The following is a 49,598-nucleotide window of genomic DNA, read 5'->3' on the forward strand; positions in this document are numbered from 1 at the left end:
CCTGCTCAGAGATAGGCAGGATGCGATCGCTTCTTTCCTGAACCATGTTCAGGAGAGTTCAGCGTGAATGTATCAGACAGGCAACTGCCCTTGAAAAGGCTTGAATGAGAACTACAGCCATCACTTGCTCTCGCCCGCCGCAGCTTAATTTTCCTCTCCAGCGCTGGCTGTGGAGTTGCTTCGGGGCCATGGCCATAACAGCTCTCACGGCTGTTGCAGCTTGGGCCCGGCCTGTGTTGGAAGTACGCATGACCCTGGGTTTGCCCATCAGCCCCAACTACTGGTACGTGGTGGCCCTCAGCCGGGCCGGTAGCCCCGGTCCCACCGCCAACTTGGTGGATCCCAACGTCCGTGTGGGGCCCAACGAGTACACCTTTGTGCGGGACTGGGATTACCTCATTCGGGTTACCCCCCTCAACGAAGAGTCGGTCTTGCAGGCCACCATCCAGCGGTTTGGAGAGCCGGAACGAGAGTTTGCGGTCGGCTTTAACCAGGTACGGGTCAATCGCCTCACCCGCGACCGCGATACCCTCAACTTCCAGATCGATATCTCCGAGCTGCAGGGTCTCGATGGGCGGGATCAAGATATTCAGGTGGCTCTGCTCACCGCTCGCGCCCCCTTCCGTGTGGCCCCCGAAGAGACCAATCTGGCCATTGATGCCACCCGGGGAGATTTGCCCAACTTCTATCGCCTCAGCCTGTCCAATCAGCGGCAGGTGGTTGTGGATGATCCCCAGCGACAAGAGACGGTGCGCCGCAGCCGCGAATTGATCCAACAAAGTGGCTCCGGAGCTGCCCTCACTCGCGACCTTATCGAGGGCGGGGCTTTGGAGATTTTGGCCGCCAACATCCTCACCTTCGAGCTGCGCCTGGTGGATCGCTAGAGAGGGATCTCTTCCCATCTGACATCTGCCCAAGACCGTTCTTGCAGCCCGGCAGAGCCTCAATCCCTCAATAGTCGTTCCAAGTTGCCGTGAACCGGCCCATTGGCTTCCCTCTACCCTTGGGAGAAAGGCTCGGGGATCTCAAGCGATTGGAAAAACTCCTTCTCCTGGAACGGGTGCAGGATCCAACATCACAAACAAAAACGACTCCAGCCCTGCCAGGTAGGTGAGCACCTCCTCCTGGGCCGCTTCCGGCTCTAACGTGTTGACCTGAGCTGCCTGCTCAATCATGGCCTTCACCGGCGTTGGCCCCTGCAACAGGGATCCCAGCCAGGCCATCTGAGGAGCTGGAATGGTTAGGCGTCCATAGCTAGCCCCCGGCCAATTCATGGCAAACTCCAGCTTCTTCTCGTAGGCTTTGGCGAAGTTTTGGCGAAATTCGACGTTGTCGGTCAGGATGGGGTTAAGCTGCACCCTGCCCCCCAGCCAATCGGCGTCGCTCCAGGGCAAGACCAAGGAAGAGCCGGGGTGTTCCGCCCAAAAGTCAATGAGGCGATGGTTGGGGTAGATCAGCTCATAAAAGTGATTTTGATCCGCAGGCGAGAGCTTGTCCAACTCAGCTTGCAACCAGGGGGGCATGGCCCTCTCCTTGAACAAAAGCGCCGGATCCCAGTCGGCATAGTCCACCAGACAAACCAGGCCCAGCTCAGCTTCCTCGAGCATGCGCATCAGGTCGGGGATCAGGAAGCCCTTGTCTCCTGGCAAGAGGTAGTTGGCCCGGATGTTGGTGTCGTCTTTGTAGATCTCAGGGTTCCAGCGCAGGGCTGCCCGCATTTCGTCCGAGGCCAAACTGGCCATGAATTCCCGTACCCGCTGACAGGCCTCAGGAGTGGGTAGATCAAACAGCCCCAGCAGCCGAAACGCCTCTTGTAGGCGAAAGATCACCTCCCGCTGGTAGGCGTGGTGCAGGTTGGCCCGCAGGATCCCGTCAGGTTTGAGAACCCGCTTGAGGGCTTTTAGCCCCGCCACCGGATTGTCCAGCAGATAGAGCACATCGTTGAGGCTGATGAAATCAAATTCCAGCCCCAACTGTTCGATGTCCAATAGGTTGAGAACATGGAGCTCCACCTCCCCGAAGCCGTGGTAGCGCAAGCGTCGCTCCGTCACCCGTACCGATTCTGCTGACAGGTCGCACACCACCAGCCGCGCCCCTGGATTGGCCTCCGCCAGGATCAACGTTTCCCAGCCCGAGCCGCAGCCAGCATTCAAAATGAGAGCGCCTTCGCTGGGCACAATGGCGCGGGTGCGGGCGTATTGGGCGGTGGTCAAACTTAGGCGGTACAACCCGTCAATGGCGTTGCGGCCCGAGGCCTCAATGGAAACATTGGGGTAGGGCAGTTCTTCGTACAGTTGCCGCAAAGATTCCGCAGTGCTCCGCACCGCTGACCCGAACGAGCTGCTGGCCATAGGGCTCCACACCGCTACCGTGAAGGGATCCGCTGCAGAAAGCTGCCCCCTATCCTACCCGCGATCCCTCCCCCGCAGGAATGCCTCTAAGGCCGCAGCCAGGGTTTCATTCCCCTGGAGATCCAACCCATCCGGCCTCTGGGGCGGGTGGGCGGGATCCTGCAAAAAGTCCCAGGATCCCTGAAAGAACTCCTCTGGGGAGAGGATGCGATGCCAGCCGTAGCGCTGCAGACCCTCAACCAGCAACGGCGACTCGGCAAACCCAGAGCGGGTAACACAGGCCATAGGTGTGCGGCTGCGCAGGGCCTCTGCCAAAGTGCCATAGCCCGGCTTGGACACCACCCAGCGGCAGAGGGGCATCACATCCACCGGTCGCCACACCTGCCCATCCAAAACCCGCAAGTTGGGCAAGGGAGGAGCCTCCCGATCAAACGTGAGAAACTGCCAGTCGGGAAAATCTTGGAGCCGCTCGTAAGGAAACCCCTGCACCCCCAGCCCGCCAAAGGTAAACAAAGCCCTGGGTTGCTCCGGGTGTAACCCCAACTGGGCGGCAACCTCCTCCGGCCCGTAGCGGGGATCCGATCCCGTCAGCCCCACCTCCTGCTGACGCGGAAAAGCGCTAGTGCTCCGCACCGCTGACGCGACCATGCTCTCGCTAAAAGGCAGGCGAAATAGAAGGTCGCACTGCCCGTAGAGCTCCTGGATCCAGGCCACAAACGGTTGAAACTCCGGGCCATACTCCTGATAGATGAAATCCCAGCCAAAATTACTGGCCATCCAGCAGGGGATCCCAGCAGCCTGGGCAATGGCTACAGCAATGGGCGGCACATCCGCCAACACCAAAGGCACCCCCTGGGCTCGAATGAAATCCGCTTCTTCCCGAATAAGCTCCGCAGCGCTGGCTTTGAACGCCTTGAGGGCGGCCAACGTAGTCGGCAGATCGGCCTGTAGCCCATCCGGCTGCACCACCCCCACATCCAACGCCCGCGGTCGATGGAGAAACTTCCCCTCTACGTAACGCTCCAGGAGCCAGCGGGGAGCCGGCGTAACAAAGATGGGCAGAACATGGGGATCCCGCCGCAGCAAAGCATTCACGACCGCCGCCAGACGGGTAACGTGCCCAAACCCGTGAGCTGTTGCCGCCACATACAGAGGAACGGGATTCATTGTGCTCTGCACCGCTAACGCGATAGGACTCCGTCCCGCTGGCGCGAACGCAACCGCCTCAGGACAGAACAGGATCCGCGGGGGGCTTTTCCCTATGGGATCCCCACAGATTGCTGGCCAAAATCAGACCCAGGCCCAGCACGGATCCCAGCGCAATCCTCTCGCCCAACAGCACCGCAATCAACCCCAACGACAAAAAGGGCGTCACATACACCCAGTTGGCCAGGGATCCCCGATGGCCCGCCAACTCCAGAGCCCGCAGCCAAAATACAAAAGTCAGGCCCATCTCCGCCAGACCAATGTAAGCCGCCCAACCCAGCCCCGCAACTGTCCAAGAGACCTCCTGAAACGGCAGCAGTAGCAGGCCATAGAGGCTGCCGAAGAGAAACCCCATAAACAGCTTCAGCACCGCATCTCGCCCATCCCGCACATTGAGCAGCCAGTAGAGCGCCCAGATTCCAGAGCTGCCCACCGCCAGCAGGACCCCCCAGGGATCCCCCGCCTGCAAGGTGCCCCAGGATCCCCCCGTAGCCACCAGCACCACCCCCAGCAGGCTCACCCCCAAGGCCAACACCAGCCGCCAACGGAAGCGCTCTCCCAGCAGCGGCACCGCCAGAAGAGCCAGCACCAGCGGCCAAGTGTAATTCAGAGCCATCGCCGCCTGAGCCGACAGACGGTCATAAGCCTGGAACAACACCCCATAGTAGCCGAAGGGGTTGAGCAGCCCCTGAAGGGCCGACAGGCGGATTTGGGATCCCTTCTGCCTGCCGATCAACCTCGCCCGCCCTGTAACCACCAAAACGATCCCCAGGATCAAGCAAGAGCTCAATGCCGAAAAAATCAGCAAGACCGTCGGCGACAGGTACCGCAACCCAAACTTAAAAGCGCTGGCAGCCGTGGCCCAGCCCAAGATGGCCGCCGCCAAGTAAACATAGGCTCGCCAGGGATCCCTAGGCATCAAAAGCTGTCGAGATTGCTGTCCTCTGGCTTCGACTTAGCTCCGGTGGGAAGGCCCAGCCGCGGTGCCACCACCCAGGCATAGAGCAGATAGCCCAACCCCGCCACCACCGCCCACCTGAGAACGGTGCCGAAAACCCGGAAGAACAGCCCAACCAGAAGAATACAGCCCAGAATGGCGAAGACCGTCACCAGTGGACGCCCCCAAGTCTCAATCCAAGCTCGAACGGCACTTTTCCCCCGAGACGCAACGGATGTTCCCGACTCCCGAGAGGCTGCAGCCGCCTGCTCCAGTTCACGCTCAAGCTGTTTCAGCCGTTCTTGTTCTGAGAAAGAGAGATCGGACATAGAGAGCAGTCTCCAGCGTTTCACCTCCATCTTACGGGCTGCTCCCGAAGATGGGCAGACTAAGCTCGCGCCGAAGGGATCTCCTGAACCATAGCCCGGAACACATCCAAAGCCGGGCCAGGGCGACGGTTAGGACGCGGAGCCGAGATCTCATTGGGCACAAAAGGCTTCTCCACCACCACCTTGGGCTTGTTGGCAGGAGCAGTTGCTGTAGCCGTAGGAGCAGAGCTGGGGGAAGCCGGTGCAGAACGAAAAGGCCCGGTAACAAAATCCACCAAGCCGCCGAAGAGAATGCCGAAAAAGGAGAACAGGCCGCCGAAAAGCTTCTTGAGGATACCCATAGCTAATTGCAAAGAGATGAGGTGAGAACTTGTCGATGTTGAGAACTTGTCGATGTTATGTCGATGTTGTGAAGTTATACAACTCGACCTTCATTATTGTTAAAAGGTAGCCTCTTGGCCATGAGTAGATATACTCCTTTTCTTAGGCCTGGGGATCCCCCACCCGCCTGCCCTCGGCGTCAAATTGCTGTAGGGGCAGGATCAACTCCAGCTCCTGCAGTTCCAAAGGCTGAGGGATCCCTCTACTGCGCCCCAAAGCAAAGCCACCCGCCGCTGCTGGATTCACCTCATAGCCGATATCTGCCATTGCTCCCACCGTGAGAATGCTCAAGGGGTTGGCTACCCCCCGGTCGATGCGGCTGGTCATCAGCTCGCGGCCCAAGACGCTCTCCCGCCAATGGGAATCTCGGGATCCCTCCCCAAACTCGTTTTCTAAAGGAACAGAGGGCGCGTTTCCTCCCAGCGTGGCGAAGGCGCTGACCGCCCTGGGGCCGATAAAGCGGGGATCATAGCCAGGGGGCGTAGGCTGATCCCGTCCCACCAAGCCCACCGTTAGCCCCTTGGGATCCCAGACGATGGGCAAGAAGCCCAAGGCATGGCCCAACTCGTGCAGGGCAGTAATGGGCAGATCCCCTCGCTCTTCCAAAGCCGATAGGTTTTGGCTGTTGAACAAAATGACGGAGTAGAAAGGCAGACCGTTAGAGGCCCGCACAAAACAGGGAGCAGCTCCCCCCAAAATTCGCTCGTTGCCGAGGTTTCTGGCCCGCACCTCCACCAGCAGATCGTCGATGGGGAAATTGAGTGGCGTGCTGGGAAACCCTCGATCGCATTCGTCGGCCCGAATGGTGGTGGGGGGCAGATCCGGCTGGTCACCAACGATGAGCTGTTGCCAGCGCAGAGCGGCATTGCGGACGATCGACTGCTGGGTGGGGGTGAGACTGTTGTCGGGAAAGCGAACGTCAATGGTGAACTGGGAAGCAGGCGCAGTCGTTGGCGAGGGCAAAGGGGCAGGAATGACAGTCGGAGTAGGGGTGAGAACAACAGTTGGAGTAGAGGTGGGAATGAGGGTTGGAATGGGAGTGGGAATGACACCTACAGAAGAGGAACCACCACTTCCGCCGCAAGCCTTGAGCACCAGTACCAGAAGCACAGCCACCAGGGATCCAAGCAGACGCAGACCCCATACTTTCCCCAGAAGCTGTCGCTGCCCCGAAAAAACCTTCACACCACCCCCAAACGCAAAGAGCCTCACGGCCCAGTTGGATCATACCGGTTGCGACCCTCCTCCTGAGCATGATTTGCGTCACACCGCACCGGCCAACTTCAAGGCCGGGAAGAGGTGGGTTTGGAGGTCTATATCTTCAGGTCGGAAGCCCTCAATCTAACAATCCAAAGAGTCAGAAGATCCTTCTTCTTCTATGCCCCAGCCTGCAGCCAAAACGTCCACCGCTGCCCGCAACGCCTGGCTATCCCCCAAGAGCTCCTCGGGATCCGAGCGCGGCTCCACCAGGGGAACCAAGCGCAGAATGCGTCCGTCTTGAACCAAATCGATAACCACGCCCGGCTGCTCCTTGCCCAGGTTGGCCATCTCTTCTTCTGAAGCGGGATCCCGCAGACAGGCATAGTCAAAGCTGTTCACATTTAAGTAGAGGCTACGGTTTACCACCAGTGTGGCAGCAGTGGGATCCTGAAAAACATCCACCACGCAGCCTTCCCCCTGCTTCCGTACCGAGCCATCGACGATATCAAAGTAGCGAACACGGGCCAAATCGGATAGCAGTCGGTAAATATCCCGCTTGTTCACCAAAGTTCCCGTATTCACAATACAGGGGGCACAGGGATGAGTGTCTGTCATAGGGCAGTCGGTCTCGAAAGGTCAATAGATTGAGAGCAAGCAAAGGAAAGCAAAATCAATAGTGTCTGCAAACCATCTCCAGAAACATCAATCCTCGGCAATTCTAGGCGCGGTTATAGCTGACAAGCAACAGAGACCCCAACTTAATCCCTAACTTCACAAAAACTTTAATCGGCTAAAGAGGGAAGAAGTAGCCTGCCCTGCCTTACCAAGTTAAGCCACTGCAACAACAGAACAACTCCCTCCATTTCGCCTACCCAGCGCTCAAACTGCTCTTGGGGAAAACTCAGTCATAACTTTGCTTTTATCGACTCTATCACAGCCTTCCCGAAAAGGGCACAGGTCACTACTAATCACTACTAAGGTGCAATCTCCAGGCAAAGGCAACAGAGGTTTGGCAGGGTTTTACCTACATCTTGTGGGAAGGTGAATAGCCGAGCGGCTTTAGACTCTAGATATCGCAGATGGGCCCCGAACAGATCATCTTCGGTTCAAACCTCTCCCCTTGTCCCCCTAGGAAGGATAGCATAGGACACCAAGCCCGCTGCCTGAGAAAGTGTTGACTTTCCACCAGAGACGACTTCTGCCATGGCAACCACTCCCCAACGCCAGACCCTGCCAGTTGTCGATTTCGCCGCCTTTCAAAACGGAACGTCAGGTGAGCGGGAGCAGTTTGTCCGCCAGGTGGGGGAAGCGCTGCAACAGATTGGCTTTTTTGCCTTGGTTAACCATGGCCTATCGCCGGAATTGATCCGGGAAGCCTATGAAGCCGCAGAAGCCGTTTTTCTTTTGCCAGAGCCAACCAAGAGAGCCTATGAGGATCCGGCGCTGCTGGGGCAACGAGGGTACACCCCCTTTGGCAAAGAACACGCTAAAGATCATCCCTATCCTGACATGAAAGAGTTTTGGCACATCGGGCGCGAAGGGGATCCCCACCTTCCTGCCAACATCTGGCCTCGGGAGGTGCCCCAATTTCGCAGGGTGATGCTAGAGCTGTTCGCCCAACTGGAAACCTGTGCCCAGGGACTGTTGCAAGCAATCTCTCTGTATCTGGGGGAGCCTGCCGAATACCTGCCCAAAGCGGCGGAAGGAGGAGCCAATCTCTTGCGGGTGATTCATTATCCGCCGATCCCTGCTGAAGCCCCTCCCCAGAGTTTACGAGCTGCAGCCCATGAAGACATCAACTTGATTACGCTCTTGTGTGAAGCCACCGCACCAGGTCTAGAGCTTCTGCAACGAGATGGATCTTGGCTGCCCATTTCGGCTCTGCCCGGTCAGATCATTGTCGATGCTGGGGATATGCTGCAAAACCTCACCAATGGCCTGTTGCGCAGCACCACCCATCGGGTGACCAACCCCGACAACCCTCAAGAATGCCGCTTTTCCATTCCCTTCTTTGTGCATCCGCGGCCAGAGGTGGATCTCACGCCCTTGCCGACTTGTGTGGCCCGCACCGGCGGGATCCCTCGGTTCCCTTCCCTGACTGCCGGAGAATACTTGGCCCAGCGGTTGAGGGAAATCGGCCTGGCCGAGGCAGGATCCCCGCCCCAGCATTGATCCGAACTGGGGGTCTCTATGTTTCGGATCCCAGCCCTGCCCTACGAGTATGAAGTTCCCAGCCTGTCTCAGTTGGCCCTGGTGATCATCGATATGCAGCGAGATTTCCTGGAACCAGGCGGCTTTGGGGAGATGCTGGGCAATGATGTCACCCAACTGGGATCCATTGTGCCCACCCTGAAGGGGCTGCTGGACTTTTGTCGTCAGAAGGGCCTAACCATCATTCACACCCTAGAGGGTCATCAGCCAGATCTCTCCGATTGCCCGCCCAGCAAGCGCAAACGCGGCAAGGGATCCCTGACCATTGGGGACGAAGGCCCTATGGGGCGGATTTTGATTCGGGGAGAGCCGGGCAACGCCATCATCCCTGAGCTTGCTCCGCTTGCGGGAGAGATCGTCATCCCCAAACCCGGCAAAGGGGCTTTCTACGCCACCGAGCTGCAAGAAATCTTGCAAAAGCGCGGCATCACCCACCTGCTGTTCAGCGGAGTAACCACAGAAGTCTGCGTGCAAACCACAATGCGCGAGGCCAATGACCGCGGCTATGAGTGCCTGCTGGTGGAAGATTGCACCGCCAGCTACTTCCCAGAGTTCAAGCAAGCCACCCTGGAGATGATCCGGGCGCAAGGGGGCATCGTCGGCTGGACGAGTTCTGCTCAGAACATCCAAAAAGCGTTATCGGGTTTACAGTGAGTGTGAATAACCCAACAAGCGTGAGGCTGAACCGATGACACTGGCTCAGGAGGCAACTGCCCAAGTCCCCGCCTTTTGCGAAGGGATCCAGTACTTCGGGGATCCCTGGCCGGAATTTGACCGCCTGGGCCAGGCCCCTGCAGTGGATGCCGGCACCGGGAAACTGAGGGATCCCGGCAGTCGTATGGCCGCCTACCAAACCTTGCTCTATGCCGATGCCTTGCGCTACCTCACCCTGCAAATGACCGCCAGCAAAGCCTCAGGCCACCCAGGGGGATTTGCCAGCCAAGCAGAAGCCTATGCCGCTCTGGTGTACCTGGGCCAGAAGAACATCCCCACCGAAGTTGGGCACCACGCGCCGGGCTTTTACGCGGCCATGTTTTTGGATGGATCCCTGGCCGAGATGGGCATCCACACCGTCTCCGACCTACGGGCCCGTTTTCGAGAGCGGGAAGGGCTGTTGGGTCACCTCTCTGGCTACATTCCCGGGCTGCTGGCGCCGGCTGGGCCGCTGGGGCAGGGGCAGCACTTTGCCATGGCGGGGGCATTACTCTACCCGGATCGCCTCTTCCCGGTCACGATTGGGGATGGCGGCCTGGGAGAGCCCTATGTGATGAGCTCCATGATTCACTTCCACACGGCTTTCCCGCAGCGCACCAACTTCCTGCCGGTGCTGGTCTGGAACGGCTACAGCCAAGAGCACCACAGCATGATCTCCACCGCCAGCAACGCCCAGATGATCGAGTATTGGCGGGGCAACGGCTTTGAGGAAGTGGTGTTGGTGGATGCCAAGGACTTTGACGATGCCCAACAGCCTGGCCCTTACGTCGACAGCACTCAGTTTTCCCTAGAAGCCCGCCTTGCCTTTGCCCAAAGGGTGCTGATCGAAATGGAGCGAGCCATCCAATCAGCCCTGAGCGGACAATTAACGGTTTTCATCCTCAAGCAACTGAAGGGGGCTGGGGTACATGCCAAGGGATCCAAGTCCCACAACCTCTACGGCCACCACACTCTGGATCACCCGGACATTGTGGCGGCTCTGCGGGCGCGGGCTTTACACCCGGCAGCTTGGGCCCTGGTGCGACAGAACTGCGAGCGGGCCGCCGGGGGGCCAGCCGCCAAAGTGGCGGTTACAGAGTTCGTTCGGCCCCTTCCACCTCTGGGATCCCTAAACCTAACGGAGTTTCCCCTGGGGGACAAGCAGGTTTCCACCACGGCCATCGGATCCCTGGTGGTGCAGGTGGGGCAGAAAGATCCCGACTTTTTGGTGGCCAATGCCGACGGCAACGAAGCTTCCGGCATCGCCAATGTGAACCAAGGTCTCAAGGTGATTCACCCCACGGTGGATCCCCTCTACAACCAACAGCCCCAAGGACAAGTCTATGAGCCCCTGAGCGAAGATGCCTGCGCAGGACTGACGGCGGGCCTGGCGCTCTTCGGCGGACGCTCCCTGTGGTGCTCCTACGAGTCCTTTGCCGTCAACGGCCTACCCATCTGGCAGACAGTAACCCAAGCCATGGCGGAGCTGCGCCGGCCCACCCCCTCGGCCATTGCCCTCTTCACTGCCGGCGCTCTGGAACAGGGGCGCAACGGCTGGACCCACCAACGCCCGGAAATTGAAGCCTACCTGGCGGCCATGATGCGCAACGGCAACATCTTTCCCCTCTTCCCGCCGGATGCCAACTGTGCCCAAGCTGCCTACGAATGGGCCCTATCCACCTGCAACAAAGGGATCCCTATCATCGCCAGCAAAACCCCCCTGCCCATCCGCACCACCCTAGAACAAGCTCGCCAAGCAGTAGAGCAGGGCTGCATCGTCCTTCAGGAGTTTCCTGGATCCCGCACCGTGGTCTTTGCCGTGGTGGGGGATATGATTCTCCTGCCCGTGTTCGAGGCGGCTGAACAGCTCCAAGCCCAAGGGATCGGCTGCAAAATCGTCTCGGTGATTAACCCCCGCCGTCTGTATCGCCCCGGCGACGTGGCCTGGTCCACCTGTGCTCAGCCAGATGGGGAATTCATGTCCGACCAAGAATTTGCCGCTTGGTTTGCCGGCGAGGCCCTTATTGGCGTAACCGGCGGATCCAGCCTGATGTTGGAGCCTCTGACATTGCGCTACACTGGCCCGCGCGACATTTTTGCCTGGAAACGCGGCGAAACCACCGCCACCCCCGCCGAATTGATGGACTACAACGGCCTGACAGCCCAAGCACTAGCAGAACGAGCCAAGCAACTGCTATGCTGAGGGCGAGCTTTTAGCTTGGTTAGCATTGTCCACCTTATTTTTTCCTATGACTGCGGCTAGCTCTCTCCGAGAGAAGCTTGAGAGGATATCTCCCACCGAGAGGGTAGAGCGAGTTATTGTCCAACACTTTGCTGTTCCTCTCCTGCAGGCGCTTGGCTTTGACGAGTTGGAAATTAGAGAAGAATTCGAGACAGGTTGCGGCCAGGTCGATCTCGCAGCAAGAAAGAACGGAGATCCTGAAGATATTTTCTTTAGATCCCCGAAGAATCCCTACTTGCTTTTGGAGGCAAAATCTAGAGCAGTTAATCTCAGAGAAGGATCTTGCTATAGAGATGCGGTTTGTCAGATAGAAAGTTACTTGCTTGCCAAGAACTGCAAATCTGCAAAATGGGGAATTATCACCAATGCAAATAACATCCAGCTTTGGAGGAAGCACGGAAAAGTCGTTCACCCCGCTACAGCAAACCTTGATATTAGCTCAGATAACATTGAGAGCATAGTGCGTAACTTGCGAGACAAGATAGAAAACTATGAGCGCGCTCTGACTGTATGCGTGTATAACAATAAAGGGGGCGTAGGCAAAACAACGACGATCATTAACCTTGCGGCAACACTAGCAACCACAACACTAGCAACCAAGAGAAAAAAGGTCTTAGTTGTTGACTTTGATTCTCAGGGTGATCTGACAAGAAGTTTGGAAGCCACTCCTGGAAAAATTACACTGACGCAATGTTTAAAGGATCCCAAAATAGACGTCCATGCCATTGTCCAAACATATAAACTCAAGGGATTTTCCATCTTCGACATTATCCCAAGAGACCCTGAACTAGAGACGTTGACTGATAGCCGGGCAGTAGCATATATCCCAAAGGGAACTCGGCGCCTTCGCGATCTCATTGCTCCTCTTCGCAATGAGTATGATTACATCCTAATCGACTGCCCAACTCAATGGCTTTACTTCAGCCAAAGTGGTGTTTTTGCTGCCGATGTTATTTTGATACCTACCCGCCCCGACGATCTGTCTTCCCTGAATAATGCTGCTAGAGTAATCACCAGCTTTGTTCCAGAAACTGCTAGGTCACGACAGGATGGTGGCCCTATTGCTTTGCCTACCTTTTTCAACGGCGTCTCTTCGGGAAGTGAATACACTATTAGACTAGCTCACGAAGAGATAAGTAAGCTTATCAACCAGGAGAAAAGTGTAGATCTACGTCCATATTTCTGGCCGCATTTTAAGAAAGGTAATGAAAACAAAAGCATTTTTAGGATACCTGACTATGCAGTGATATCCTCTGCAAAGTTTGCTCGAATTCCTGCCGTCTTTAAGGACAGGAGAGTTTTAGAATACTACCAGAGTCTTGCCCGTGAGTACTTTATCGATGAGTGAGTTTTCAGATCTAGGTAGATTGGTTAACTTACCCCTTGAGAGCATTACGCCCGCCGATGGGTTTTCTGCTCCCTCCTTCCTTGTTGCCGCAGCCGCAGATCAGCTAAGGGCGACAGGAGGACACAACTGGGTTCCTCTGCTGGTGGTCGAGGCTGGCGACTATCAGTACAAGGCCATTGGTAACCATTTTGTCTATGCAGTTGCTCAAGAAGCGGGACTGGAAAGGCTATGGTGTATCGTTGTCGATCCTGATCCAGAGCAGGTTAAGCAGGCCCAGATTCTCGCCAAAGAAATTGTTCCGAAGGTAAATTTGACCAATACATCGAGAGAGACTATCTTGGCTGCGCTAAGATACCTAGCCGAGCAACCCAGCAGTCCCCTCAAGGGAGTCGATGTAACCATTGCAGCTGCCCGGATTGCAGAGGCGGATAGAAGTTGGTGGCAGGACTTAACCCCCATAACCAAGCTTGGGTGCAAAATTACGCGAGGCAAAAAACTGGATGCCCTATCGGAAGTATTTTTCGTAACTCCTACAGCGTTGCCCCCTACTCTGAAGAAATCATCCAAGAGATCTGCGGCATCCGCTGGCGCGAAGAAAGCGACCTCAACTCGCTCGCGAAAAAAAACAGAGGGAGAGAGCTGAAAGGGATCCCTTCAAAAACATATTCTCCTCTCCACATCACCGAGGCCCGACTCCGCTTGCTGTGGGATGCCTGCCTCAAGCCTCCCTTTGAATGGCTACTGCCACCCAAACAGCCTTGGCCGCTCTCAACAACAGCCTCCATGGCAGGTATGCTCTGCTTACCTAGGACGACCGGATCCATCTGGAGCTCATGCACAGGATGATCACCAGCATCTTGGAGATCGACCTGACCCAAACCGTCCGGTATTATCTTGACCACAGGGATCCCCCCCTTATCGCCTGGATCCTGGGCCGTGATCAAGCGCTCCAGACCTGTTGAAACCTCATATTGTTCAGGGTCAGGCCCCATTGGGATCCAACGCTGCCACAGATCCGAGGCTTTGTAGCTACAGAGTTTGAGGACTCGATAAACTTATGAGGTCGAAGCTCAACGGCTGGAACCGGTAGGATTGACTTATCTTTGGCCGGTGTCCTGTTAGGAATGGATCATGGCGCTTTACGACCGCGATTTTTATGCCTGGACACAAGAGCAAGCCGCACTGCTGAGATCGGGGCAGTGGGATCGATTGGATATTCCCAACTTGGTGGAGGAAATTGAGGCTTTGGGCAGGCAAGAACGCCGCGAACTGGTGAATCGACTAGGGATCCTGGTGGGCCATCTGCTAAAGTGGCAGTTTCAGCCTCAACAACGAAGCAAAAGTTGGACAGCCACAATCATCGAACAGCGGCAAGAGGTGCAGGAGTTAATTGCGGATAATCCCAGCCTTAAGTCTTATCTGGTTGAAGCAATGAATAAAGCTTATCAAAAGAGCGTCCTGCTGGTGGTTAAAGAAACGCCCCTATCTCTGGACGATCTGCCTGCCCAGTGTCCCTACACATTGGATCAGGTGATGGATCCCGACTTTTACCCCGAGCAGGAGAGCCCCCAGTGAGGATCTCGTCTTTCCCTCATGGCGTATCTCCCTCTTTCAGTTGGGCGTTTTCATAGTTAACATTCCACCTAGGCAAATGACAATTTCGCTGTGGCCAATTGACGGTCTGAGCTGATGCAGTTGTCAGATGCTCTCTTCAAAATAATCACTATCAATCTTCTTTACCGGATACAATGAAACTGTAGATACGCCAACGTCGTGCTCAATCATTAGATTTGTTAGTTGTTCGCCGTCAATCAAAACAATCTTACTGCCGATCTGCGAAACGTAGCTGCTAGCGTCTTCAGTAAACCTGGAGGTAGTGATAAAAATACCCTTGTTTGCTCTTTGAGCCTGTAAAGCACCCACAAACTGCATGACATCAGGACGACCTACCGGATTGCTATCCCAACGCTTTGCCTGAATATACACAACATCAAGACCGAGTTTGTCCTCTTTGATGATCCCATCAATTCCACCATCGCCACTCTTGCCAATTGCTTTGCCTGCATCTGCCCGTGAGCCTCCGTAGCCCATTTTAACCAGCAGCTCCACAACAACCTTTTCGAAGAAGGCAGGCGATACTTTCTTTAGCTTGGCAAGCAGTTCATCGGCCAGTTTGTCACGGAGATTTTCATACGCAGCTTCTAACTGCTCTAATGGTGTCGCTGCCGAAGTCTCTGATAAAGCTTTTTGTTTGCTTGCCTTGTTGCTGCTTCTTGTGCCTTTGGGCCCCTCAAATTCTCGGAATTCAGGATATTGCCTGAGTAACTCTACATTGATGGTTTTGGGCTGTTTTTCAAGAAGATCTCTTCCGCGGTCAGTAATTTGGTAGAATCCTCTGCGCGTTGTTTCCAGCAGCCCTGCCTTTTTCATATAAGTTGCAGCCCAGCCGACGCGATTGACAAAGGTTGGCTGTACACCGCTCGGCAGCATCTCCCTGAGATCGTCCTCTGTGAGGCCCAGTTCCTTTGCCAGAACTTCAACAGCTTCGCTGGTTGATATTTCAGTGCCTTTGCGGGCTGCAAACTGAAGAAGTGGCAACATCAAGCTCTGATAATCGGGAACGGCCATTTGTAGAACCGATGTGAAGACAGGGATCCCAAACCGAAGTAGGTTCCACCCATAACTTTACGCCAACCCTCTGCTGCAAGCCAGTTAGGGTATCCGCCAGGCCGGGAAGCCTCTGAAAAAAGTTTGGCATGGATGGCTCAGGCGTGATTTGAACACGCGACCAAGGGCTTATGAGTCCCCTGCTCTACCGCTGAGCTACTGAGCCAGGATAGTGCTTAACTAGAATAGCACTCTTGGGCCAGAACTGCTGCTTGGAAAGTCCCCTCAGCCCCCTCTCGGGAGAGAAGCCACAGACATAGCCACGCCTATCGGCAGGTCAGGGCAGCTTCGTAAACCCGTCGGATGGCCGCGAGAGACTTCTCCAAATCCACCAGTGGGCGAGGGTAGTCCACCCCCAATCGGACTCCAAATTGCTTCTGCTCGGCAGCAGTGAGGCGATAGGGCTCGTGGATTTTATCCCCCGGGATCCCGGCCAATTCCGGCAACCAGTGGCGCAGATAGTCTCCTTTGGGATCGTACTCGCGAGATTGTTTGGGGATGTGGAAGTAGCGGAAGCCGCGGGCATCGTTCCCTACGCCGGCGGTGTAGTTCCAATTGCCGTAGTTGCTGGCCACGTCGTAGTCGATGAGCAGCGACTCAAACCACTCAGCGCCCATGCGCCAGTCGATGCCCAGGTTTTTTGTCAAAAAGCTGGCCACATTCTGCCGTCCCCGGTTGGACATAAATCCGGTAGCCGCCAGCTCCCGCATGTTGGCATCCACCAAGGGGTAGCCCGTCTCACCCCGACACCAAGCCTGAAAGCGCGGCCAATCCTGCTGCCAAGGGATGGGGATCCCTTGGATCCCAGAGGGACGGAACAGTTTAGCGCCGTGCTTGGCCAAGATAAACCGAAAATAATCCCGCCACAGCAGCTCGAACACCAGCCAGTAGGTGGACTCATTGCGCACCCGCTCCTGCTCGTAACGCTTGACCTCGGCATAGACGGTGCGAGGGGAGATACAGCCCAGCGCCAACCAAGCAGAAAGCCGGGAGCTATCGTCGGGATCCAACATGCCGTTGCGGGTTTCTTTATAGAGGCGCAGCCGATCCCGATCCCAAAAGTAGGTTTGCAGGCGGGCATGGGCAGCGGTGCTCCCGCCGGTGTAGGTGAAGCGGGCCCGTGGATCCCCGGCAGGTGGGGATAGCCCCAGCGAGGCCAGGGTGGGCAGAGGGCCGGGATCCAAACCCGATGGCAGGGGGGGGATCGAGGGAATGGGCAAGGGATCCCGGATGGGGGTGCTCCCCTCGACTTGCTTTCGAAAGCGGGTGAACAGCTCCGGCAGTTGCGAGAGACAAAAGGGGAGATCCTCAGGGTGATAGAGGGTATGGCCCCAATCAACCTGCAGCCGGATCCCCAGAGACCGCAAAGCCCGCTCAACAGCAGCCGCCACCTCCTTCTCCTCAGTGCCCACCTCTTCATGGGCATAGACCGCCTCGACCCCCCACTCCTGTGCCAAGGTGGGGATCACCTGTTCTGGCTGTCCCTGGCGGATCACCAAATCCGAGCCGCGCGACCGCAACTGCTGCCGCAAATCCGCCAAACTCTCCAGCAAAAACTGACCGCGGAAAGGGCCGGTTCTGGGGCGGAGCCCAAGGGAAGTCTCGCCGAACTGGCGGGGATCCAAGCAATACAAGGGGATCAAAGGGGATCCCTGTTGGCAGGCCCGCGTCAGCGGCTGGTGATCCAGCAGGCGCAAGTCGGTGCGAAACCACAGCAGGACGGTCATTCTGCAGCTACCCTACACGGATCCCGCGGACTCAGACTTGGACACCCGAACCCTAGCTGGACGCCCCAGCTCAGGGCTGGGAACAAAATGAGGCACATCGGCAGCCGGGATGTGAACAGGGGCCTTGGTGCGCGGATGATAGGTTTGCCGGGCGGGACGATGGCGCAGCGAGAACGTGCCAAAGCGAGCCAGCCGCACGGATCCCCCCTGGGCCAGGCATTGGCTAATGCTGTCCAGCATAGCCTCCAGAGCAGCAGCAGCCATTTCCACGGTCAGGCCATCCACCTGCGCGGCCATCTGGCGGGCCAGCAAACGGCGAGTCAAATGAGGAGGAGAAGCCACCAACCGACCCTCTAGACAACAGAACACAGACAGGGGCTTAGAGCACCTCCAGTTCACTCTCGAAAAACCAATGTCGAGAGCGATCGGGAAACTCCAGAATGTAGCCGACACCGCTGCCATCGACCACACGCCGTGCCAGCACCACAGCCTCTTTGCCCACCAGAGCGCTGAGGTTTTCTTGTCCGCGATCCTGGACAGAGCGAACTTTGACCTTATTTCCAACCTTGATCGCCATAAAACCGCGAAGAGACTTACCACTCAAGATGGTACGGCAAAAGTCCCCTTGCCGAGCTCCTGCCGCACCTCTGCTGGGGTTGACCCCGATGGGATTGCTAGAATGGGGTCAGAGTGCCGTGCCCCAGGGAAGACTGCCTCCGTGATTGCCCTTTCCCTCAAACCCGCCCACTGCTCCTGGAGCGTTATCAGCTTTCCCTCCACCCTCTACACTCAGCCTGTCCTCGATCTCTTGATCTCAAAAGTCCCTCCTGCCTGGAGAGCGGAAATACGTTTGGGCCTACAGGAAGCAATCATCAATGCCGTCCGCCACGGCAACGGCCTCGACCCCAACAAGAAGGTGATCATCGAGTACGCCAGCTCGGAGCCCTTTTACCAATGGCTGGTGCGAGATCAAGGGCCCGGCTTTTGTCCCCAAGAGAAGCTCCACCGATGCCAACATAACATCTTGGAAACCGAAGAGTCGGGCCGAGGAATGCTGCTGCTCACCCAAATCTTCGACTTTGTGGAGTGGAATGAAACAGGCAACCAGGTCTACCTGGCCAAATACATCCACGCCAACTGCCGGGATCCCTGGATAGTCTGACCCTCAATGCCACTCCCAAAACAGCTTGCCCATTTGGGTAATCTGGCAGCCCCGATCGGGGTAGGGAGCTTCAGAAACCGCTAGGGCTGTGGTGGCGAAGGCAAAGCGCGTGGATGACCAGCGGGATCCCTTAGCGCTCCGCGCCGCTGACGCGACCGGGTCGGGCAGCTCGCTTTCCAAGAGCAACCCCAGGGATCCATAGCCATAGCCCAAATTGCGGTGGGGCAGGGAAGCCACCAACTTGCGCCAGGCGCGGTTTGCACTCAAGGGGGGATCCGCGAGGGCCGCCTCCAGAGCCGCCAGAGAAGAAGCCAGGTAGGAATAGCCTTTGCGATCGGCATGATACACCTGTGCCGGCAGCGGGATCCCCGACGGCGACTGGGGAAGAGCTTCTGCCGCCGGCAACGGCAGGGATCCTCCCTTCCCGCTGACTTCCAGCCGCTCCCCTGCCAACACGGGGATCTCCGGTCGATGGGTGGAGCGGTGAGGACTCCGTCCCGCTGTCGCCACCGGCTGGGGTTCTGACGGCAAGGACTCCGTCTCCCCCGCAGGAGTGGTCGGTTGGGCCCAGGCAGTGGCGGTGCCACGCTTCGTTGCCAGAGAGATTACCTGCCAGCCTTGGGCGCGTGCCCGCTCATCCAAGTCGAAATAAGGACTCCGTCCCGCTGTCGCGACCGACTCATCCGGCAGCTTACCGACCCACAGCCAGGCTGGATCCCCGTCGCCGGGCAAAAGGGCAAAGGCAAACTCTCCCCGTTCCGGCAACAGACGCTGCCAGTCCAGCGCCACCTGAGATTGCAAGCGCTGCAGCCACTGGCCGGGATCCACCCGCAATCCCAGGGGATTTAGGGGCTGGATCTGCCCCAGGCTCTGCCAAACTGAGGCCAGATTCTCTCCGGAAACCAGCGCCAAGGTCTCATCCGGCAGATGTTGAAGGATCTGCGGGCGAAAGGCTTCTGCCGCCGGCAAGGAGAAGCCAGCGGGCGCATGCCAGAGGGCAGCACTTTCGGCCACCAAGCCCTGGAAGTTCACCCCCAACCCCAGCCCTACCGCCTGCAACGTCAGCCCATCTGAAGAAACCGCCTCTGGATTTTGCCAGAAGGCCCAACCCACATGCGCCTCCCGCAAGGGCTGGATGACCTGCTGAAACAGAGGCTGAGCCACCAGAGACAACTGCGGCAACTGCCAAGCATCGATTGCAGCCCGAATGGCAGCAGACTGCTCCGCCAACAACACGTATTGCTCGCCGAAAACGGCTGCCGAGAACCCCTGCAGGCCCGGAATCGGGCTAGACACCACCTGAATGCCCTTGTAAGTGTCTACCTGCACCGGCCTCCCGGCCAAGCTCTGCCGTTCCCACAATAGGTTCAGCTCAAACTGAGAGAGCGCCGCATCCCGCGTTTCCAGGGCAACCAAGGTGCCCCACTCTGGCAAACTGGCCAAGAGGGTGCTCTTCCCCAGCCAGGGCCGCACCTCCCGCTCGAAATCAAGGGATCCCCCGGCCAGCATGGATCCCAGCCAGCCTGGGCCTTCAGGGGAGAAAAACTTTTGCCACTGCTGACGGGCAGCGCGTCGCTGGGGGGCAGGAGTTGCCGCTTGCCAAAACGCTTGCACCTCGTCCAGGGGAACAGCCAACACCAGCAGCGCTTGTGCGGAGCGAGGGGCCAAACCCACAATTGGCGGCAGCTCCGGGTGGGCCAGCAACAAAGCTACCGGACTGCGGGTGAGCAGCCATACGACAACCCACACCACCATGGCGGCCAGAAGACCAAGCCCAATCAGGATCCCGCGCAAGAGTTGCCGTCGTCCCATATCTCAATCTCTGCACCGAGGGAGACATGGCGCGGACACCCAGGCTCTACTGCTCTGCACTGCTGGCATGAACAGGCCTAGTGAAGAAGCGCTGCCCTCAGTCCTGCATGATAAAACCTTACCATGGAACAGAGGCTAACCCTGGTGTGCCAGCTGGAGCCCACCGCTGAGCAGGCGGCCAAGTTTAGAGGCACCCCACAAGCCTTTGTGATCCGCACCACCATTCCAAACCAACGTGCAGATCAGCCCTGCCTTGACCAGCCCGGCAGCTATCTAGGCCCATCCGAAAGTCAAACCCATGTCAGAGTTTCAACTGGTTTCTCCCTATCAACCCACCGGAGATCAACCTAAGGCAATTGCCGGCTTGGTGAAGTCAATTTCAGAAGGCCATCGTTTCCAAACCTTGCTGGGGGCAACCGGAACCGGCAAAACGTTTACCATCGCCCATACCATTCAGCAGGTGGGCAGGCCCACCTTAGTGATGGCCCACAATAAGACTTTGGCAGCACAACTGTGCAATGAGCTGCGGGAGCTTTTTCCTCACAATGCCGTTGAATACTTCATCAGCTATTACGACTACTATCAACCGGAAGCCTATGTTCCCAGCACCGATACATACATTGCCAAATCTTCTTCCATCAACGATGAAATCGATATGTTGCGGCACTCGGCTACCCGCTCTTTGTTTGAACGGCGGGATGTGATTGTGGTGGCCTCGGTGAGCTGCATCTATGGTCTGGGCATGCCAGAGGAGTACCTGAAGGCTTCCATCCCCTTCAAAGTCGGCCAGGAGATCAACCAACGGGATGTCTTGCGGGATCTGGCCAGCATCCAGTACGAGCGCAATGACCTGGAGCTGGTGCGGGGGCGATTTCGCCTCAAAGGGGATGTGCTGGAAATTGTGCCGGCCTATGAGGATCGGGTCATTCGCATCGAATTTTTTGGCGATGAGATCGAGGCCATTCGCTTAATTGATCCGGTTACAGGTGAGATTTTGAACAGCCTCAGCGCCCTCAGAGTTTATCCTGCTCGGCACTTTGTAACGCCGGAAGCACAATTGGAGCGGGCGATCCTCAATATCGAGCAAGAACTGGAAGAGCAACTGGCCCTCTTTCGCAAAGAAGGCAAGCTCCTGGAAGCCCAACGCCTAGAACAGCGCACCCGCTACGACCTAGAAATGCTGCGAGAGGTGGGCTATTGCAATGGGATCGAAAACTACTCTAGACATTTAACGGGACGCAAAGCAGGAGAGCCCCCCGCCTGCTTGGTGGATTATTTCAAGGCCAACGATTGGCTGCTGGTGGTGGATGAATCCCACGTGACCGTGCCCCAAATTCGCGGCATGTACAATGGCGACCGTGCCCGCAAGCAGGTGCTGGTAGATCATGGTTTTCGCCTGCCCAGCGCCCTCGACAATCGCCCCCTCAAAGCCGAAGAGTTTTGGGCCAAAGTTCATCAGTGTATCTTTGTTTCGGCTACTCCCGGCAACTGGGAACTAGAGCAGAGCGAGGCCCAATTTGAAACCCTGGTGGAAGATGGCAAGACCCTGAAGTTCTATGTGCCCGGCAGCGGTCGGGTTGTCGAACAGGTAATTCGGCCCACCGGCGTGGTGGATCCTGAGGTGCATGTGCGCCCCACGGCTGGGCAAGTGGACGATTTGCTGGGAGAAATTTATTTGCGATTGGAGCGCTCTCAGCAGGGATCTGCCGAACGGGTGATCGTGACCACCCTCACCAAACGGATGGCAGAAGATCTCACAGAATATCTCCAGGAGCGAGGGATCCGAGTTCGCTATTTGCATTCCGAGATCACCTCGATTGAGCGAATTGAAATCCTACAAGACTTTCGAGAAGGGGCCTTTGACGTGTTGGTGGGGGTCAACTTGCTCCGGGAAGGGTTGGACTTGCCAGAAGTCTCTTTGGTGGCCATTTTGGATGCTGACAAAGAAGGGTTTTTGCGAGCAGAGCGCTCCCTGATTCAGATGATCGGGCGGGCAGCGCGGAATGTCCGCGGTATGGTGGTGATGTACGCCGACACCATGACCGGCAGCATGGCCCGGGCCATTGCCGAAACCCAGCGTCGCCGCGAAATTCAATTGCAATACAACCGCCAACACAACATCACGCCCAAGCCCATTGTCAAGAAAAACAGCAATGCCATCTTGTCTTTTTTGGCCATCTCCCGCAAACTCAGCAACCCAGATCTGGAAAAAGCCTTTCAAGCTGCGCAAGAGATCCCTCTCTCCGAGATTCCGGAGCTGATCGGCCAACTGGAACTGAAGATGAAAGAGGCCGCCAAAAACCTAGAATTTGAGGAAGCCGCCGAGCTGCGAGATAGAATCAAAAAGCTGCGTCAACGCCTTCTGGGCCATTCTCAGGGCACCTAAAATCCTTGCTCAGATCGGCCAAAATTGAGGTCGGCTTGTGCCACCATGAGCTTGCGGGGCAGCACCAGGGATCCCCAATTGATCGATAGGCGTTCGTACCAAACCGGCCATGCAGGACTCCGTCCCACTTAAGCGAGCAGCTCTTTGGGTTGGGCTGACGGTGGGGATAGGTCTCTGGCTCACCCCTGCCGTCGCCTCTGCCCCCTCAGGGATCCCCTTGGCTCAAGCCCTTGAATTTCGGGATCCCAACTTTTTCCTGGCCGATCCCCGACCCACACCGGCTGAAGCGCCAACTCCTGAGGGATCCCCTGCCCCAGCCCCCAGCCCAATCGGGATCCCTTTGACCGGCCAAGAGGGCACAGAAGTGCTCGTCGGGAACATACCGGTGTTCCGCCTGCAGACGGCAGACTACCCCAGCGATGTGCGGGCCGACAACGTTCGGGCGATCATCGAGCGCTTTCTGGAAGAAGGCCAGTTGCCGGAGCCAGAGGTACGGGTGGCCCAGGATGCCAATGGGCAATACATCTTACGCCTGGGGGAAAGAGGCCGCTTTGAGCGCACACAACGGTATTTGTTTACCGTCACCTATGCCGATGCTGCCGCAGAGCGCAGGGTGGCACCGGGTCAGGTGAACCTGAATGACGTGCGTCTGGTGGCTAACAGTTGGGCGCGGCGGTTGGAGCAAGCGATTGCCGATTACCGCGAAGATCTGCTGGCTCTGCAGCGGGCCCAGGATCCGCGCGTGCTGGTTCTGACCCTTTTGGCAGGGATCGCCACCCTGGTGGTGGGGTTCTTTCTCTGGCGGCTGTTCGACCGCAGCTTAACCCGTCTGCAACGCTGGTTGGAGCTTAAGGCCGGAGAGACCTGGGGCACCTGGATCGATGTGGGTGGGATGCTGCTGCGGGGCGTGGGGGCAATCCTCATCGCCGGCATCTCGCTGGATCGCGGTATCAGCTTCATCCCTGCCCTACGACCGTTTCAGCGCTCCTTTTACCTGGGCCTGGGTCGTGTGGTCGCCACGGCTCTGGGCGTTCTCACCCAGCCTCTGCCCAACTCCAGCGTTTCGATTGCCAGCTTGCTGGTCTTCCTCGTCCTCTCCATCTTGGTTTTCACCGGCGCCCACTACGTCAGTGTTGGCTTCAAGCAGCGCTTTTTGGCACGCCTGGGGCTGGATCTGGGCACCCAAGAGTCTTCGGCGGCCATCTTCAAGTACATCCTGACCCTGTTCGGCATCCTTCTGGTCTTGCCCTTCAGCGGCCTTAATCTGGGCTCCTTGGCGGTTATTGCCGGGGCAGTGGGTTTGGGGATCGGTTTTGGTTTGCAAAACCTCTCCAACAACTACATCAGCTACATTGCCATTTTGCTGGAGCGCCCCATCCAAATCGGGGATCTGGTGGAAGTGGACAACTTGCTCGGCACGGTGGAGCGCATTGGGCCACGGGCTACCGTCTTGCGCACCCTGGATCGCATCTTTGTGATCGTGCCCAACTCCCGCTTTACCGAATCAAAGGTGGTGAACTGGAGCTACCGGGATCCCCGCTGTCGCATCCACATTCCTGTGGGCGTGGCCTACGGCTCCGATACCGCCTTGGTTACCGAAGCTCTGCTCAGCGCCGCCAGAGAAAATGCTCGGGTGTTGAGCAGCCCTGCCCCCCAAGTCTGGCTCAAGTCCTTTGGCCCTTCTGCACTTAACTTTGAGCTGCTGGTGTGGATCAACCGTCCTCAAGATCAGTTTGTCTTGATCAGCGAGCTAAACTTCCTGATCGAGGCTGAGTTTCGGCGACGTGGGATCCGCATCCCCTTCCCGCAACAAGATATTCATATCCGCAGCCTAGAGGGATTTGCCCCCCTCAGTCAAAATGGCGGATCCCCTTCTTTGCCCGATACCGACTCCATTCACTCTGCCCTCAAAGAAGCGGCTCAATCGCCGGAAGACCAAAATGGTGTTTCCTAAGCTATTGCCTGCCATTGACACCCTATCGACACCATGTTGCAGCGGTTAGATGAGGTACTGGGAAGCTTTGGCAGCCATCCCCGTTGGGCTGAACTGAAGCAAATGCAAACCCTGCGGCAGCTCTGGCCCGAACTCGTCGGAGAGGCCGTAGCCGCCCAAACCTATCCTCTCAGCCTGCGCCGACAGGTGCTGCAGGTGGCCACCTCTACCCCGGCCTGGGCACAAAACTTAACCTTGCAACGCCAGATCATTCTCAGGAAACTCAACAGCCGGCTACGATCTCCCCTCAGCGATATCCGCTTCAGCTCTGGTGCCTGGCACAAGGGATCCAGCCCGGCTGCCCCCCATCCTGATGCGGAGCTGACCAGCAAGTTTTATGGCGCTCCCCGCCTAGCAGACCAAGATGGACAACGCCCTGGATCCTGTCGCAGCCCCAATCCAAAACAGCCCACCTCCGACCCGAAAGTGGCTTTCGAGCGCTGGGCCAGAGTGGTGAAGCAACAACAAACCCAGGAGAACCTGTTCCCTTGCCCCGCCTGCCGCTGTCCTACCCCTGCCGCCGAATTGGAGCGTTGGTTTGTCTGTGGGTTCTGCCATCGACAATCCTTGCGCCCGCCCAGCTAACTCAGGAAACTCGAATTACGGTTGCTTCAAATGGCAATCAAACGATTCGTCAGGTCGATCCCCAACTTCTTTCTTCCTCTGAGAGAGGTTGTGGATGGTTACGTCAGCGGCAAGGAGCGCTTGGGAAGCGTCTCAACCCAGTTTGAAATGCAACTGCGAACCCTTAATCGTTCATAGCCCGATAGGTGGCCACCGAAGACGGCGATACACGGTTTAGATAGCGAAAGATCCAATACTTAAAAAGTGTATCTAGGAAAACCGGAAAAGTAGCAATAAAGCCGTAGATAAAATCGCGGTTCTCCGGTACCCCCAAATGGGCAGCCAAATTACCCAGCAGCACCTCCCAGCCGTGGGGTGAGTGATAACCGACAAACACATCGGTAAAGAGAATAATAATGAAAGCCTTGGCACTATCGCTGAGACCGTAGATCAGACGATCCAAAAAAGACTTGAGGACTTCGATTTCCTCACGCCCAATAAAGATAAGCCAGCCAAACACCAGCAGCGAAAGCAAATCAGCAAGGATATTCTTCAATCCTTCCGAGTTCCTACGGCTATATTTTTTCAGCAGTTCCTCTGCCTTCATGGACAGTTGCTCTTCTGATTCCAGATCCCACTCTGGGGGTTGATGGTGCAAAGCTCGCTCAAATTCTATTCTTTCCTTGAAAAACTCGAACTCTGACAGGGCTTTTTCTTGGAATTCGTGGCTTAGAGCCACAATGGCAGGCTCCCGTTGTTGGAAGTGATCCACCAATGGCCCAAACAGAAAGTTTTTCGAGAGGATCTGGGTGAGCAGAGGCAAAACGGCCAACAACAACAGAAAACGAATCGATACCAGTGTGCGAGTGCGAGCCTCCCGATACTCTTGGATCAGTTCCTCCTCGGCCTGGGAACTCAGCTCACGGCGGATTTGGCTGGCCGTGCGCAGAATGGAGCGGGGCAGAATCGCAGCTTTGGAAGCGACCGGGGCAGCGCCATTGCCGGAGCCTGCCTTGACAGAGACATCAGGAGAACTGGGTTGGGTTGAGGTAGGTTGTTCTGGCCGTTCGAGAGGCTCAGGTGAAGTGGAAATTGAAGCAGAGATGGGCTGGGATTTTCTGGTCGGGCGTTTGTATCGAGAAGTCACCTGATCGATAAACTGCAGTTTCTCCAAGATGGAAAGATCTCGTCTTTGGCAACCATTCTCGGAGTTTTCGCTGCTGCTTTCAGAAACATTGGCCTCAGCGGCATGGAGTTCTTGATCTTTATCTTGGGCAGAAACAGGGCCACTGCCATTTTGCTCGGGATCCGGCAGGCGAGAAAGGGCGCTGCTGGCTCTGAACTCTGCCAAACGCAGATCGATCTGGCGCAGCTGCCGGCGCAGTTGAATTTGAAAGTAGCGGCTGACATTCTGGCCATGTTGCCCGTTGCTGCCGATGGATCCTCCCTGGAAGTATTGATCCTCGATGGCTTTAATGCGCAGGGCAGCCTCATAAGCTTGGTCAAGGGAGCGCAGGGGGGTATTCGAGATCCATTGGCCCAGCCTGCTCAATACGGATTCTCCCATTGCTCGTTCCCGTGGCACTCCCCATGGGGGCCGATCCACACATTACAGTGATCCGATTGACTAATTATTGTAACGAGTCCTGGGTGCCTAGGCGGGAATCCCAACGGTGGAGAAGTACTTGCAAAGACTGGCCCTGCCTCGACAGAAGTACAGACCGGCACCTTTGGGTCAGAGCAAACTTCAGTATCCCTTAAAGCGCTTGAGGGCAAAGCCACAGATCTGCAGCAGCCGCAGCCCCTCTCGCACATGGTGAATGTTGGAGCGACCATAGGTTCTGGGGAAATAGCGCACGGGGATATCCAGGATCTTCAGGGTGCGCTTGGCGGATCCCAGCAACAGGTCAAAATCTCCAAACGGGTCGAAATCCCCCCACTCTTGGCACAGCTTGGCAATCTGCTGGTAATCCTCCCGCCACAGGGCCTTGGTGCCACAGAGGGAATCTTTGATGCGGATGCCGAGAATGTAGGAGAGAAGAGCGGCAAAAAAACGATTGGCCCATTGGTTTAGCCGAGGCATTGCCTCCGGTTTCAGGGGATAGATAAGGCGACAACCATTGGCAAAATCACATCGCCCGGAAGCCACAGCCCGGAAAAACTTGGGCAGGTCCTCTGCCTGTACGGTCAAATCGGCATCGAGGATGATCAACACATCCCCTGTAGCGGCGGCTAGCCCCTTGCGCACCGCATCCCCCTTGCCCTTGCCCTCCTGCCGTAGAGCCCGGATATTGCGGATCCCTTGGTATTCCGCCTGTACCCGCTGGATCTCGGCCCAAGTCCCGTCGCTGGAATGCCCCTCCACAAAAATGATCTCGGTGCGGGATCCCATCTCGGGCAAATGTTCCACGCAGCGGCGGATGTTGCCCGCTTCATTCCGAGCCGGAATCACCACGGTGCAGGAAGGCTGCTGCTCAGGGGGGGGATCCCAGGCAGGGTCGGGCTGCAGGCGAGCGATCGTGTACTCTGTCAGGCAGAGGGCGTTGATCCCGGGCAATGGGGCAATCACCCGGTTGATCACAGTCGAAAGGAACGGGATCCGCCGCGGCAACAACAGCCGCTTGCCCTGCTGAATGACCTCGTATCCTGCCAAGTGCAGCAGGTTGGCCACATCGGCTGCCGATAACCAGTTGGCTGCCGGCAGAGGCATCCGTTGCTTCAGAGCGGTTGCCAAGCCCAGAATCGGCTCCCAGAGCGGGTTGTGGTGGGAGAGGATCAGGCGGGTGCGTGGGGTACAGAAGCGGCGCAACTGCTGGAGAACCTGCTGGATGTCGGCCAGGTAGCCCAGGGTATTGACGAGCAAGATCACATCAAAAGGCTCCGCCAAGACGGGATCCCCTTTGTCCAGCGTGTGGGCATCTTGCACCCGGAAATGGAGATGGGGAAACTCTGCCTGAGCTTGGGCAACAATGTCCGCATCCCGGTCGATCCCCACCCCGAAGCTGGGCTGCAAGGCATTGAGCAGGGATCCCGTGCCGGAACCAATCTCCAAGATGCGCAAACCGGCAGGGACAAAAAAGCGATGCAGCCGCTCCAGATCCTCGTGGTAGTAGCGGTTTTTTTGCCGCCAGTAATACAAGGGGTGGGTCAACGCTGGCAAGGGCTCCCGAGGGTGTCGCTAGATCGGCTTTTGGTCGTAAGGGGGCATCGATATCGATTCGTCACCCAGGCCGGCTGGATCCGTGATGCCAAGGGCGAAGCACCCTGGCGATTGCATACCGAAGCCACATCTTGGACCCCAGTCTCCTCCCCACCCAGCGATAGCAGTACAGGGAACAGAGAAGCATCGGCGGGCAAGGGCCAACAAGCAGGGATCTCAGCGACGACGCACTTTATCCCTTTGGCTGACAAAGATGATGGCGCCGAAGAGAAGACCCAGCACCACTGCGCCGTACACCAAGCTCCAGAGGAAGTTAGCAAGTGAGGGAGTCATAAAAGCGTTTCCTCCTCGTGCAAATAACCGTTGCCCAACAGCTTTTCGATTATACCGAGCCCTGCCCCCTTTCCAAAGCCTACCTTTGTCGCCCGACAGCAGGTCCTCTGCCGGGCATTGTCATTGGGTAGTTTGGTATTCCAGAGGCACCTCTTCTAAGGTCTGGCTCTTGCCCGCAAAGGGGTTATCCGGCGTTAAGAACAGCATACAGTGACATTCCTTTCGCTCCCGCATGGGTACACAGGGGCAGTTCCAGTAGCCGGCTTTCGCTTCTGCCTCTTTGTCTTCATAAAAACGACAGGGACACAGCGGGGCGCCCAATTGCTCTTTATGCAGAGCCAAGCCCTCGATCACCGCCGTTGTAATGGACGGATCCGAGCAGAAAAAGGTCTCGGAGCGTTTGGCGTAGGTTTCTGCGAAATGCCGCATCAACTCAAAGCTCTTCTGTGAGGACTTGTTGTAACCACGACTTTCCATGACGATTCCCAAAGGTGGAACTAACCGGCTGTTGCTAGCAATAGGGCTCACAGCTTTTTCCGGCGACACTTCCTGAAGTCGGTACAAACGTATGCGGGGCCGGGATGCTCCTGACTGACTCTACAGACCTCCCACAACGTCGGAAAAAGCTGTATCTTGCTCTTCGTTGTACTGCAGACCTCCAGGCAAGACAAAAAATCACGGCCTTGCTGTTACACATGGCAACATCCAGGCGCCGTAGCAAGAGCCAGCCTTGGCGTACCCTATAGAATACCGTTAATGGGATCCCTCTCCTCAGGGCACGACCAACACTGGGCAGGGGGAGAGATCGATCACGCGGTGGCTTACAGAGTTGTTCTGCCCCTCTCCAGACAGGGTGAGGCCACGGCAGCCCATCACGATCAGGCTGATCTCCAGCTCGTCTGCCACATCACAGATGACAAAAGGCACCTTCCCCTCTCGATACTCACTCTTGACGTTGCTGAGGCCGATTTGATGCAGGCCGGACTCCGTTTGCTTAAGCAGGTTGTGGATGTTTTGCCGAGCTTGCTCGGCTCGCTCCGGGTCAAGCTCCGTATCATCCAGCACAGAAAGCAAATACACTTGGCTCTTGTAGCGCTGTGCTATGTCCGCCACCAAGGGCAAGGCGTGGCTGGTTTCACGCGAGTTATCGATGGGAAAGAGCAGTTTGTCGAACATAGCCGAGGATCCCAACGGTCGACCCCAGTCCCTATCCAAATTCAAGTTCAAGGCGAAGGCTGACTTTATTCTACCAACTTTGCCGGGGGCTGAAGGATCCCAGCCCATTTTCCTATTGTGAGGGGCTCGACCTTAGCCGCTTGGCATCAACCGGAAACGGGAGCCCTTTTGGATAAGCAGTAGAAGACGCCCTGCATACTGCTCATGGGAAAGCCCGACCTTTTGAAGCTGTGCTTGGCTGGGGTTTACGCAGTTCCTGCCGTTGGGCCACTTCGCAGATCAAGCTAAACGGCAATTGGGATCTAGAGCTGCAGAAATGGTCTCCTGGATCTGCTGTTGCTGCAGGGATCCCTCGGGCAGTTGCCTATTGTTTTTGACAAACCTGGCATTCCAACTCGCTGTCAGGGCACCATCCACAAAATCTGCATCTGATAAAAGGCTCAAAGTTTGCTGCAGTTCTGCCGTGTTGAGAACATTGCCAATACACAAAAAATATTCTGGAAACCCAAAAAATCATGAAGAGGCCAAATCCTCAGTAGCATGAAAGTTATTCCTATGTAAATCTTATCTGGCTTTGATTGCCTCTTTGGAACGAATCGGTAGAAATGGCCAGCGGAAAATCGAGCGCACTTCCCCCCTCTGCAGACCTCAACCGGTTAGAGCGTGCAAGGCTCCTGTTGCCCGCCGCAGAAACCGCAAGAGAAGGTTAAGCTAAGGCTCTGTTGGCCCCCGACCCTCAGATTGGCAGGATGGGTGTCATGTTCCAGATCCAACCCCTGACCCCGGAACGGATTGCCCGTATGGCGGCAGGAGAGGTGATCGACTCTCTGGGGGCAGCCTTGCGGGAATTGCTGGAAAATGCCCTCGATGCCCAGGCCACCCGCATTCAAGTGGAGATCTGGCCGACTCGCTGGCAGGTGCGGGTGGGGGATAACGGCCACGGGATCCCGGCTTCGGAACTGGAGCAGGTGGCCCGTCGCCACACCACCAGCAAGTTGGACGGTCGCAGCCTAGGGTTTCGTGGGGAAGCCCTGCACAGCCTGGCCCGCTTGGGATCCCTGGCTATCCAAACCCGCCACGCTGACGATGCTCACGGCTGGCTGGCCGCCTACGACCGACAGGGGGAGCTGATCCACAAGCAGCCGGCAGCCACTGCCTTGGGAACGGTGGTCACGGTTGCGGATTTGTTTGCCGACTGGCCTCTGCGCCGTCGGGCCTTGCCCCAAACTCGCCCGCTCCTGACACTGGTGCAGAATGCAGCCCTAGCCCATCCCTGGGTCAGTTGGCAGGTGCATCAGGAAGGGCAATTGCTGCTCAGCCTCTGGCCGGGAAAATCTCTGCAAGATCTGCTGCTGCAGGTGTTGCCGCAGTTGGATCCCACGGATCTGCGCTATCGGCGGATCCAGGATGGGGATAGCGATTGGGAAGTGGTGCTGGGCCTGCCGGATCGCCTGCATCGCCCCCACCCCGATTGGATCCGTGTGGCCGTAAACGGACGGTTTGTGCAGATGCCCGACTGGCAACGGCTGATCCAGTCGGTTTTTCACCACGCGTTGCCTCGCCACCGTCATCCACTGGTGGTTGTTCACCTGCGCCTGCCCCCAGAGCAGGTGGATTGGAACCGTCATCCTGCCAAAAGCGAGCTCTACCTGGAGAATCTGACGGCCCGCCAGGAGCAGTTGCGCCAACACCTGCACTCCCTTCTGCAATTGGGATCCGGGCAAGCCAGCCGCCGCTCTGTGCATCTGATCCGGGCCAGCGAGGCCAAGGTGGTCTATCGAGTCTCGCCCGATCTCCAGAGCCGTTTTCCTCCCTCTGACCGCCCAACTTCTCTCCTGCCCCCCCTCAAGGCGCTGGCCCAACTGCATCGGACCTACATCTTGGCAGAGCACCCCCAGGGGTTATGGCTGGTGGAGCAACACCTGGCCCACGAGCGAGTTCGCTACGAGTACATCCAGCAGCACTGGCAACTGGTGGCACCGGAGATGCCCGTAACGCTGCAAGGACTGTCGCCCCAAGCCCTGGAGCGGTTGGAGCAGTTGGGGCTGGAGCCAGAACCCTTCGGCCCCAATACCTATCTCATCCGACGCATTCCTCTGGCCTTGGCATCGGAAGATCCAGAGGAGGTACAGGGATCCCTGCTGGAGCTCAGTGGTTGTCAAGATTTGCAGGCAGCCCAGGTAACAGTGGCCTGTCGAGGGGCCTTGCGCAATGGGATCCCGCTGACCCTGGAGCAGATGCAAAAGCTGTTGGAAGCCTGGCAGCGCACCGCCAATCCCCACACTTGCCCTCATGGTCGCCCGGTCTACCTGGCCCTGGCAGAAAAAGATCTGGCCCGTTACTTCCGCCGCCGTTGGGGCCTCTGCGACCGGCCTATCTCCGACTCCAAACTGGGATCCCTATGGGAGCTGGATCCGCTGGGAGACAGGTTTGCCGCCCAGGTGCGCTCTTCTGCGTCGGATCCCACGGACGAGCCCAGCTCCACCCCACTATAATCGGGGGTGTCCAACTGCTGAAACCCCTGAAACTCCATGGCTTCTTATCTCAAACTCAAAGCCCAAGAAGAGACCTGGCTGCAGCGCCATTCCCGTCTGATCTTGGCGATCTTGGCCGGCCTGGGATCCCTGCTGACGGCCTATCTCACCTACACCAAGCTGACGGAGCAGCCCGCCGCCTTCTGCACTGGGGATGGAGGGTGTGACCTGGTACTCTCCAGCCGTTGGGCAGAGTTTTTGGGGATCCCGACCGCGGCTGTTGGCCTGTTGGGATTTTTGGGAGTCTTGGCGCTGGCGGTGCTGCCGGATGGGCTCCCACTGGTGAAGCGGTGGCGCTGGCCGGCCCTGTTTGGCTTGGTTTCCGCCATGACCGCCTTTGAGATGTACATGCTTTACCTGATGGTGGCGGTGCTGCGGCAATTCTGCATGTATTGCACCACCGCGATTATCTTGGTGGCGGGGCTGGGGCTGGTGACCGTGCTGGGCCACCGCTGGTTGGATTGGGGCAAGCTGGCCTTCAGCTACATTCTGGTGGCCTTTCTCACGTTGGTGACCACGATTGGGGTGTACGCCAACCAAGTTCCCCCGCCTAGCCCCCTGGCGGTAGGGTTAGCAGCCCACCTGCGGCAGATCGGCGGCACTATGTACGGGGCCTATTGGTGCCCCCATTGTCAAGACCAAAAGGAGCTGTTCGGATCGGCTTTTGAGCAAGTGCCCTACGTGGAGTGCTCCCCCAACGGCCCCGGCACTCCACAGGCTCAAGAATGCACAGAAGCGGGGATCACCAGCTATCCCACCTGGATCATCAATGGCCGCACCTACACAGGCGTTCGCTCTCTGGAAGCCTTGGCGGTGGCCTCTGGCTATCCGCTGGAAGAGGGCAGATAAACCCCTGGAGTCGGGATGAGGATGTGAACTCGGTTGCGCCCTGCCTGCTTGGCCTGGTAGAGCGCGCTATCCGCCTGCTGCAAGGCAGCTTCCGGCTCCAGGCGGTAGTCTTCGCTGAGCACGATCCCACCAATGCTGAGGGTAACCGGCAGGCTGCGCTTGGGGGAGATGTCAATGGGCCGTTTGGCGATAGCCTGCCGCAGAGACTCTGCGTAGCGACCACAGCGAGAGGGGCTAAGTCCGGGCGTAAGGCAAACAAATTCTTCCCCACCATAGCGGTAGAGCAGGCTGGAGGGCCGCAGTTGATTTTGCAGCCGCCCGACGATGGCCTGCAGCACACAGTCGCCAATGTAGTGGCCGTGGCTGTCGTTGATTTGCTTAAAGTGATCTACATCCATCATCAGCAGGCAGAGATAGCGGTAGCGAGCTTCCCCGCGGGCTCCCACCTGCTTGAGCAAATGGGGCAGCGCCTGATCCAGAGCTCGCCGGTTCAACGCCCCGGTCAAGGGATCCGTCAAAGACAAAGACTCCAACAACTCATTGCGGGCTCGCAATTGCCGGTTGGCCTGGGCCAAAGCTTGGGTGAGCCGCTGGAGACGTAACCCTGCCCGCACCCGCGCCCGCAGCTCCTCGGGATCGACCGGCTTGGTGATGAATTCATCCGCCCCCGCATCCAGCCCCTCTACCCGAGCCTCAACTTCAGAACGGGACGTGAGCAAAATGAAATAGACAAACTGCCCTGCGGCGGATCCCTTGAGACGGCGACAGAACTCTACCCCCGACATCTCAGGCATGACCCAGTCGCAGATCACCATGTCGGGCCACTCGCTCTCTTCCAAGCTTTGCAAGGGATCCCAAGCTGCTCGGCCGCTTTCCCAGCTTTCCACGTGGTACTGGGAGCCTGTGAGAGCATCGACAATATAGCGACGGACTACTGGGTCATCATCGACAACCCAAATGCGGGGAGTCCGGGCCGGAACAGAGCTCCAAAAGGTTTCTTCTGCTGAACCAGAAGGGTGGTACGCAGAATCCAAGCCCTCCAGATCAAGGGATGGCATAGCTAAAGAGGAATCGCCCATTGTAGTCGGATCCCAATCTTAGCGCCAACAGCTAGTTGGAACCAGAACCGGGAGCGGCCAGACAAGCATGGTTGGAGGCCCGCTCACGGAGCGCAAGGTGCAGTGCTTCCACAAACTGCCGCACCCGAATCGGGTCGATCATGGGAAAGGGATCCGAATAGCCTGCCGGCATGCCTGCGGAACGGGAAGACCGCTTCAGAGAACTGGCCACAATTACTCCATCTGCCCGCCGGATCAGGCTGCCGATGTTTTCAGCAGTAGCCCCCGAGCCGATGAGCAGCGGCACCTGAGGAGCAACTTTGCGGGCCAGCTCCAGCTCCTCGAGCAGGGGTGGCTTGCCGGTGGCCCAGCCGGAAAGGATGATGGCATCGGCCAGGCCACGTTCCACCGTGTCGGTGATGGCCGCATCCAGACTGATGGGACCTAGGGGTTGGGCGTGTTTCACCAGCACATCGGCGAAAATCTTGATGTTAGCCCCCAGCTCCCGGCGATAGCGCAGCAGGCGGTAGGCATTCCCCTCGATAATGCCTTGGTCGGTCACCATCGCCCCGCAGAGCACATTCACCCGGATGAACTGCGCCCCCACGCAGGCGGCAATTGCCAGAGCACTGCAGCCATCGTTGCGCAAGACGTTGATCCCGACCGGCAGCGAGACCAAGGTTTTCAGCCGCTGGACGATGACGGTCATGGCGCTGACCACCGCTGCGTCCACCCGATCCTTGGCAAAGGGGGCATCGTAAAAGTTCTCGACGAGGATCCCATCTACTCCCCCTGCAGCCAGGGCGGTAGCCGCCTGTTCTGCCTGAGCGATCACCCATTCCAAGTCCCCCCCCCAACGGGGTGAGGTGGGCAGCGGCAACAAATGAACCACCCCAATGACCGGATGGGGGGTTTTGAAGAGGTGTTGCAGCAGGTTCACCGGCAAGCTTCCTCAGGGATCCCTAACGATCTTACGCCTGGATCTGACCCACAGGGGTATTCTCTGGGGGAAGTGTAACATCAGGGCTGGGGGGAGAAGAGCGGGCTAGGCCTCGGAGCAATTGCGGCACCATCCCCGGCCCTTCGTAAACCCAGCCGGTGTAGACCTGCAGCAGGCTGGCTCCCGCTTCCAGTTTCTCCAAGGCGTCGGCCAAGGTGAAGATGCCCCCCACTCCGATGATGGGCAATTTTCCTTGGGTGGAGCGGTGGATGTAGCGGATGACTTGGGTGGAACGCTCCCGCAAGGGGGCACCGCTGATCCCGCCGGCTTCTGCAAGGATTGGCCTAGACTCCGCTGGTGCGAAGGGGATCCCGTGGCCAGGCAGGAAACGGGTTTTCAGGTTATCGCGGCGCAGGGTGGTGTTGGTGGCCACAATCCCGGCCAGTTGATGGTCTTGGGCCAGCTCCAGGATGCTGTCGATGTCGGGCCAGTCCAGATCGGGAGCGATCTTCACCAGGAGGGGTTTTCGCTTCTGATTTTCCCGCTGTAAGGCAGATAGGATGGGCTCCAGTTGCTCAGCAGCCTGCAGGGATCGCAGCCCCGGCGTGTTGGGGGAGCTGACGTTGACCACAAAGTAGTCCCCCAGCTCCTGGAGCAGCCGGAAGCTGGCCAGGTAATCGGCAGCTGCTTCTTCCAGGGGGGTGATTTTGGCTTTGCCCAGGTTAATTCCAATGGGGATGGGACGTTGCTGTAGCCGGCGCAACCGTTCCGCCAGAGCCGCCGCCCCTTGATTGTTAAAGCCCATGCGATTGAGGGCAGCGCGATCTTGGGGCAGTTGAAACAGGCGAGGTTTGGGGTTGCCCGGTTGGGGCTGAGGAGTGACGGTGCCCACCTCTACAAAACCAAACCCCAGGCTGGGCCAGACGCCCAGAGCCAGGCCATCTTTGTCGAAGCCCGCAGCCAATCCAAGGGGATTGGGAAAGGTAAGGCCCCACAGCGACACCGATAGCCGGGGATCCCGGTAGCAAAACAGTCGCTCCAGAGCCGATAGGATCCCGGTGGCCTGGGTGGTATCGATCCAGTGCAAGGCGCGCAGCAAGCCCATCTTGACCGCTTCCGGGTCGGCTCTCAGCCCAGAAAAAAGCAGAGGCCACAACACATCTCGGTACAGGTTCACCGCAAAGACCCTCTACAGGTAAACTGCCCCTTGGCTGTAGCTTGCTTCCGCGTCGCAAAAATCGGTGAGCAACTGATGGACTCCGGGCTCACTGCCAGCTAAGGGATATCCCATTGCAGCACTCAACGGTAACCTCTCTGGGCTTGCTCTTTGCCGGAGATGGAGTCCCTTTGCCGCTCAAGGCTGGCTCCCCAAACTGCCCCCAACAGCAAGGTTACCAACAGGTGGATGCGGCCATCCAACATCACCACGTCCAAAAGCCCTGAGGCAAAAAATGCCGTCAAGGCCAGCAGCATCCCCAACAGGACGCTTTCTTGCGAGCGCCGCCAAGCTTGCCATCCCCGCGCCAAAATCCAGCCCCACAGGATCAGATGGCCCAGCAACAGCGGGATCCCACCCTCGGCTGCCAGGTGTAGGTACAGATTGTGGCAATGGCCCAGCAGCTCCGGCGGCTCCTGAGCATTATAAAGGGCGGCAAAGCTCTGCCAGCCCCAGCCCGTCAAAGGCCGCTCTCGCGCCATCTGCAGGGCAAAGTGCCAGGCATCCAGACGGTTAGCGGTGGAACTAAAATGGAGCGCCTGGGGATCGAAGGTGTCTGCCAGACGGCTCCAAATCAATCGGGGCACAACAGCCCGCCAGCCCGGCCAATCCCAAGCAGCGGCCAAACCGGCCAATCCCAGACCGACCAAGATCCCGATCCCCCACCAACAGCGCCGTAGGGCCAGCCCTATCACCAGCGCCAGCCCCCCCACTCCCCAGCCGTTGCGAGAGGCTGTCAGCAGCAACAAGAGGGATCCCAGCCCCAGCACAGCTCCCAGCCCTACTGCCTGTGGCCAGTCTCTATCGGCTCGATCCAGCCACAGCCCTGCCGCCAAACACAGGTGGATCACCAGGTAGATGGCCAGGATATTGGGGGAAGTAAAAGCTGCCGCCGGTCGCTCTCCCCCGGCAACCCCCGTAATCCAAACCGGCCCCCAGAAGAAGTGCCCCTGCCATCCCCACAGCACTTCTCCCCAACCCAAAAGCAGCATCAGCCCGCTGCCCAGCACCAACACCTGGGCCAACCGCCGACGGCCTACAGGATGGAACTCCGTCCCGCTGACGCGAAAGGACTCCGTCCCGCTGACGCGATCGGCCAGAACAGCGGCAAAGGCCGGCAGCATCAATAAAAAAGGCCAGTAGTTGAACATCCCTGGCAGGCTCAGCCGCCAATCTTCCCCCAAAAAAGCCACTCCCACTGCCGCCAGGCTCAGGAGAGCCGCCAGTCCAAACAAGGGATCCCGCAGGATCGCCCCACCATAGCGGGTATAACCCTGGATCGTCCCCACCAAAGCCAAGAGTAAGCTGGGGGCCAGATTCACCGGGATCAGCGCCGCTGCTGCCAGCAGCCAGCCCCTCGGCTGAGAGGGCAAGGGATCCGGCGACAACTCGGGAGACAAAACCGGTGCCGAAGAAGACATCACTCATCCTCAAGGGGGATCCCTGGCCTTACCCGCCCCTGGCCGAAGTAACGCCCAAATTGCAGCTCGTACACCTCATCCTCATCCTGGGTTTCTACCCACAGCTCCGAGCGGGCATAGCCCACGCACAGCAGCCCATACCCCTGCTCCTTCAGCTCCCGCGAGATGCCCATTGCCTCCGGCTGATACAGGGATCCCCGCCGTACCCGCACCGCACAGGTGGTACAGGCGCCATTGCGACAGGCAAAGGGCAGTTGGATCCCTTGGGCCTCGGCGCTGGCCAAAATGTATTGATCCGCCGGCACCTGGATTAGATAGTGAGTGTCCCGTTGGCGGTCATGGATGTGAACCGGGTAAGAAGGGACAGAAGAGGAAGAACGCATGGGGAAGTGGCCTTTTTGCAGAGCAGAAATCTTTTTCATGATTCCACAGGATTTTAACCACTACCCCACCAAACCTGAACCGGCTGGGGATCCCCAGGAGCTGAAGCCGATCTGTTGGTGGGTCTAAAGATAAACAAACAGACCCCGAGTTGGTTGTTGAGATAAGCTAAAGGTAGGGCTCCCAAGGAGAGCATCCCATGCTGGAAACCCCCAATGCCAATCTGGCCTCACCGGAAAAACCTTCGCCTTCCCTCTCTGCCGAAACCCTCAACAAGCTGATCGAGAGCAATGCTGAAAGTCGGCCTTGGGGGAGCTTTACAGTGCTGGAAGAGGGCCCTGGCTACAAAATCAAGCGGATCGTGGTGCTGCCCAAGCATCGCCTTAGCCTGCAGTTGCACTACCATCGCAGCGAACACTGGATCGTCGTTGCCGGCACCGCCAAGGTCACCTGCGGAGATGAAGAAAAGCTCATCACGGCCAACCAATCCACCTACGTGCCCCCTTGCACCAAGCATCGCCTGGAGAACCCTGGCGTCATCCCTCTGGTGATTATCGAGGTGCAAAACGGCCAGTACTTGGGCGAAGACGACATTGTCCGCTTCAGCGACGACTACGCCCGGGTTAACGGTGGGCAAAAGTAGCCAATCCCAATGGCCTAGGCGAGCTCTTCGCTGCTGAGGATCGCGATCCTCTAGAACAGCATCACCAGCAGGGCAACCACTAACAACAGCACAGCCCACATAGCCTGCCAGAAGGGATGGTAGCTGGTGATGAGCTGGCCATGGCGGCTTTGAAAGCGGGCCAGATCCAGGTAAGGGGCCACCCCTCGTCGGAACCACCCCACCGCGGATCCCTCTTGGCCGATTACCCCCCCTGCCTGGCGCGCTCCAAACAGGAAGTTGCCCAGCGGCCCAAAGCGGGAAGCATAGCGCAGGAAGATCATCCCTGTCTCATCCTGGAACTTGAGATCGGAGCCGAAGCGATAGCCCGGATCCCCCCGCCCGATCACCCGCCCCTCCAACTGCATCGGCAACCCGCGCAAGGGGCTGGCGTAGGGATTGCTCATGGCCTTCAACACGGTCAACGCTGGCGGGTTTTCTAAGCTGGGGTACATCACTGTCATCTTCAGCAGCAGGCCCAAGCCCACCCCCATCAGGGTCAGCCCGGCAAACATTTCATAGAAGCCCACCTGCAAGGCCGGGATCCCGAGCAGCGCCCCCACAATCGCCCCCAGCCACTCGGCGTTCAACAGCAGTATATCCAGCAGAAAGTTCCCGTAGAGCTGTTGCCGGTTGAGCTGCTTGCCCTGGGCAACCACGCTGGCCATATCGAACTCCACCGGCAGATCCAGTTGCTCCGCATAGGTGCACAGCGCCCGCACCCGTTTGCCCGTGAGGGGATGGGTGGAGTTCAGCTCCATCCACCAGGCCCAAGGGTTAAACAGATCCCACAAAAATACCCTGCCCACCTGGCCGGGATCCGAGGCAACCCGGTAGGCCGTCCCCGCCGTAACAGCCGCCTTGGCATCGTAGATCCCCAAAGCCCGCGTTCCTTCCAGCAGGCGAGCACTGCGCTGTCGGGTTTCCTCATCCCGCTCCCGCTCTCCCTCTTGCACAATGCCGTAGGCAATTTTCACCAAAGCCCGCGAGAGCCCATTGGGGTTGCCGGTGGTTTCGGCGGCAAAGTGATCGGCAAAGTACTCCCGCACCCGCGACAGATAGAGCAATAAATAGGAGCCAGCCACGTAGAAAAAGTAGGCGACCAAGGCCAGGGAGCGGAGGCTGCCCCTTTTGCCGTTGTCGCGCGCATCCCGCATGTAGACGTAAAGAAGGTAGAGAATCTGCACCAACGTGGAAGCCAGGGTCATGACGGCGAAATCCCAGTGGATCACATGCCCCAGCTCGTGGGCATAGACCGTAGCCACCTCTTCATCTTCCAAGTAGGTGAACAACCCTTCGCTGACGACGATGCGGGCCGTATCCGGCAGGCTGCCGTAGGTAAAAGCAGTGGGGTTTTGGTCGCGGATCAGCCCCAGCTTCGGCTGCTTCAGCTTGTACTGGCGGCAAACCCGTTGAATCACCTCTGCACTCTCTGGGCTGCGACGCCCAATTTCCGCCAAGCTTACCCACTCGGTGCCATAGAGGCTGTGCTGGATCCAGTCCATCAGCCAAGGGGACAAAAAGAAGATCAGGGCATTGAAGGCGAGGGTGAGCAGAATGGCGAAGATGAAAGAGCCCAGAGAGAATCCCCCCTCTAAGCTGCCCAAGACGGTCAGGAAAAGCACAAACACCATACCGAACAGCAGGCTCAGGGTCACACCTGAGGCCGCCGTCAGGTTGCCGGCAAAGCTGGCCAACATTAGCGAAACCCCCACCTGAGGGGCGCGGTAGCTGCGCTTGGTTTGTCCGGTTTTGAGACCTGAGGTGGCGGGATCCAATTCCGCTAGGGTGCGGCTGGGGTTGAAGCAATAGCGGCTCAGCCAAACGCTCAGTAGACGCAGCTCGTGAGGATTCAGGCTTTTCAGAGGCTCCAGCCACAAGGCCGCTTCCACCGATAACATCACCGTCGAGACGGCGCTGGGATTGCGAAACAAGGTGGGCAGGAGGGGCAGAACCTCCTGCTTTTGCCCAGAAGTGAGGCCGTGAAAACCCAAAACCGCCTGGCGGAGCAAACCAGGCGGCTGAGGAAGGTCGGCGGTAAGCAACTGGCGATTGCTGACAAAGCAGTGGCGGCTTAGATCCGGACTCTCCGGGGACTCCGTCCCACTGACGGGTTCGCGAGAGGGTCGCGTAGCGGTAAAGTGCTCTGCACTGCTAACACGACCGGGATCCACCTTGTCTGTCGCCGGCTCCGGATCCAGCCTCACCTGAGTTTTCCAGTCGGCAGCCTGCTGGCCCATGGGGCGGCTGTAGAGGGCCAACCGTTTGACTTGGGGGTAGCGAGTGGGAATCGCCTTCTGGAACCAGGCCGTCAACTCCTCATAGTTGAGAGCAAGGCCGGCAGGACGGTTGATCATAATGACAAGGGCATAAGCCTTGGGGCTGTCCCGGAGCGGTTGGGCTTTGGCCTGTAACCTAAGGCGGGGATTGGCCAGCGCCTGCTCCAGCCACTGCACCACTTCCTGTTCGTTCATGGCCCTCTCCCGGATCTAGTGGGGTGAAGAAGATCAACTATTCATCAACCATTCAACTGTTGCCTCGGTTGCCGACTGCCGATTGGCCTCACGGGAGCTATTCTGGCATTTCCTCCCGTTGACGGGATCCCCATCCTCCTACCAGCCCAGTACAGTTCCCCTTCTGGGAAAGCATGAGAACCTGAGCTTTGGGAATTTTTGGCTACAAAATCGAGCGCTGCCCTTCTGGGCTGATACCAATAATGGTGAGCTGGCAGTCCAACACTTTGAAACCGTACTTTTCTGCCACCTTCTGGGTGATGTTAAGAATGGCGTTGTTTTTGAACTCGATCACCTTGTTGGTCTTGACGCACACCAGATGGTGGTGGTGGTGGGGGGCCGGCTGGTTGATCTCGTAATGTTTGTGCCCTTCGGTCAGTTCCAGTTCTCGCAAAATGCCCATGCGGGACATCAGCTTGACGGTGCGGTAAATGGTGGAAAGGCTAATGTTGTGGCCTTCTTCCCGCAACTTTTTGTGCAACTCCTCCGCGCTTAGATGCGTGCCCTCAGGCAAGTTTTGAAACGTTTGCAGGATGATCTCCCGCTGCCGAGTGGCTCGCCAGCCTTTGGCATTGAGCTCTGCCTTGAACGCCTCTTCGGTGTAGACCATGATGCCGCCCCTCCGCTGTTGGGCAACGTCGCCGTAACAGTCAATAAGTTCTGTAATTGATAATAACTTCATTTATGACGACACCACCCGACTTGGTTGCTGAAGACATCGTTCAGGCTCAGTTCAGGCCCAATAGAACAGGGACGCAACTGAGGCGCATGGGCTGCCGGGAGAGCCTCGGGAAGGGTGCGGGAAACCCAATCCCTCATCCATCCGGGATGAGCTAGCCTACAGAGCAGAGCCATGTGGCGGACTGTTTCTGGTGTTCGGGCGCGCCTAGGCTAACATACTCAAGAAAAGGCCCGCGGCATCCTGACAGCGTTGGCAAGCGTAGTGATCGGGAAGGGAAAACGAAAATGCGGTTTGAGCAGCCCAAAACCTATTCCATTTCTCTGGGTGGCTGGGGGTTCTGGCTGGGATCCCTGGCGTTGGCAGCTTTGCTGACCAGTATCGGGCTGGGGTGGCTGGTCGCCGGATTGGTGGCTCTGTTGCTGTTTTTGCTGTCCTTGCCGGTGTTGGTGCTCCTGGCCTTTCGCTGGTGGGCGCGCCGCTGGATCACGACGGATCGCTGCCCGGTGTGTGGGTCAGAATCGCAAGCCATTGAGGGCAGCCATTTCTTTTGCCCCAATTGTGGAGAGCCGCTGTTTGTTGCAGACGGACGTTTTTATCGGCAAACGCCCCCCGGCACCATCGATGTAGAGCCTGTGGAAGAGGGTGGCTGGGAATTGACGAGCTGATGCCCCCTCGGTTGCCGGGATGTTTAGAGGGTGTTTTCCGTGAAAAGTGCTATGCCTGCGGCACCCCATGGTGCTACACAACACTGTTGCTCCGCAACGCTGACGCCACGGCACGAACGACATCTGTGGGGCTGGCCCGGTAGGCGGCTGGTTTCGAGCTGGGTTGGGCTGCTCTCGGCGGCAATTCTGTTGCTGGGTTTGTCTCCCCATTCCCAGGCGACGGAGCAGGGATCCCTGCAACCTCAGGTGGAAACTTATCTGGCTCAGTTGGCCGGTCGGGGGTTTTCGCCCGCGGCTCAGGGGGTTTGGCTGCAGATGGAGGATCCTTCGCCTCAGCGGGACAGAATCCTTGTTTTGGGACAGCATCAGGGATCCACACCCTTGCCGGCTGCTTCTTTGACCAAGGTGGCAACGACCCTGGCCGCTTTGCAGCACTTTGGCCCGCAGCACCGCTTTGTTACCACCTGGCTGGCCACTGGCCCCTTAACTGCTGAGGGAGTTCTACAGGGGGATCTCTGGGTTCTGGGGGGGGAGGATCCCTTGTTCGTCTGGGAGGAAGCCTTCTCCGTCGGCAACCTGCTCAATGCCTATGGGATCCGCCAGGTGCGCGGGGATCTGGTGGTGGTGGGCCGCTTTTACATGAACTTTTCCCGGGATGTGGCGCAATCGGGATCCCTGTTGCGGCAGGGGCTGGATGCGCGGCGCTGGCCGCCAGAGGCGGAGGCCCAATTTCAAACCTTACCCCCCGGCACACCCAGACCGCAGGTGGAGATCTTGGGTTCGGTGCGGGTTGCCCAGCAGATCCCGCCCGGCGCTCAGGTTTTGCTCAGACATGAGTCCCCCCCCCTCATTCACTTGGTCAAGCTGATGAACCTCTACAGCAACAACTCCATGGCCGAGATGTTGGCCGATGCAGTGGGGGGTGCTGACCAAGTGGCCCAAATCGCCCGGGCCATCGCCGGGATCCCGGCAGAAGAGCTGCAACTGATCAACGGCTCCGGGTTGGGGGTGGAAAACCGCATTTCGCCGCGGGCCAATGTAGCTATGCTTCAAGCCATCCAGTCTCTTCTGGAGGAGCAGGGGCTCTCTCTTGCCGATGCTTTTGCCGTCGTCGGCCAAGATGTGGGAGTGTTGGAACGGCGGCTGTTACCGGGGATCTTGATCGCCAAGTCGGGCACCCTGAGGAGCGTCAGCACCTTGGCGGGTGTACTGCCAACCGCGCAGGGGGACATTTGGTTTGCCCTGATGAATGGCGGATCCGATCTGGTCGGCTTTCGCACCCAGCAGGGACAATTCCTCAGCCAGCTCCAGTCCCAATGGGGATCCCCCACCACCTTGCCTGAGCGTTGGATCCCTCGCTCTGGGGATACGGGATCCCGCACAGAGCTGAACCCGCGTCTTTGAAACTGTGCCCAACCGGTTCTCTCTCAGCCCAGAGTGACCTCGGTCGCGTTAGCGGAACGCAGTCCTATGTCCGCCCTCCCAGTTTGGGAATTGAGATCGACTTGGCTCGCTGTCAACAGCCCTCAACCCAGAAACCTCGTCCAGCAATTCCCGATGGGGCGTACAGGGATCGAACCTGTGTAAGGCAAATTATGAGTTTGCTGCCTAAACCGCTCGGCCAACGCCCCTGATTCTTTTACTCTAGCGCCCTTGTCTCCTCCAGAAGCGGCTGAAAACAGGATAAGCTGCATGTCGGTGGTTAGGATCTGACGCCATGGCTGCGCCGCGTTCTTGGCAGGGGCAAATGGCCCTGGGCTTGGGGCTGATTGCCTTGTCCTCGGCTCTCTGTTTTGGCTTCTTGGCCGTTGGGCAGCACTATCTCTACGGGGATGGATCCGCTGTGGATTTCCAGCCTGCCGGGGAGAGTTTGGCTTTGTCTACCGCCCCCAGTACTGGGCCTCCGACGGCACTGCCCCTCACTACCCCCCCCTCTTCCGACGGCAATCTCCCAGAGGGATCCCCGCTGCAACTCTGGTTTGTTACTTTTTTAACCGTGTTTGTGGCGGAAATGGGCGACAAAACCCAGTTGGCAACCTTGCTCATGAGTGCCCAATCCCAATCTCCTTGGGCGATCTTTTTCGGTTCCGCCGGTGCCTTGGTGACCGCCAGTTTTTTCAGCGTGGTGCTGGGAGAAGGTCTGGGCCAAGTCATTCCCCCGGGCTGGCTACAATGGTTGGCGGGTGCAGGGTTCCTGATGATCGGGGGCTATGTATTATGGCAGGAGTGGCGGGGGAACAAGCTCCCAGAGGGCTAGCCTCCCTGAGCAGCCGATGCCAACCCGGCAGGACAGAGTGGAGAACAACCGAGGAACGTGTTGATCCAAGACAACGACAGCCGAACCCCGTCTTTTTTGCTGCGGCAAATGGCCGGACGGGCCGCCCTAGTGAGCTTTGGCTCGATTCTGCTGGCCGAAATGGGCGATAAAACCCAATTGGCGACCCTGCTCCTCAGTGCCCGCTCGCAAAACGCTGGGGTAATCTTTTTGGGCGCTGCTGCTGCTTTGATCAGCACCAGCCTAATTGGGGTGTGGGCAGGAGCTTGGGTGGCCCGCCTGATCCCACCTCGCTGGATCAAAACCCTGGCAGGCGTGGGGTTTGTTGTGATGGGCCTAGTCTTGTTGTGGGGATCCCTGCCCATAGCCGGCTGAGCAGAGGGCTTCAGGATGGCTTCGGCAAAGCGTGATAGGATTAAGAGCGCCTCACTTTGACACTTCAAACTGAGGACCTTCACTTGAGTCCGGACAACCGGTCAGGAAAACCAGCATGGCCAAAAAACGCAATCTGAAGCGGGAAAAAGCCGAGCGCAACCGCGAATATGCCAAACAGTTCCAAAAAAGTCGTGCTCGCAATGGCCGCCGCTTCCGTTCTGCCCCCCGCGACAACGAGGCCAGCGCTGGCGAAGAACAGCAGTAAGGTTGTTTTTGTCGAGATGCTCTGTCGGTCAATCCTGTGAGCGGAGCTAGTTCAACAAACCTGCTATCGTATGCAGGGGTGGGCCGGAGCGGATAAGCATGAAATATCGACGGATTCTACTGAAGTTGAGTGGTGAAGCCCTGATGGGGGAGCGCCCCTACGGGATCGACCCCGAGGTCTTGAAGTCCATTGCCGGCGAAGTGGCCTCGGTGGTGCAGGCCGGTGTGCAGGTGGCGATTGTGGTGGGAGGGGGTAACATCTGGCGCGGGCGCAAAGAGGCGGCTGCCCAAGGGATGGATCAGGCTTCTGCCGACTACGTAGGGATGCTGGCCACCGTCATCAACGCCTTAACCCTGCAGGATGCCATTGAGCGAGCCGGGATCCCTACCCGAGTGCAGACGGCCATCGCCATGCAAGAGGTGGCGGAGCCCTATATTCGTCGCCGCGCCATTCGTCACCTGGAAAAGGGGCGGGTGGTGATTTTTGGGGCAGGATCTGGCAACCCCTTCTTCACCACCGATACCACTGCGGCCTTGCGGGCGGCGGAGATCGATGCCGAGGTGATTTTCAAAGCCACCAAGGTGGACGGAGTTTATGATGCGGATCCCAAGACTCACCCTCAGGCCCGCCGCTACGATGTCCTCAGCTATCAGGATGTGCTGAACCGCGATCTGCGGGTTATGGACAGCACCGCCATCGCCCTCTGCAAGGAAAATCAATTGCCCATCGTGGTCTTTGACCTGACTACCCCTGGCAATATTTATCGAGTGGTGCAGGGAGAACCCATCGGCACTTGGATCGGACAGCGGACGGTCGAGAACAACGGGATCCCCAGCCCAGGAGAGTTGATCCCAAGTTAGGGGGGAAATCGGCCTTGAGAGTCCGGCGACGCCCTAGCCAGGATTGAGTCCGAAGGATAGCCTGGCTCAAGGGTGTGCTCAGGCCGTTTGGAGGGAAAGGCAATGACAGATCAGGTTCAGCATTCGGCCCAAAAGGATCCCGTCTTGCCCAAATGCTCTGCTGCCCAAGGCGCTATACCCAGGTCACCCCATGTTGCTACGCAACGCTTACGCGAACGCTGGGGTCGGCGTCTTTTGCAGAGCTTGATTTTCCTGTTGGTTCTGGTCGGGGGATTGGGCTACTGGCAGTGGCAGACCTGGCTCCAGCCGGTGGGCGGTTCAGAACCGATCCAGGTGGTGATCCAGCCGGGCAGCAGCAGCCGTCTGATCGGGCAAAAACTGCGCCAAGCAGGGGTAATTCGCTCCGCTCTGGCTTGGGAGCTGTGGAGCCGTACCTTCGGGCGCGACTGGGTGTTTCAGGCGGGCACCTACGCTTTGGATCCCAACCAGGACATGCTGGCCGTGGCCCAGCAACTGCGGCAGGGAAGGATCCTGCAAAGACGGCTGACCATCCCGGAGGGTTGGCGCATCGAGCAAATGGCAGAGGCTCTGGCCCAGCGCAACTGGCTGGCAGCCGATGCCTTCATTGCCGTGACCCGGGTGATTCCCCCCCTCGATTGGCTGCCCCCCCACTTGAGCTCTCTAGAAGGCTACCTGTTCCCAGACACCTATCTTTTCCCCATCGAACAGGTGGAGGGATCCCTGCCGGATCGGGAAAAGGCCCAGATGGTGGTCGACGCCATGCTGCAGCGATTTGTCGCGGTGGCCCTGCCCCTGTTTCGCCAGCACACCACTTCCCTGTCTCTGCACGAGTGGGTTACCCTGGCCAGCATTGTGGAGCGGGAGGCCGTGGTGCCGGAAGAACGCGCTTTGATTGCAGGTGTCTTTCTGAACCGGCTTAAGAAAGGGATCCCCCTGGGAGCCGATCCGACGGTGGAATATGCCTTGAATATCCGGCAAACCCCAGATCGCCGCCTCACCCTTGCGGAGGTGCGTACCCCCTCTCCCTACAACACCTACCTCAACCCGGGTTTGCCCCCCGGCCCCATCGCCAGCCCGGGCTTGGCCAGCCTAAAAGCCGTTTTGCAGCCTGAGCAGACCGACTATCTCTACTTCGTGGCCCGCTACGATGGCACTCACATTTTCAGCAAAACCCTAGCAGAGCACGAGGCAGCCCAATTGCAAATTATTCAAGAGCGTCGGCAAGCTGCCCAGGGATCCCACCATAGTCCTCAACCAAGTCCTTAGCCGAGGAGCGGATGGTACACAAACCTTGGTTCAAGCTCCTGCAACCGGATCTGGTGGTGGCCGGCACTGTCTTAAAGTTGCGGGCAGAAGACCTGTGGGCCTGGCAGGTAAAAGGCATCATCTTTGACGTAGACGGTACACTGGTGCCGAGCCGACAGGTTGAGGTGGATCCCGCTGTGGCTGCTTGGCTGGAGCAGTTGCGTCCGCACTTTCAAATTTGGCTGGTGAGCAACAACCTCAATCGCAGCCGCATCCAACAAATCGGAGAAAGCCTGAACCTGCCCTACATTCACCGCGCTGGGAAACCCTCACGGCGGGCCTTGCGGCGGGCCGTAGCCCAGATGGGCTTGCCGGTAGAAGCAGTGGCTATGGTGGGAGACCGCCTGTTGACGGATATTTTGGCGGGCAATCGACTGGGGTTGGTAACCGTGCTGGTCAACTCCCTCTTGTCCGAAGCAGTCGAAAAGAACCCTGCTACCCTCTAGGGGCTGCGCTTTTGAGAGATTTGAGAGTTGGACAACTGTAATTGTTTCAAACTGAATTGAAAAGGTTTCCAAGCACTCCCCCTTTCCTTCGCAAAGAGAGAAGACCAAAAGACAATCCTGCTGCTCGGAAGGACTTAGTCAGTTCAGTTTAGGGTGAGACGCCTGGGCAGCTGAGAAAAGCCCTGTGGCCCCATGCATGTTTCATGCATGTTTTAGGTGTGGGTACAGTGTCCCAGTTTGAATCGAAATGACCAACCACAGGTTGTCAGCGCTGACAACTGCTGACCGGATGGTTAGCACATCTAAAAATCAAGACAAAAATCGAGAGAGATTTTCCAGACCTGACCCATCTGCCCCAATTTTTTGTAGAGTGACGGCAGGTGAGCCGGATCCCGCGTTGAAGCCCAGTAGGCGGCGGTGTGAGGGCGGTGTGAGATCCAAAGGTCAAGCATGCGAACCATCCCTATCGTCAAGTCCGCCATGCAACGGCTAAAGTCCATGCTGCAAAAATCCCTGCGTTCTGCTCCGACTTCCCCCCGCTCCAGATCCCTGCTGGCATCCAATGGACGGAGCCTGATCAAGCTGGGCAGCTTTCTGGCCTTGCCTTTGATATTCTCGACATTGCCCGGTTGGGCTTTAACATTGGTGGCGCGTCCAGATCTGCGCGACCTCAAACGTGCAGCCGTGGTTCGGGTGGTCAACTACAACACCCTGGTTGTCCAGCTTGAAGGAGACTTGAATTTGCGGCTGGTGCAACTAATTGGGATCGATCCCTTGCCTGACCCGATCAACCCCAACTGGACGGAGTTGCGCGGACAAACCCCTCTGGCAGTTTACAATGCTGGCCAATATCTGCAGACTGCTCTGCTGGGACGTGAGGTGTTTTTGGAGTTGGATCCTGCCCTAGCCCCTGCTCCCACCTTGCCTGCCTACGTTTGGCAAGCCAATACCCTCATCAACCAGGAAATGCTGTTTTTGGGGCATGGCCTGTTGTCGCCACAAACCGATAGCTTGAAGTACGGCCCCATTCTTACTGAAGCTGCCGATGCAGCCAAAAGACAAGGACGCGGCTATTGGACAACCTACGGCCCTCGCTAGAGACCAAGCCAAACCCAGAGCTGGAATTGCCGGCCTGTTTGTTGAGAATAATCTCAACAGCCATCTTCCGCCGGTCGGTGAGAGCATGACTCTAGTCAATAATAAGCTCAACTATACTGAAAATAATGTATAATATGTTCAGTACGGATTACTAC

The 49,598-nt window shown here is 57.9% G+C and carries 48 protein-coding genes, 2 tRNA genes and 1 pseudogene; 23 read left to right on the forward strand and 28 right to left on the reverse strand.

The features are described 5' to 3' along the window. The first annotated feature begins 188 nt into the window (after nucleotides 1-188). Nucleotides 189-884 (forward strand): hypothetical protein, encoded by a 696-nt coding sequence (locus NW842_RS05645; RefSeq protein WP_414357768.1) that lies wholly within the window; start codon nucleotides 189-191, stop codon nucleotides 882-884. A 141-nt stretch (nucleotides 885-1,025) separates the two neighbouring features. Here the strand turns inward: NW842_RS05645 and NW842_RS05650 are convergent, their stop codons facing one another. The 7 genes from NW842_RS05650 to NW842_RS05680 form a co-directional block, all read right to left on the reverse strand. Next, on the reverse strand, nucleotides 1,026-2,351 hold the full coding sequence (locus NW842_RS05650) for a class I SAM-dependent methyltransferase (protein WP_414357769.1): 1,326 nt from the start codon (nucleotides 2,349-2,351) through the stop codon (nucleotides 1,026-1,028). A 54-nt stretch (nucleotides 2,352-2,405) separates the two neighbouring features. Continuing rightward, entirely contained in the window at nucleotides 2,406-3,518 is a 1,113-nt protein-coding gene (locus tag NW842_RS05655) for a glycosyl transferase (protein WP_414374541.1), read from the reverse strand. A 58-nt stretch (nucleotides 3,519-3,576) separates the two neighbouring features. After that, nucleotides 3,577-4,476, reverse strand: a complete 900-nt coding sequence (locus NW842_RS05660; protein WP_414374540.1) for a DMT family transporter — start codon at nucleotides 4,474-4,476, stop codon at nucleotides 3,577-3,579. Then, entirely contained in the window at nucleotides 4,476-4,823 is a 348-nt protein-coding gene (locus tag NW842_RS05665; protein ID WP_414374539.1) for a hypothetical protein, read from the reverse strand. Before NW842_RS05665 ends, NW842_RS05660 begins: the two co-directional genes overlap by 1 nt. Nucleotides 4,824-4,882: 59 nt before the next feature. Next, on the reverse strand, nucleotides 4,883-5,164 hold the full coding sequence (locus NW842_RS05670; protein WP_414374537.1) for a hypothetical protein: 282 nt from the start codon (nucleotides 5,162-5,164) through the stop codon (nucleotides 4,883-4,885). 142 nt (nucleotides 5,165-5,306) lie between these two features. Next, nucleotides 5,307-6,389, reverse strand: coding sequence for a leishmanolysin-related zinc metalloendopeptidase (locus tag NW842_RS05675; RefSeq protein ID WP_414417640.1), 1,083 nt, complete (start codon nucleotides 6,387-6,389; stop codon nucleotides 5,307-5,309). Between the two features lie 156 nt (nucleotides 6,390-6,545). Next, nucleotides 6,546-7,019, reverse strand: a complete 474-nt coding sequence (locus NW842_RS05680; RefSeq protein ID WP_414374534.1) for a hypothetical protein — start codon at nucleotides 7,017-7,019, stop codon at nucleotides 6,546-6,548. Between the two features lie 588 nt (nucleotides 7,020-7,607). Here NW842_RS05680 and NW842_RS05685 point away from each other — a divergent pair. The 6 genes from NW842_RS05685 (at nucleotide 7,608) to NW842_RS05710 (ending at nucleotide 14,473) form a co-directional block, all read left to right on the forward strand. After that, nucleotides 7,608-8,576: an isopenicillin N synthase family dioxygenase gene (locus tag NW842_RS05685; RefSeq protein WP_414417641.1), complete on the forward strand. Its 969-nt coding sequence runs from the start codon at nucleotides 7,608-7,610 to the stop codon at nucleotides 8,574-8,576. An 18-nt stretch (nucleotides 8,577-8,594) separates the two neighbouring features. After that, on the forward strand, nucleotides 8,595-9,269 hold the full coding sequence (locus NW842_RS05690) for a cysteine hydrolase family protein (RefSeq protein WP_414374531.1): 675 nt from the start codon (nucleotides 8,595-8,597) through the stop codon (nucleotides 9,267-9,269). A gap of 34 nt (nucleotides 9,270-9,303) precedes the next feature. Further along, entirely contained in the window at nucleotides 9,304-11,511 is a 2,208-nt protein-coding gene (locus NW842_RS05695; RefSeq protein WP_414417642.1) for a phosphoketolase, read from the forward strand. A gap of 46 nt (nucleotides 11,512-11,557) precedes the next feature. Then, the gene (locus tag NW842_RS05700) at nucleotides 11,558-12,898 is read left to right on the forward strand and encodes an AAA family ATPase (RefSeq protein WP_414417643.1); all 1,341 of its coding nucleotides are present in this window, start codon (nucleotides 11,558-11,560) and stop codon (nucleotides 12,896-12,898) included. Then, a complete protein-coding gene (locus NW842_RS05705) occupies nucleotides 12,876-13,541 on the forward strand; it encodes a Rho termination factor (protein ID WP_414328947.1) in 666 nt (221 codons plus the stop codon). Before NW842_RS05700 ends, NW842_RS05705 begins: the two co-directional genes overlap by 23 nt. A gap of 488 nt (nucleotides 13,542-14,029) precedes the next feature. Further along, on the forward strand, nucleotides 14,030-14,473 hold the full coding sequence (locus tag NW842_RS05710) for a DUF29 domain-containing protein (RefSeq protein WP_414417644.1): 444 nt from the start codon (nucleotides 14,030-14,032) through the stop codon (nucleotides 14,471-14,473). Between the two features lie 123 nt (nucleotides 14,474-14,596). On the opposite strand, the gene NW842_RS05715 is transcribed toward NW842_RS05710, so the two are convergent. The 5 genes from NW842_RS05715 to NW842_RS05735 form a co-directional block, all read right to left on the reverse strand. Next, a complete protein-coding gene (locus NW842_RS05715; RefSeq protein WP_414417645.1) occupies nucleotides 14,597-15,526 on the reverse strand; it encodes a restriction endonuclease in 930 nt (309 codons plus the stop codon). Between the two features lie 133 nt (nucleotides 15,527-15,659). After that, nucleotides 15,660-15,731: transfer RNA gene (locus tag NW842_RS05720), tRNA-Met, on the reverse strand. Nucleotides 15,732-15,831: 100 nt separating this feature from the next. Then, a complete protein-coding gene (locus NW842_RS05725) occupies nucleotides 15,832-17,292 on the reverse strand; it encodes a DASH family cryptochrome (RefSeq protein WP_414417646.1) in 1,461 nt (486 codons plus the stop codon). 12 nt (nucleotides 17,293-17,304) lie between these two features. After that, nucleotides 17,305-17,634 (reverse strand): HU family DNA-binding protein, encoded by a 330-nt coding sequence (locus NW842_RS05730; protein ID WP_414417647.1) that lies wholly within the window; start codon nucleotides 17,632-17,634, stop codon nucleotides 17,305-17,307. A 37-nt stretch (nucleotides 17,635-17,671) separates the two neighbouring features. Next, entirely contained in the window at nucleotides 17,672-17,869 is a 198-nt protein-coding gene (locus NW842_RS05735; protein ID WP_041436278.1) for a cytochrome b6f subunit family protein, read from the reverse strand. 141 nt (nucleotides 17,870-18,010) lie between these two features. On the opposite strand from NW842_RS05735, the gene NW842_RS05740 reads away from it, so the two are divergent. After that, entirely contained in the window at nucleotides 18,011-18,454 is a 444-nt protein-coding gene (locus tag NW842_RS05740; RefSeq protein WP_011432443.1) for an ATP-binding protein, read from the forward strand. A 3-nt stretch (nucleotides 18,455-18,457) separates the two neighbouring features. Here NW842_RS05740 and NW842_RS05745 read toward each other — a convergent pair whose 3' ends face one another. Beyond that, nucleotides 18,458-20,266 (reverse strand): DUF3352 domain-containing protein, encoded by a 1,809-nt coding sequence (locus tag NW842_RS05745; RefSeq protein ID WP_414417648.1) that lies wholly within the window; start codon nucleotides 20,264-20,266, stop codon nucleotides 18,458-18,460. Between the two features lie 298 nt (nucleotides 20,267-20,564). On the opposite strand from NW842_RS05745, the gene uvrB reads away from it, so the two are divergent. After that, a complete protein-coding gene (uvrB, locus tag NW842_RS05750) occupies nucleotides 20,565-22,652 on the forward strand; it encodes an excinuclease ABC subunit UvrB (RefSeq protein ID WP_414374520.1) in 2,088 nt (695 codons plus the stop codon). Here uvrB and NW842_RS05755 read toward each other — a convergent pair. Next, nucleotides 22,649-22,780 (reverse strand): hypothetical protein, encoded by a 132-nt coding sequence (locus NW842_RS05755; protein WP_414343450.1) that lies wholly within the window; start codon nucleotides 22,778-22,780, stop codon nucleotides 22,649-22,651. The genes uvrB and NW842_RS05755 overlap by 4 nt on opposite strands. Here NW842_RS05755 and NW842_RS05760 point away from each other — a divergent pair. Both NW842_RS05760 and NW842_RS05765 read left to right on the forward strand, forming a co-directional pair. After that, a complete protein-coding gene (locus tag NW842_RS05760) occupies nucleotides 22,762-24,606 on the forward strand; it encodes a mechanosensitive ion channel domain-containing protein (protein WP_414374518.1) in 1,845 nt (614 codons plus the stop codon). The genes NW842_RS05755 and NW842_RS05760 overlap by 19 nt on opposite strands. Before the next feature lie 33 nt (nucleotides 24,607-24,639). Continuing rightward, nucleotides 24,640-25,230: a DUF721 domain-containing protein gene (locus tag NW842_RS05765; protein ID WP_414417649.1), complete on the forward strand. Its 591-nt coding sequence runs from the start codon at nucleotides 24,640-24,642 to the stop codon at nucleotides 25,228-25,230. Between the two features lie 163 nt (nucleotides 25,231-25,393). Here the strand turns inward: NW842_RS05765 and pxcA are convergent, their stop codons facing one another. From pxcA to NW842_RS05795, 6 genes and pseudogenes are all read right to left on the reverse strand, one after another. After that, nucleotides 25,394-26,776, reverse strand: a complete 1,383-nt coding sequence (pxcA, locus tag NW842_RS05770; protein WP_414417650.1) for a proton extrusion protein PcxA — start codon at nucleotides 26,774-26,776, stop codon at nucleotides 25,394-25,396. A gap of 180 nt (nucleotides 26,777-26,956) precedes the next feature. After that, complete coding sequence (locus tag NW842_RS05775; RefSeq protein WP_414398428.1) at nucleotides 26,957-28,360, reverse strand: glycosyltransferase; 1,404 nt, start codon at nucleotides 28,358-28,360, stop codon at nucleotides 26,957-26,959. A 225-nt stretch (nucleotides 28,361-28,585) separates the two neighbouring features. Beyond that, nucleotides 28,586-28,702 (reverse strand): photosystem II reaction center X protein, encoded by a 117-nt coding sequence (locus NW842_RS05780; RefSeq protein ID WP_414417651.1) that lies wholly within the window; start codon nucleotides 28,700-28,702, stop codon nucleotides 28,586-28,588. A gap of 120 nt (nucleotides 28,703-28,822) precedes the next feature. Continuing rightward, nucleotides 28,823-29,179, reverse strand: coding sequence for a ferredoxin-thioredoxin reductase catalytic domain-containing protein (locus tag NW842_RS05785; RefSeq protein WP_414357690.1), 357 nt, complete (start codon nucleotides 29,177-29,179; stop codon nucleotides 28,823-28,825). Between the two features lie 294 nt (nucleotides 29,180-29,473). After that, nucleotides 29,474-29,878 (reverse strand): universal stress protein, encoded by a 405-nt coding sequence (locus NW842_RS05790; RefSeq protein ID WP_011433838.1) that lies wholly within the window; start codon nucleotides 29,876-29,878, stop codon nucleotides 29,474-29,476. Nucleotides 29,879-30,172: 294 nt separating this feature from the next. Continuing rightward, nucleotides 30,173-30,367: pseudogene (locus NW842_RS05795) on the reverse strand (PKHD-type hydroxylase); the annotation flags it as partial. 269 nt (nucleotides 30,368-30,636) lie between these two features. Here NW842_RS05795 and mutL point away from each other — a divergent pair. Then, nucleotides 30,637-32,373 carry a DNA mismatch repair endonuclease MutL gene (gene mutL / locus NW842_RS05800; protein WP_414417652.1) on the forward strand — a complete coding sequence of 579 codons (1,737 nt, stop codon included), beginning with the start codon at nucleotides 30,637-30,639 and terminating at the stop codon, nucleotides 32,371-32,373. A 36-nt stretch (nucleotides 32,374-32,409) separates the two neighbouring features. After that, on the forward strand, nucleotides 32,410-33,261 hold the full coding sequence (locus tag NW842_RS05805) for a vitamin K epoxide reductase family protein (protein ID WP_414417653.1): 852 nt from the start codon (nucleotides 32,410-32,412) through the stop codon (nucleotides 33,259-33,261). On the opposite strand, the gene NW842_RS05810 is transcribed toward NW842_RS05805, so the two are convergent. From NW842_RS05810 to NW842_RS05830, 5 genes are all read right to left on the reverse strand, one after another. Beyond that, nucleotides 33,237-34,319, reverse strand: a complete 1,083-nt coding sequence (locus NW842_RS05810; RefSeq protein ID WP_414417654.1) for a diguanylate cyclase — start codon at nucleotides 34,317-34,319, stop codon at nucleotides 33,237-33,239. The two genes, NW842_RS05805 and NW842_RS05810, sit on opposite strands and share 25 nt — an antisense overlap. Nucleotides 34,320-34,371: 52 nt before the next feature. Further along, nucleotides 34,372-35,259, reverse strand: a complete 888-nt coding sequence (gene btpA / locus NW842_RS05815) for a photosystem I biogenesis protein BtpA (RefSeq protein WP_414329797.1) — start codon at nucleotides 35,257-35,259, stop codon at nucleotides 34,372-34,374. A 31-nt stretch (nucleotides 35,260-35,290) separates the two neighbouring features. Then, the gene (locus NW842_RS05820) at nucleotides 35,291-36,436 is read right to left on the reverse strand and encodes a quinone-dependent dihydroorotate dehydrogenase (protein ID WP_414417655.1); all 1,146 of its coding nucleotides are present in this window, start codon (nucleotides 36,434-36,436) and stop codon (nucleotides 35,291-35,293) included. Between the two features lie 122 nt (nucleotides 36,437-36,558). Beyond that, nucleotides 36,559-37,896 carry an O-antigen ligase family protein gene (locus tag NW842_RS05825; RefSeq protein WP_414417656.1) on the reverse strand — a complete coding sequence of 446 codons (1,338 nt, stop codon included), beginning with the start codon at nucleotides 37,894-37,896 and terminating at the stop codon, nucleotides 36,559-36,561. Continuing rightward, nucleotides 37,896-38,279, reverse strand: coding sequence for a 2Fe-2S iron-sulfur cluster-binding protein (locus NW842_RS05830; protein ID WP_414350989.1), 384 nt, complete (start codon nucleotides 38,277-38,279; stop codon nucleotides 37,896-37,898). Before NW842_RS05830 ends, NW842_RS05825 begins: the two co-directional genes overlap by 1 nt. A 197-nt stretch (nucleotides 38,280-38,476) precedes the next feature. Here NW842_RS05830 and NW842_RS05835 point away from each other — a divergent pair, with 197 nt between their 5' ends. Continuing rightward, on the forward strand, nucleotides 38,477-38,920 hold the full coding sequence (locus NW842_RS05835; RefSeq protein ID WP_011433853.1) for a phosphomannose isomerase type II C-terminal cupin domain: 444 nt from the start codon (nucleotides 38,477-38,479) through the stop codon (nucleotides 38,918-38,920). Nucleotides 38,921-38,970: 50 nt separating this feature from the next. On the opposite strand, the gene NW842_RS05840 is transcribed toward NW842_RS05835, so the two are convergent. Next, nucleotides 38,971-41,412 carry a M48 family metalloprotease gene (locus NW842_RS05840; RefSeq protein WP_414417657.1) on the reverse strand — a complete coding sequence of 814 codons (2,442 nt, stop codon included), beginning with the start codon at nucleotides 41,410-41,412 and terminating at the stop codon, nucleotides 38,971-38,973. Between the two features lie 202 nt (nucleotides 41,413-41,614). Further along, the gene (locus tag NW842_RS05845; protein ID WP_011433855.1) at nucleotides 41,615-42,061 is read right to left on the reverse strand and encodes a Fur family transcriptional regulator; all 447 of its coding nucleotides are present in this window, start codon (nucleotides 42,059-42,061) and stop codon (nucleotides 41,615-41,617) included. A gap of 356 nt (nucleotides 42,062-42,417) precedes the next feature. Here NW842_RS05845 and NW842_RS05850 point away from each other — a divergent pair, with 356 nt between their 5' ends. Continuing rightward, on the forward strand, nucleotides 42,418-42,798 hold the full coding sequence (locus tag NW842_RS05850; RefSeq protein WP_414417658.1) for a hypothetical protein: 381 nt from the start codon (nucleotides 42,418-42,420) through the stop codon (nucleotides 42,796-42,798). 51 nt (nucleotides 42,799-42,849) lie between these two features. Next, a complete protein-coding gene (locus tag NW842_RS05855; RefSeq protein ID WP_414417659.1) occupies nucleotides 42,850-44,202 on the forward strand; it encodes a D-alanyl-D-alanine carboxypeptidase in 1,353 nt (450 codons plus the stop codon). A gap of 154 nt (nucleotides 44,203-44,356) precedes the next feature. Here the strand turns inward: NW842_RS05855 and NW842_RS05860 are convergent. After that, a tRNA-Ile gene (locus tag NW842_RS05860) sits at nucleotides 44,357-44,429 on the reverse strand. 86 nt (nucleotides 44,430-44,515) lie between these two features. Here NW842_RS05860 and NW842_RS05865 point away from each other — a divergent pair. The 7 genes from NW842_RS05865 (at nucleotide 44,516) to NW842_RS05895 (ending at nucleotide 49,443) form a co-directional block, all read left to right on the forward strand. After that, nucleotides 44,516-45,055, forward strand: coding sequence for a TMEM165/GDT1 family protein (locus NW842_RS05865; RefSeq protein ID WP_414417660.1), 540 nt, complete (start codon nucleotides 44,516-44,518; stop codon nucleotides 45,053-45,055). Between the two features lie 57 nt (nucleotides 45,056-45,112). Then, nucleotides 45,113-45,448 carry a TMEM165/GDT1 family protein gene (locus tag NW842_RS05870; protein WP_011433859.1) on the forward strand — a complete coding sequence of 112 codons (336 nt, stop codon included), beginning with the start codon at nucleotides 45,113-45,115 and terminating at the stop codon, nucleotides 45,446-45,448. A gap of 115 nt (nucleotides 45,449-45,563) precedes the next feature. After that, nucleotides 45,564-45,713, forward strand: coding sequence for a hypothetical protein (locus NW842_RS05875; RefSeq protein WP_011433860.1), 150 nt, complete (start codon nucleotides 45,564-45,566; stop codon nucleotides 45,711-45,713). 98 nt (nucleotides 45,714-45,811) lie between these two features. After that, entirely contained in the window at nucleotides 45,812-46,573 is a 762-nt protein-coding gene (pyrH, locus tag NW842_RS05880; protein ID WP_414417661.1) for a UMP kinase, read from the forward strand. 102 nt (nucleotides 46,574-46,675) lie between these two features. Further along, nucleotides 46,676-47,860: an endolytic transglycosylase MltG gene (gene mltG, locus NW842_RS05885; RefSeq protein WP_414417662.1), complete on the forward strand. Its 1,185-nt coding sequence runs from the start codon at nucleotides 46,676-46,678 to the stop codon at nucleotides 47,858-47,860. Nucleotides 47,861-47,871: 11 nt separating this feature from the next. After that, entirely contained in the window at nucleotides 47,872-48,345 is a 474-nt protein-coding gene (locus NW842_RS05890) for a YqeG family HAD IIIA-type phosphatase (RefSeq protein ID WP_414329713.1), read from the forward strand. 450 nt (nucleotides 48,346-48,795) lie between these two features. After that, entirely contained in the window at nucleotides 48,796-49,443 is a 648-nt protein-coding gene (locus NW842_RS05895; RefSeq protein WP_414417663.1) for a thermonuclease family protein, read from the forward strand. Nucleotides 49,444-49,598 lie beyond the last annotated feature (155 nt).

It is taken from the genome of Synechococcus sp. R55.4, from assembly GCF_047461935.1.
Lineage (GTDB): Bacteria > Cyanobacteriota > Cyanobacteriia > Thermostichales > Thermostichaceae > Thermostichus.

Coding starts and splice junctions, on each gene's coding strand:
- NW842_RS05645 (WP_414357768.1), top strand. CDS start 189: ATGGCCATAACAGCTCTCACGGCTGTTGCAGCTTGGGCCCGGCCTGTG.
- NW842_RS05650 (WP_414357769.1), bottom strand. CDS start 2,351: ATGGCCAGCAGCTCGTTCGGGTCAGCGGTGCGGAGCACTGCGGAATCT.
- NW842_RS05655 (WP_414374541.1), bottom strand. CDS start 3,518: ATGAATCCCGTTCCTCTGTATGTGGCGGCAACAGCTCACGGGTTTGGG.
- NW842_RS05660 (WP_414374540.1), bottom strand. CDS start 4,476: ATGCCTAGGGATCCCTGGCGAGCCTATGTTTACTTGGCGGCGGCCATC.
- NW842_RS05665 (WP_414374539.1), bottom strand. CDS start 4,823: ATGTCCGATCTCTCTTTCTCAGAACAAGAACGGCTGAAACAGCTTGAG.
- NW842_RS05670 (WP_414374537.1), bottom strand. CDS start 5,164: ATGGGTATCCTCAAGAAGCTTTTCGGCGGCCTGTTCTCCTTTTTCGGC.
- NW842_RS05680 (WP_414374534.1), bottom strand. CDS start 7,019: ATGACAGACACTCATCCCTGTGCCCCCTGTATTGTGAATACGGGAACT.
- NW842_RS05685 (WP_414417641.1), top strand. CDS start 7,608: ATGGCAACCACTCCCCAACGCCAGACCCTGCCAGTTGTCGATTTCGCC.
- NW842_RS05690 (WP_414374531.1), top strand. CDS start 8,595: ATGTTTCGGATCCCAGCCCTGCCCTACGAGTATGAAGTTCCCAGCCTG.
- NW842_RS05695 (WP_414417642.1), top strand. CDS start 9,304: ATGACACTGGCTCAGGAGGCAACTGCCCAAGTCCCCGCCTTTTGCGAA.
- NW842_RS05700 (WP_414417643.1), top strand. CDS start 11,558: ATGACTGCGGCTAGCTCTCTCCGAGAGAAGCTTGAGAGGATATCTCCC.
- NW842_RS05710 (WP_414417644.1), top strand. CDS start 14,030: ATGGCGCTTTACGACCGCGATTTTTATGCCTGGACACAAGAGCAAGCC.
- NW842_RS05715 (WP_414417645.1), bottom strand. CDS start 15,526: ATGGCCGTTCCCGATTATCAGAGCTTGATGTTGCCACTTCTTCAGTTT.
- NW842_RS05725 (WP_414417646.1), bottom strand. CDS start 17,292: ATGACCGTCCTGCTGTGGTTTCGCACCGACTTGCGCCTGCTGGATCAC.
- NW842_RS05735 (WP_041436278.1), bottom strand. CDS start 17,869: ATGGCGATCAAGGTTGGAAATAAGGTCAAAGTTCGCTCTGTCCAGGAT.
- NW842_RS05745 (WP_414417648.1), bottom strand. CDS start 20,266: ATGGGACGACGGCAACTCTTGCGCGGGATCCTGATTGGGCTTGGTCTT.
- uvrB (WP_414374520.1), top strand. CDS start 20,565: ATGTCAGAGTTTCAACTGGTTTCTCCCTATCAACCCACCGGAGATCAA.
- NW842_RS05760 (WP_414374518.1), top strand. CDS start 22,762: ATGCAGGACTCCGTCCCACTTAAGCGAGCAGCTCTTTGGGTTGGGCTG.
- NW842_RS05765 (WP_414417649.1), top strand. CDS start 24,640: ATGTTGCAGCGGTTAGATGAGGTACTGGGAAGCTTTGGCAGCCATCCC.
- pxcA (WP_414417650.1), bottom strand. CDS start 26,776: ATGGGAGAATCCGTATTGAGCAGGCTGGGCCAATGGATCTCGAATACC.
- NW842_RS05780 (WP_414417651.1), bottom strand. CDS start 28,702: ATGACTCCCTCACTTGCTAACTTCCTCTGGAGCTTGGTGTACGGCGCA.
- NW842_RS05785 (WP_414357690.1), bottom strand. CDS start 29,179: ATGGAAAGTCGTGGTTACAACAAGTCCTCACAGAAGAGCTTTGAGTTG.
- NW842_RS05790 (WP_011433838.1), bottom strand. CDS start 29,878: ATGTTCGACAAACTGCTCTTTCCCATCGATAACTCGCGTGAAACCAGC.
- mutL (WP_414417652.1), top strand. CDS start 30,637: ATGTTCCAGATCCAACCCCTGACCCCGGAACGGATTGCCCGTATGGCG.
- NW842_RS05805 (WP_414417653.1), top strand. CDS start 32,410: ATGGCTTCTTATCTCAAACTCAAAGCCCAAGAAGAGACCTGGCTGCAG.
- NW842_RS05810 (WP_414417654.1), bottom strand. CDS start 34,319: ATGCCATCCCTTGATCTGGAGGGCTTGGATTCTGCGTACCACCCTTCT.
- NW842_RS05825 (WP_414417656.1), bottom strand. CDS start 37,896: ATGTCTTCTTCGGCACCGGTTTTGTCTCCCGAGTTGTCGCCGGATCCC.
- NW842_RS05830 (WP_414350989.1), bottom strand. CDS start 38,279: ATGCGTTCTTCCTCTTCTGTCCCTTCTTACCCGGTTCACATCCATGAC.
- NW842_RS05835 (WP_011433853.1), top strand. CDS start 38,477: ATGCTGGAAACCCCCAATGCCAATCTGGCCTCACCGGAAAAACCTTCG.
- NW842_RS05840 (WP_414417657.1), bottom strand. CDS start 41,412: ATGAACGAACAGGAAGTGGTGCAGTGGCTGGAGCAGGCGCTGGCCAAT.
- NW842_RS05845 (WP_011433855.1), bottom strand. CDS start 42,061: ATGGTCTACACCGAAGAGGCGTTCAAGGCAGAGCTCAATGCCAAAGGC.
- NW842_RS05850 (WP_414417658.1), top strand. CDS start 42,418: ATGCGGTTTGAGCAGCCCAAAACCTATTCCATTTCTCTGGGTGGCTGG.
- NW842_RS05855 (WP_414417659.1), top strand. CDS start 42,850: ATGCCTGCGGCACCCCATGGTGCTACACAACACTGTTGCTCCGCAACG.
- NW842_RS05865 (WP_414417660.1), top strand. CDS start 44,516: ATGGCTGCGCCGCGTTCTTGGCAGGGGCAAATGGCCCTGGGCTTGGGG.
- NW842_RS05875 (WP_011433860.1), top strand. CDS start 45,564: ATGGCCAAAAAACGCAATCTGAAGCGGGAAAAAGCCGAGCGCAACCGC.
- pyrH (WP_414417661.1), top strand. CDS start 45,812: ATGAAATATCGACGGATTCTACTGAAGTTGAGTGGTGAAGCCCTGATG.
- mltG (WP_414417662.1), top strand. CDS start 46,676: ATGACAGATCAGGTTCAGCATTCGGCCCAAAAGGATCCCGTCTTGCCC.
- NW842_RS05890 (WP_414329713.1), top strand. CDS start 47,872: ATGGTACACAAACCTTGGTTCAAGCTCCTGCAACCGGATCTGGTGGTG.
- NW842_RS05895 (WP_414417663.1), top strand. CDS start 48,796: ATGCGAACCATCCCTATCGTCAAGTCCGCCATGCAACGGCTAAAGTCC.